The sequence below is a fragment of the Parasphingopyxis sp. genome (genome assembly GCF_028279465.1).
Lineage (GTDB): Bacteria > Pseudomonadota > Alphaproteobacteria > Sphingomonadales > Sphingomonadaceae > Parasphingopyxis.
The window spans coordinates 1-57,671 of record NZ_JANQNS010000019.1 but is presented as its reverse complement, the minus strand read 5'-3'; the positions used below and the strand labels follow the sequence as shown (position 1 = coordinate 57,671).

The window sequence follows — 57,671 nt, the reverse complement described above, 5'->3', positions numbered from 1 at the left end:
GATCGATGCCGGCTGTCTGGCGATTGCAGGGCAGAGTGGCGAACATGCCTGTGTCGCTGGTCGTGCCAATGTCCCCGAGGATATCGCCGCGACGACCGATACAGTCCTCCATATCGGCTCGATCACCAAGCTGATCACCGCGGAACTGATCTGGCGGATGATAGTTGACGGCGCGCTCACGCTCGAAATGCCGGTGATCGAGGCCGCGCCGGAACTTGCCCATATCGAAACGCTCCGGGATAGCGCAATCACCATCGGCCAGCTGCTCAGCCATACCGGCGGGCTCGATGGCGATGTGATATTCGAAGTCGGCCGGGGTCCCGACGTGCTGCGCAAGTTCATGGCGGAAATCGACGAAATCGGATCACTCTTTACGCCTGGCGACCGGTTTTCCTACGCCAATGTCGCTTACAATATTCTCGGCCGCATTCTCGAGGTACGCGGCGGCAAGGTTTACCAGGATGCGCTCGGCCGGCATTTGCGGGAGGATTGTGGTCTCGCACACATAGCTATTCTGCCTGAAGACAAGATTCGGATGCGCACGGCGGTGCACTTCTCGACGATCGATGGCGAACTGGTGCCCAGCACGTTCGGACCGAATTCGAACATCGCTTCGGGCGCGGTTTTGGCGATGAGTATGCCCGATCTTGCGCGCTGGGGCGTTGGCCTGCTGGACAATGCAGAGCTGGTTGAAGGGCTGACGACGCCAGTCATTGCATTGCCGCACAATTATCGCTTCGAAGGCTGGGGCTATGGCGCGATCTTGCTGGACGGGATGGGCAGCCGGTTATTCGGTCATGATGGCGGTACCGAGGGCACCAGCAGCTTCCTCAGGATCGCCCCCGAGCAGAAAACTGCCTGGGCCTTCGCCGCTACAGGCGATGCCGTGCTCGCCGTCTATCGTGAACTCGAACCACTGCTGCGCGAGGCATGTGCAGTCGGCTCCGCTCCGGACCGCCGCCCTGCGGGCGAAGCCCCAACCGATCTCTCCATCTATGAGGGCTGTTACCGGCGTCATGGCATGCGGTTTCGCATCACAGTCGGCGAAGAATCCACGCTTTTGCTGCGCGCCGATGGCGATGCAACGCCGCCGGTTCTTGACGGGCTGGTCCTGGAACCGCTCGACCGTTCGATCTTCGAAACGCGGGTCGGTGAACTTGGCGCGCCGACCTGGCTCTCCTTTCATGAATTCGACGATTCCGGCGTTCCGCAGCTCTTTTTCGTTATCGAACGGATGGCGCGTCGAACCGGCGAGGCTGCGTCATGAAAGTCTTTTGCGCTGTCATGATCCACGAGACGAGCCGCTTTTCGCCGATCCCGACCGGCCTTGAGAATTTCCGTGAGGCATTTCTGTATCTGCCTTCTACCGGTGAGGGTAGCGATTGGCGCAGCCAAACGCTCGATGGCGTAAACTGGGCGGAGATATGGGAAGCGCGCGGACATAAGCCGGCGTTCGGCTTGCTGGCAGGCGCCCAACCGAGCCGCCCGATGGGGCGCGAAAACTATGCCAGGCTCAGGACGGAAATGCTCGACGCGGTTGCGGCGGCCATGCCGCTCGATGCCGTCGCGCTTTTCCTTCACGGCGCGCAAGTCGCAGAGGGAACCGACGATTGCGAAGGCGATCTGCTGGCGGCGATCCGGGATGTCGTCGGCCCGTCCGTGCCCATTGGCGTGAGCTTCGATCTGCATGGCAATGTGTCCGATACGATGATCGAGAGTGCCGATATCGCGCTGGCCTGTCTCGAATATCCGCATATCGATTTTGGCGATCGGGCGGAGCAGCTTGCCGGCCTGTTGGAGCGCACCGTGGCCGGCGAGATCAACCCTGTGCTGACGCGCCAGCGCGTACCGATGCTCGGCACATATTACACGACAGAACCGGCGATGCGCGAATTGGTCGATGCGGTAAGATCGCTGGAAGGCGAAGACAATATATTGGCCGTCAGCCTGACCCACGGCTTTGCCTGGTCCGACGTTGCGGATTGCAGCGCGAATGTGATCCTGTGCACGGATGGTGAAACGCCAAAAGCCAAGGCAGTGCTGGAGGATATCGCCAACCGCTATTTTGCCATGCGCGATACGATCCGGGCGGAGCGGATGAGCGCCGAGGACGCGATTGCCGAGGCGATGCGCACTGAAGATGGGCCGGTCATTATTGCCGATACGACCGACAATCCGGGCGGCGGCGCGGCCGGGGATTCGACCTTCCTGCTGCGCGCTCTGCTCGATGCCGGAGCCAGCGATGCCGCGCTGGGCATGCTTTGGGATCCCATGGCAGTGAGATTCGCACTGCGCGCTGGGCCGGGCGCACGGATGGCATTACGCATCGGCGGCAAATGCGGTCCCGGATCAGGCGCTCCGCTCGATGTCGAGGCGGAGATCGTCGCCGGCCGCACCGATGCCACGCAATTGGCCCAAGGCATGGATATGCCGCTTGGCGATGCAGTGCTGATCAAAGTGGATGGCATCTCCATCGTCCTCAACAGTCTGCGCAACCAGGTTTTCGATCCCGCCTGTTTCGAGGCGTTCGGCATCGATCCGCGTACGCAGAAGATTGTCGTAGTTAAGGGTCAGCAGCATTTCCACGAGGCTTTCGCGCCCTTCGCAGCGCGCATCATCTACGCGACACCGCCCGGCGCAGTGAGCATGGATTATCGCGCCATGCAGTTCGAACGGATTCCGCGACCCATCTACCCGCTGGACGAGCCTCCCTTCGATGCGTTTGGCCGGAACTGGAGTGCATGATGAGGATTTTCACTGCCTGCTTCGCCCATGAATCGAGCGCCTTTTCGCCGATCCCGACCAGCATCGAGAATTTCCGCGAGGGGTTGCTACACCGTCCTTCACGCGGAGAGCTGGTGCCGATACGTCTGCAAGCGATCGAATGCGCATTGACCGCAAAAGCGACAGAGCGCGGTTATGATGTCGTTGAAAGCATCGGGGCGGCGGCGACACCGAGCGGGCCGACAATCCGTGCCGATTTCGAAGCGCTTCGCGACGAACTGCTGAGCGATCTGCGCAAGGCGATGCCGGTGGATGCGGTCGCCCTGTTCCTGCATGGCGCTCAGCTCGCCGAAGGCTATGACGATTGCGAAGGCGAGATATTGCGGGCCGTACGCGAGATTGTCGGGCCAGAGGTGCCGATCGGCGCCGAGATCGATTTGCATGGCAATATCACTGAAGCGATGATGGCCCACGCGACGCTGATCATCGCCTGCAAGGAATATCCGCATACCGATTTCCTCGAGCGCGCTGATGAGTTGCTCGATATTCTCGAAGCAACGGTCGCGGGCGATACGAAGCCGACGGCCGCCTACTGCAAGCTGCCAATGATGGGGCTTTTTCACACAACGCGCGAGCCGATGCGCGGGCTGGTCGACCGGCTGATGGAGATGGAAAAAGAAGCCGGCATACTCTCGCTGTCAATCGCGCATGGCTTCTTCTTTGCCGATACGCCGCATGTCGGCGCCGCCGTGATCGCGGTGACCGATAATGACATGCCTCGCGCCGAAGCGCTGTGCCGCGAGATCGGCTCTGAATTTTTCGCTCTGCGCGATCAAGTCGCTGCGCCGACGACGTCGGTCGCGGATGCCTTCGACGAGGCTGCCGCGCATGAGGACGGCCTGACGATAATTGCCGATACGGCGGACAATGCTGGCGGCGGAGCCGGCAGCGACTCGACCCATTTACTGCGCGAACTGATCGACCGAAAAACAGAGAATGCGGCGCTCGGCATGATCTGGGATCCCGTGGCCGTGGATTTCGCCTTTACCGCCGGTGTCGGTGCCAACTTGCCCTTACGGATCGGCGGCAAGGTTGGTCGATATTCCGGTGATCCCGTGGATGCCGAGGTGACGGTTACAGCACTTAACCCGGCGCTTTCGCAGATTTCTTTCGGTTATGAACAACCCTTGGGTCGCGCGGCGGCGGTCCGCCTGCACGGCATAGATGTCGTGTTGTCCGCGGCGCGCGAACAGACGCACAGCCCCGAATGCTTCACCGGTTTGGGCATTAATCCAACGACCAAGCGATTGCTGGTGTTGAAATCGGCACAACATTTCCATGCCAAGTTCAGTCCCTTGGCGGACCGGATTATCTATGCCGTGGCCCCCGGGGTCACAAGCCTCGATCTCACCACCTTCACATATAAAAACGTACCGCGGCCGATCTGGCCGCTCGATCCCGAAGCCACATTTGCAGGCTAAGAAATTGGAGCGCGCCGATGCCAATGCCCGATAGCGATGAAGTCCGGTCGACCCTGTCGCCGATCATGGAAAAGTTCGCCGTACCGGGCATGGCGGTAGCGGTGTTTTCCGGCGAAAAGCGCGAAGCGCTGGGGCTTGGCGTGTGCGATCTGGAAAAAGGGGGCACCGTCGGTCCCGATACCAGTTTCCAGCTCGCCTCTTGCAGCAAGGCCTATACGGCGACGGCCGCAGCAATCCTTGTCGATGCGGGGGCGATGACCTTCGATGATCCGGTGCGTCAACATCTGCCTGAATTCCAACTGCATGACGAGCGATTAACCAGCCTTGCAACTTTGCGCGATCTCCTGTCCATGCGTCTTGGCTATCGCGGCGAAGGCATCTTGAACTGGGGTCGCAATCTGGAACTCGGCGTCGATACGATCTTCGAACGTATGCGCTATCTTGAGCCGATCGCCGGCTTTCGCGAACTCTTCACCTACCTCAACCCGGCATACACGCTGATGTCCGAAGTGATCGCGCGGGTCAGCGGTAAACCCTTTGCCGAATATCTGAAAGAAGCGATCAGCGATCCGCTGGGCCAGAACAGAACCTTCATTCACGAAGGTTGCTATGTGCCGGACAAATCTCACGCTTTTCCGCATGGTGAATTCGACGATGGCGTCGCACCGATCGGCATGGCGCAATGCGGCGGCCAAATCGGTGAGAGTTGTGTCTATTCGACCGCCAACGACGCGGCGCGCTGGATGGCCTTCCATCTCGGCAAGGGGGAGGCCGATGGAAAGCGCATCGTTTCGGCAGAGGCGATGGCGGAAATGCACAGACCCCATGTCTACGCACCTTCCGTGCCCGCGCTCGATAATCATTTTCTTTCCTATGGGATGGGTTGGCAATGCCGCGATACGCCCAACGGCCCGGTATTGCTGCACGAAGGCGGCGAGTTCGGCGTATCCACCTTCACCATGCTCGATCCACTGCGTGACAATGGCGTAGCCGTGTACGCCAATCTCAACAGCAGCGCGGCCGTGAAAGCGAGTACCTATACCATGATCGACAGGCTGGCCGAGCGCGAACCGCGAGACTGGTCGTCATTGTTCGACACGCTGGTAAAGCAGGAACGCGATGGCGTGAGCGCATATTACGAGAACCAGCTGGCGGAATACGTCCAGGACACCCCTGAAATCTCCGATATACTCGGCAGCTATTTCCATCCTGCCAATGGCGTCATCGATATCAGCCAAGGCGAGAATGGAATCGACATGCGGTTGCGCGATGGCTGGGTTTACGACTGCGTTTTGGAGCCGGCCCAGGAAAATCTCTTCCGCGGCCCGTTCCGCTTCTCCGGAATGCAGGCATTGGCGAGAGATGGTATGCGGGTGCGCTTCTTTTCGGATGATCAGGGGCCTGCGCTTTTTGCCGCCGGTTTTGGCGTCGCTCGTAAAGTGTCCGACGCTACTGCATAATCGGCAACAGGATATGTGAGGGATAGCGGTCGCTATGGTGGACCATGTTGTACGCGACCTCGAAGTGGGTTTCGTCGAAATTCCGCCCGCCTGTATTCATGTTGCGATCGAAGCGCGGGAAGTTGCTGCTCGACACTTCGATCCGAATCCGATGCCCCGGGCCGAAATGATTGGCCGTAGCCTGGAGATCGACTTCGGCCAAGCATATCTCTTCGGACGACAGGAATACCTCCCGTTCGAAGCCCTCGCGATAGCGCAGCCGCAATATGCCTTCCAGTACGTTGAACGCCCGACCGTCAGGATAGACATCGACCAGTTTCACGGTGACATCGGTATCGGGCGCTGAGGACGAGACGTAAAGGCGTGCCTTAATCGGCCCGACCACGCTGATGCCCTGCTCCAAAGGCGGAGTGGAATAGACTAGAACATCCTGCCGCGATTCGATTAACCGCTGATCGAATGCGCCCTCCAGTTTGCTTTCCATCATACAGGCTACGGGGCCGCCATGGGACGGTACCGGATCGGCTGGATCATAGACGAAGGAATCCGGCGCTTCTTCGCCCGGCGGATCACGGGAAAGGCAGCCATCGCCGTGACGTGAATTGGCCCCTCCACCGCTGTGCAGATACCAATTGACAAAGGTCACGCCGTCGGGCGGCCAGTTATCGGCGCTTTCCCATGCCTCCCGGCCCATCAGATAATATTGCACGGGCGGCAGATCATCGAGTGCGTCACGCTGCCCGTTCAACCAGCGGTCGAACCATTTGTCGTAAAGCGCCTCAAACGGGAAATAGGCATTGTCGAATGCGCGTTCGCCGATAACGGCCTGTTTGCCGATCATCTCGAACTTGCAATGGTCCGATGGCGAAATCACCACGAACTGGTTGTCCCGCGCCTCGTCCGACACCGCATTGTCTAGGAACAGGTTGAACGTATCGAGCGTCTCAGCGACGCCATAATCATACCAGGAATTGATATGCAGGCACGGCGTGTCGATCTTCTCATCACCCTTCAGATAGCCGAACTGATCCCACCAGGGATCGTCGAGCGGCCGTGTCATCACATCGACCCAGTCGGTGGGCGGTCCGCCGGCGGCTTCCATCAGCGTCTTTGTTGGCAGATGTGCGCATAGCGCATTGAGATCGATCGGTAGCGGATCGGGCTCCAGCCGGAACAGGCCCGCGCCGATACGGAGCTTTTCCGAGGTCAACTCACCACGCGGATGATAATAGGCCTTCGAACCCGACGTATACATCCAGCCAGCCATCTGAGCGAGCTCCATGGCGCCGCCATTGCGCGTCGCTGCATAAGCGTATCGTCCGCCCGCCTTGCCTAGTGCGCCGCCGGCGGCATGGGGGCAGTAGGCGACGACATTCGGGTTGCGCATCGGCGCGTGGCGGATCTGGATTTCGCCGAGATAGGAACAGCCGAACATCGCGACCTTGCCGCTCGACCAGGATTGCCCGATCAGCCAGTTCACCGTGTCTTCGGTATCCAGCACATCGCCGCCGCCGAACAGATAATCGTCTTCGGATTCGAACTTGCCGCGCTTGTCCTGCACCGCGACTGCAAACCCCTTGCGGGCAAAAGCGAGCGGGCCCGGCTTGTTCGGTAGTTCCTTGCGCCATTTGCGCTTGTCATAAGGTGTGCGGACAAGGACCGTACCGAACGGCCCTGCGCTCTCAGGGGGGAAGTAGAGGTCGGTGGACAGGCGAATCCCATCGCGCATCGGCACCAACACGCTGCGTTCGATGCGAACATCGTCCGCCATCTTATGTGTCAAAATCCACAGTCCGGGTGTGTACGGTCACCGGCTTGGTGCGGCCTCTTTACCGACCTTGCCATTGGGTTTCTTGCCGCGCCTCTTGGGTTTCGCCTGCGTTTCTACCGCACTGCTTTCCCAAGCATCCTTGCGAATGGCATGGGTGCAGACGAACAGGATGCGCGCCGGCTCGTCGCTCAGTGAGATCATCGCATGCGGCATGGTGCTGTCGATATAGACGGAGTCGCCTTTCTCCATCCGTAACGGTTCGTAATGTTCGGTGTGAAGTTCGGCCACGCCTTCGAGGATAATCACAAACTCCTCGCCGCGGTGTACGGCAAGCTCGCCATATTCCTCAAGCGACCGTGGTTTTACCGTCGCGATGGTCGGCACCATATGCTTGTTGGAAATGTCGGTGTTCAGATACTCGTAGATATAGTTTTTGGTCTCTGTGATCGCACCCTGTCCGGCCCATGTAACGCTGCGGCGCGCGGTGACGACAGGCTGGGAGTCGACGTCTTGACTGCCGGAAACCAGCTCGGTCAGATTGATGCCGATGGCTTCGCTGATAGTGATCATCCGCGAATAGCTGAGTTTGACGATATTGTTCTCGATCTTGGAGAGCGTCGAGACGGATATTCCAGTGCGGTCGGCTACATCCTGTAAGCTCATCTTGCCCGCGAGCCTATGCCGTTTGATCTGTGGTCCGATATCTTCGACTTTAGACACGCCCAATCACGCCTCCACCTGATGTTGCTCCGGTCCACCGACCGTCGGATCGGATAATAGCAGGGCCTGCTGGCTTTTCCAATTTTTTCTTGATTGGAAAAAATTATCCATTATTGAATATTTCTGATCTTGCTAGGCGGTCTTCATTTTTGGATGAGCGGACCGGTCGGCCTATTCGGAAGAGCCGTAATGAGCAGCCTCGACAGTCTTCGTGACAAGCTCGCCACAGCACACAGATGGGCGGCCGAATTCGGTTTTAGCGAGGGCATCGACACTCATCTAAGCGTACGCGCCAGCGCCGAAACGATGCTGGTAACGCCGTTCGGCGTGCACTGGTCGGCCATGCAGCCAGACTATCTGATCGAAGCACGATTTGACGGTTCGGTCATAAGCGGGGCGTATGAACTCGAGCGATCCGCCGCCTGCATCCACGGTGCGATCTACCTCCGCCACTCGGATACCGGCGCGGTGCTCCACTCTCACATGCTGCATGCTACCGCCATTGCCTGTATTGAAGGCGGCACGGTCGAAATGATTCATCAGAATTCGGCGCGTTTCGCGGACCGTATTCACTACGACCGCGCCTATTCCGGGGTCGCCTTTCCGCAGGAGGAAGGCGAGCGCATCGCCGAAGCGGTGTCTCAGGCGCCCATTGTGTTTCTCCAGAATCATGGCGTTATCGTAACTGGATCCGGCATCGAAGTGGCGTTCGACGATCTTTATTATCTCGATCGTGCTTGCCGGCTCCAGGCCATTGCCGCCGGCCTGGGTTCACCCGCAATCGTGCTGCAGGACGAAACGCTAGCCAAGACAGCCGAGCAGATCGAAAGCGTTCGTGAGCGTAATGCGTTCGCCCATTTTCGCGCCCTACAGGACGTATCGGCGTTGCGCGAAGTCGGCCGCGCTCCCACCTCCGACAGGATATTGGCCCATGGCGACGATTGAAATCCGGACCGTGAAATTCACCGCAATGGCGGACGGGGATGAAGAAGATTATCGCCTGTCCGAAGAGCTGATCCAGAAATCGACGGTCCTGACCGATTTTCCGGTCCGCCTGCTCGATCATCTCAAGCTACTCTCCGGCCATACGTTCGGTTACAAGGTGGACAGGCTGACCCACAGCCTCCAGACCGCTTCGCGCGCGATGCGCGACGGCAGGGACGATCACTATGTCGTCATGGCCTTGCTGCACGACATCGGGGATGTGCTCGCGCCGCATAACCATGACGCTGTCGCCGCGGCCATATTGGAACCCTATCTGCCCGAGGATTATCACTGGATCGTCCGGCATCACGGCATTTTCCAGGGCTACTATTACTTCCATCTCGATGGCCTTGGCCGAGATCGCCACGCCCGGGAGCGGTTTCGCGACCATCCCTGTTTCGATGCTACGGCTGAGTTTTGCGAACTCTACGATCAAAGCTCCTTCGACCCGGGCTATCCGACGCTACCTCTTGATGCGTTCGAGGATAAGGTGCGCGCTGTGCTGTCCACGCCATGGGCAGCGCCCTAGGCGGATGGCCCGGCGCGCCGTGCATATATGACGTTTCGATCCCGCTTTTCGGCCTTTGCGTTGGCCCGCAACGCTCTCACCGGCCATCGCAACTGGCAGGCGCAATGGCGCTCTCCTGAGCCCAAAGCAGCCTATGACGCGATCGTGATTGGCGGTGGCGGTCACGGCCTCGCGACCGCCTATTATCTCGCGAAGAACCATGGCCTGTCGAACGTCGCGGTTCTCGAAAAGGGCTGGCTCGGCGGTGGTAACACGGGCCGCAACACGACGATTATCCGATCAAACTATTTCTTTCCTGAAAGCACACGCTTCTACGATCTGGCGCTCAGGCTCTATGAAAATCTCGCGCATGAACTGAATTACAATATCATGTTCAGCCCGCGCGGCGTTCTGACGCTGGCCTTCACGCGCCACGATATCGAGTTTCAGCGCCGCTGGGTGAACGCCATTCAGATGACCGGCGTCGATTCCGAGTGGTTGACGCCTGCGCAAATCGGCCGGTGCGTTCCCGCCATGGCGATAGAAGGCGGGCGTTTTCCGGTGCGCGGCGGTTTCTTACAGAAGCGCGGCGGCATCGCGCGCCATGATGCAGTGGCCTGGGCTTATGCGCGGGCGGCGGATGCACTCGGCGTCGATATCATCCAGAATTGCGAAGTGACAGGCATCGCCTCGAAAAGCGGACGCGTAACCGGAGTCGAAACCAGCCGTGGCGCGATCCGAGCGAAGAAGGTTGCGATTGCTGTTGCCGGTCACAGTTCGCGTCTGGCCGAGTTGGCGGGTTTCCGCCTGCCGCTGGAGAGCGTGACATTGCAGGCTTTCGTCTCCGAGCCGATCAAGCCCGTGCTCGACCTTGTGATCATGGCCGGGCATGTCCATGTCTATCTATCCCAGTCCGACAAGGGCGAACTGGTGATCGGTGGCGGGACCGACGCCTATCCTTCCTTCACGCAGCGTGGCAGCTACCCCTCGGTCGAGCAGACCGTGGCCGCGATGCTGACGCTATTTCCGTCTTTCAGTGCGCTCAAGATGATGCGGCAATGGGGTGGGATCGTGGATATTTCGCCTGACCGCAGCGCGATCATCGACCGCACGCCGATCGACAACCTCTACATCAATTGCGGCTGGGGAACCGGCGGCTTCAAGGCGATTCCGGCCGGTGGTTGGGCGACGGCCCACCTCATGGCCACCGGCGAGCATCATGCGCTATCTGCCCCGTTTGGGCTCGGCCGCTTCGCCCGCGGCATATTGATCGATGAGGGCGCCGCAGCCGGCGTCGCGCATTAGGACCGGGCGATGCTGATCATTCCCTGCCCCTGGTGCGGCGCGCGCGACGAAAGCGAGTTCGCCTATGGCGGCGAGGCGGATATCGTCCGTCCCCCTGCTGAGGTGAGCGACGCAGCTTGGGCGGAATATCTCTATGTGCGGGACAATCCGCGCGGCAAGAATCGCGAGCTGTGGTTTCACCGTGACGGCTGTTTCCAATGGTTCGTGCTCGAGCGCGATACCGCGACCAACGAGTGCCTCTCCGCGCACAGAATCGACCCGCCTGGAGAGGAGGGATGAGCGGTGGTCAGTTTCGCCTTGCCGAGGGTGGCCATATCGATCGTAACCGGCTGATCGACTTCCGCTTCAATGGACAAAACTATCAGGGTTTTGCTGGAGATACGCTGGCCTCGGCCCTGCTCGCGAATGGCGTGCATTTCATCGGACGCAGCTTCAAATGTCATCGTCCGCGCGGGATATTCGCAGCGGGGCCGGAAGATCCCAATGCCTATGTCACGGTCGCGCATCGGGACGGCTCGAACACGACCGAACTCGCTACATGTGTCCCACTGAAGGCCGGTCTCGTGGCGTCCAGCCCAAACGCCTGGCCGTCGCTGCGCTTCGACATCGCGGCCTTGGCCGACCGTTTTCGCGCGCTGATGCCGGCGGGCTTCTATTACAAGACTTTCATGCGGCCGAGCTGGATGCTGTTCGAAAGGCCGATCCGCCGTGCCGCCGGAATCGGACAAGCGCCGGAGTGCGCGACCGCTCAGGTCCATGGCCATCGCCATCTGCATTGCGATGTGCTGGTTGTCGGTGCCGGGGCGTCCGGCTTGCTGGCGGCGCTTGGCACGGCTCGCGATGGCGCTGAAACACTGGTCGTCGAAATGCGCGACCGGATCGGCGACGGTCATGATGAAGCGTTGAATGAACTGCGGTCACTGGGTGCACAGATCCTGACCGGTACGATGATTATCGGCCGGTTCGACGATGGTTTCCTGATCGGATTATCCGGCGGGCAATTGCTCAAAATTCGTGTGGGCCGGACGATCCTCGCCACCGGCGCCACGGAACGCGCGCTGGTTTTTCCGGACAATGACCGGCCCGGCATTATGCTGGCCGGCGCTGCGCGGCGCTATCTTGAAGACTATGCGGTGCTGCCCGGCGCGCGCATCGTTCTTGCGGCAAATAATGATGCGGCCTGCGAAGATGCACTGGAGCTAGCTCGCGCCGGAGCAACAGTTGCCGCCATACTCGATATGCGGCTCGAGCCATCTCAAACTATCGGCGAGGCTGCAACTGCCCTTGGCATAGAATTGCTGGCAGATGTTCGCATCCTGCGCACCTATGGCCGCCATCGCATCAAAAGCGTCAAATTTTCCATTGCAGGCAGGCCCGCCCGGATGCTCCATTGCGATGCGCTGCTGATGTCCGGCGGCCTATCGCCCAATGTGCAGCTCTATTCGCAAGCGGGTGGTACGCTCACCTATGATGAGGCGAGGGATCGCTTCCTGCCTGTAGCATCGGCAAGCAAAGTTGCGGTAGTCGGCCGCGCAGCCGGCGCAGGCGATGCCGCGCTCTGGCCCGGTCGCGCAACAGAAATCGCCCCGTCCCAGCGCCGCCAATGGGTGGATTTCCAGAATGATGTGACGGTGAAGGATATTGCGCTTGCGGTGCGCGAAAACTTCGTCTCGGTTGAGCATGTCAAACGCTATACGACGCTCGGTATGGCCCCCGATCAGGGCAAGGTTTCCAATATGAACGGGCTTTCCGTGCTGGCAGATGCCATCGGACGCAAGCCCGGCGAGATCGGCACGACGACCTTCCGGCCGCCTTATGTCCCGCTCGACTTTGCGGCAATTGCAGGCACGCATCGGGGTGCGGATTTCATGCCGGCGCGAAAGGTGCCGACCCATGACCGTCAAGCTGAAGCCGGCGCCATCTTCGACGATTACGGCCCCTGGACAAGGCCAGCGGTCCTGGCGCGCAAGGGCGAAACCGAGGCCGTGGCGATCAATCGCGAAGTTAGGGCTGTGCGGAATAGTGTCGGCATTATGGACTATTCCTCGCTCGGAAAAATCGAGCTCATCGGCCCGGATGCGGCGCATTTTCTCAACCGGCTGGCGGCGACCAATCTCGAAACACTGAAGGTCGGGCGGTGCCGCTATAACCTGATGCTCAATGATCAGGGCGTCATCATGGATGACGGCATCATATCGCGGCTCGGCGAGCGGCATTTCCTGGTCCATACGACCAGCGGTGCGGGCACGCGTATCCTCCACCATCTGGAGGAATGGCATCAATGCGAATGGTCGTCGGATCGCGTGCATATCGTTGATGTGTCGGATGCCTGGGGCATCGTGCTGGTCAGCGGTCCTAAAGCGCGCGAGCTGATCGCACGATTGCCGCTCTGTATCGATCTTTCGAATGCGGCCTTTTCGCACATGACCGTGCAAACAGCCGAGCTATCGAGACGGCCGATCCGCATCCACCGCGCCAGTTTCACTGGCGAGATCAGTTACGAGATCGCCGTACCCTGGGGTGTCACCGCTTCCTTATGGGATTGCCTGATAAGATCTGGAGAGGATCTCGGCGTGAGCCCTTTCGGCTTCGAAAGCCTGCAGGTGATGCGGACCGAAAAGGGCTATCTGCATGTTGGGGCGGATACCGATGGTACAACCCTGCCCGACGATGTCGGCTATGGTGCGATGGTTCGGCGGAAGAAGGCGGATTTTGTCGGCAAACGCAGCCTCGAATTTCAGGCCGCGCAAGACCCGGCAAGGTTCCAGTTTGTCGGGCTGGAATCGGATAGTGCGCTGCTGCCGATCGGCGGGAGCCTTGTCGATCGCGCTTCGATGCGATCGCCGGCTGAGCTGCAGGGCTATGTCACATCGAGCGTATTCAGCCCGACGCTGGGCCGTCCGATCGCGCTGGGCTTGCTGGCTCGTGGACGGGCGCGTCTGGGTGAGACGGTCGGCGTTTATGATAGCGGGCGCTGGACGCAGGCGCGCGTCGTCGCACCGCATGCCTTTGATCCCGAGGGGGAGCGCCAGAATGGCTGAGTTTCGCTATGCGCCGGTTCTCGCTGCCAAAAGCAGGGAAGCTGCGCCCCATAAATCCCTCTCGGCAAAGCCTGAGCACAGCATGTTCGAGCTGTGCATTGATCAGGCACGGTCATCTTCGATGGATAGTATCAAAGGAGCATTTGGTCTCACACTTCCCGAAAAACCGCTGAGTTTTACGCAGTCCGACGTTTGGCGGGCTTTGTGGGTGCGCCCATCGCGCTGGTTGCTCGTATCGTCGGAGCCGATGCGTGCGCGGGACCATGCCGAATTGGGCGAACGCCTCATGCGAGACGGCCATGCGCTGGTCGATGTGTCACATCGATCGGCATGGTTTTCGATCACGGGCGGCGATGCTGTTGAGCTATTGAGCGCCGAAACAATTCTCGATCTGCGGCCGCGCAGCTTCGCTCCCGGCAGCGTAGCGCGTACGCGCTTTCACGATCTTCCGGTCCTGTTGTGCCGGAATGCAATGGAAGATTTCGATTTGTTCGTCGGACGGTCGCACGCGGTAACGGTTTGGCGCTTGCTGAACATTGCCGCTAGTCGCATGCAAAAAGCTGCGAGCGATTCCGAAACGCCTTGAATTCCAGCGCATTGCCGCTGGGATCCGTAAAGAACATCGTGGCCTGTTCGCCGGGTTCGTCTGCGAAGCGAATATTCGGGGCGATTTTCCACTCGATGCCCGCAGCCTCAAGCCGCTCGCACAGCGTGTGAAAGGCCTCCCAATCCAGCACTACGCCGAAATGCGGTACAGGCACATCCCGACCATCGACCGTGCCCGAGGCCGGTCTAGGCTGCTCCGCTTCGTCCAGATGCGTGACGATTTGATGCCCAAAAAAATCGAAATCTATCCAATTGCGATCGCTGCGTCCTTCCGGGCAGTTCAGTATCTCGCCGTAAAAGTGCCGTGCCTCGGCGAGATCGTTTACTGGAAAAGCCAGGTGAAAGGGCGGTAGTTCAGCCATGAACACGGTCCTTTTCCGGTGATTTCGGCACGGTATATGCGCGGCGGTGCGCGAGTGCTGCAATCTTCTCTCTCGCATGATCGACCGCGCTCAAATCCAGCGTCGCAATTACGACATCCGGGCTGTCATCCACTGCCATGGCGACAACATGGCCCCAAGGCGAGACAATCATCGAACGGCCCCAAGTGACGGCGCCTCCCGCATGCTCACCGCCCTGCGCAGCGGCGAGAATATAGGAACCGGTCTCGATTGCCCGGGCGCGCAACAAGGTCTCCCAGTGCGCCTTGCCGGTCTGCGCAGTAAAGGCTGCAGGCACAGCATGCATGACGGCACCGGCCATCGCCAGATCGCGATAAAGTTCGGGAAAGCGGATATCGTAACAGATGCTGAGCCCCAGCCCGCCCCATGGCGTGTCCGCGACCGTAGCAATTGAGCCGGGCACATAGATATCGGATTCGCGATGCATCTCGCCATTGTCCAGATGGACATCGAAGAGATGAATCTTGTCATATCGTGCAGAGATGCCGCCTGTCGGATCGATCAAAAGGCTGCGATTGGCGCAGCGCCCGTCCGTTGTTCTGACAACTACAGAACCCAGCAATATCCAACGCGCATGGTGCGCCGCGCGTTCGCGCATTGAAGCAACAAATAAGTCATCCACTTCCGCACATGCCGAAGCGCGCAGCATAAAGCTGTCCCGCGCCATCATATTGCAGGTTTCGGGCAATATGATCAGATCCGCACCGGTTGCCATTGCCTTTTCGACGAGCGGCAGCGCATGATCACGCGCGGCGATTATCCTGTAGGGCGTTCTCAGCTGAACCAGCGCAACCTGACACATGGTGCCGGTCATTCCCGGACCTCTATCACGGCGTCGACTTCGACCGCATAACCGGACGGAAGTCGATACACGCCCACGGTAGATCTGGCATGGCGCCCTCGATCGCCGAACAGCGCGACCATCAGATCCGAACAGCCGTCCATCACAAGCGGCAGTTTATCAAAATCGGCCGCACACTGCATAAAGCCGGCCAGTTTGACGATTTGGACCAGCCGTTCGAAATCGCCCTCGCAAGCAGCACCGATCTGGGCAGCAATATTCAGCCCGCAGAGCCGGGCGGCCTGCTGGCTCGTTTCTATCGATAGCGTATCTCCGACAATGCCGCGCACATCGTCGTTCGGACCTTTGGATATCTGACCGGCGATATGGACGAATGGCCCGGACCGGATGAATGATCGGTAGTTGGCGGCGGGTGGAGAGGCCGGAGGCAAGGACAGGCCCAAAGCCTGCAACCGCTTGTCGAACTGATTCATAATATTGCGACGCCATCCGATGCCGATCGATTCGATATTGCATGTATAGAAAATATTTTCTAATTTGGAAATATTCTAGCGCGCGTCATCAAGGGGTTCCGAATGCTGCGAAAGCCGTATCTGGCTTTTCTGGGTGATGCGCCATCGAGCGTTACGGCAAAGACCGCGCTTGGCGTCCGGCAGTGGTGCCCCGACGATATCGTCGGACAATGGTCCTTGCCGGGATGCGGCATCGATCTGGACCTGCCCGAAATGACGCCGGGGCAGGCCCGGGCGGATGGTGCGGCGTCGCTGCTGATCGGCGTTGCCCCCCGTGGCGGTAAGCTGCCGGAATCATGGCGCGCCCATCTCGTCACTGCAGTCGAAGCGGGGCTTGATATTGTCAGTGGGTTGCATGATCGACTGAGTGATATTCCGGAGCTGGCCGAAGCGGCAGCACGGACGGGCCGTGCGCTGCATGATGTCCGGCATAACGATCGCAGCTTCGCGATAGCGTCAGGACGGAAACGCGCAGGCAAGCGGTTGTTGACCGTCGGGACCGACTGCGCGCTCGGCAAGAAATATACCGCATTGGCCATTGCACAAGCGATGCAGAAGCGCGCTATGCTGGCGGATTTTCGCGCGACCGGGCAGACCGGCATTATCATTGCTGGCGAAGGTATAGCCATGGACACGGTCGGCGCCGATTTTCTCTCCGGCGCCGCAGAAGCCCTGACACCCGATGCCGCCGACGACCATTGGGACATTATCGAGGGGCAAGGCTCACTGTTCCATCCGGCCTATGCGCCGGTGACGCTCGGTCTTGTCCATGGCTCGCAGCCCGACGCGATCATCCTCTGCCATGATCCCGCCCGTGCCGCTGTCACGGGCTTCCCCGATTACCCGCTGCCGTCATTGGCCGAAGCCGCGAAGGCTTATGTCTGTGCGGCGCGATTGACCAACCCAGCCGCCCGGATCGTGGCGGTGAGCCTCAATACATTGGAGCTGTCGGATGAAGCCGCCCGGCAGGCAGCGTCCGATGCCGAAACGGAATTGGGCGTGCCCTGTTTCGATCCATTGCGCTTCGGGATCGACGCCGCGATCGATGCGATCGCCGCACTATGACGAAAGGATGAAAAGAATGGATAAGGCAATTGTCGCCGGCGTGGACATGGTGAAGTTCGTCAAGCCCGGCACGCAGGAGCCGTTTCGCGTTATGGCCGCCAACGCCATTCGCGGCGCGCTGGCCGATGCCGGGCTGGAGTCCGGCGATGTCCAGCAGGCCTATGCCAGCTATATCTACGGCGATTCCACCTGCGGTCAGCTGGCCATGTACGACGCGATCGATACCGGCATTCCGATGATCAACGTGAACAATGCGTGTGCGTCAGGCTCCACTGCAATCTATATGGCGCGGCAGGCGGTCGAGTCTGGTGTGGTCGATTGTGCCCTGGCGTTCGGTTTCGAGGAAATGCAGCCCGGCGCGATTGATTCCGCCTGGACAGATCGCGAAGCGCCGATCATGCATACGGCCAACGTCCTCAAGAAGTTCGGTTATCCGGACGGGCCGGGCGCGGTTCCCTATTTTGCCGCCGCCGGAGATCATTACCTCAAAAAATATGACGCCAAGCCTGACATCTTTGCGAAGGTGGCGGTGAAAACTCGCAGCCATGCGATCCACAATCCCTATTCGCTTTTCACCAAACCGCTGACCGTAGACGAGGTGATGGGCGCACCGGTTATCTATCTCGATTATATCACCCGCTACATGGCCTGCCCGCCGACATGCGGCGCCGCGGCTGCTATCATCGTTAGCCCGGCTTTCGCCAAGAAACATGACATAGGCCACGGTGTCGAAATCGTCGCGCAAACCATGGCGACCGATACACCGGCATCCTGGGACAATCCGATGAACGCCGTCGGTGCGGACATGGCGCGGCGCGCATCTGGGCAGCTCTACGAACAAACAGGTTTCGGCCCGGAAGCGGCCCAGGTCGTCGAGCTGCATGATTGTTTCACGATGAATGAGGTCGTGACCTACGAGGCGATCGGTCTGTGCGCCGAAGGTGAGGCCACGAAATTCATAGAGGATGGCGACAACAGCTATGGCGGCCAATATGTCGTCAATCCGTCCGGCGGCCTTATGTCCAAGGGCCATCCGATCGGCGCGACGGGCCTTGCGCAGTGTTTTGAACTGGTCCAGCAGCTCCGCGGCGCGGCTGGCGATCGACAGGTGCCCGACGCAAGAATCGCCCTCCAGCACAATCTGGGTCTGAGCGGCGCGGTCGTGATGACATTTTATCAAGCCGCTAGCTGAGTCCCTGTTTCTCAACCCGCTTTCCCTGTTCCGCTCGCAGATTTCCCTGTTTTCCTGTGCAGGGAAATCATGGCGAAAACAGCAGAGTTCTTGGGACCGTGGCGACCCCTGGAGCCAATTATCCTCCAGATTACACAAAATTCCCTGCAAATTCGCGCATATCAGGGAAATCGCCGCCAGAGACCGGTTCGCTCCAGACTGCGTCGTGCACCACCCAGTCTATTGGATATGTGGTGGCACCGATTTATCGTTGACCTCAGACTCTCTGCGACGTTTTACTCAGCAGTTTCATCGGCGGAAATCATGCCGACAATGGCCGCTCGCAGTGGCCGATAAAAAAGAAGAAAGTGGTGTTCGCTCGGGGTGAAGTCAGCACAGTTAGCAAACCGGTTTGAAAGCGGACCTCAGCTTCTCAATCGGATGAATATGCCACCACTTATCGGGTCGGCACTGGAGTATTCGCCAGTTTCCAGAATTTGCATGGACGATTCTTCTCGGCTGTTGCTGCGACTTCTTGTGGATACGCAGTCAAGAATGGAGCAACGCAATTGGCGTCGTCAGTTGGGTGGGGCCCATTCATCCCTTGATCCTCCGACGTTCGCTTTCCGACTATGGACAGATCGGTGACTGCCGCTCAGCAACGGGGCGTCGGCGCTCATGACTTTCGTGCTGCTCACTTCTCTGCTATCCGATCGGTTAATGAAATAACGGGAGAGCGGCGAATGACTTTCTTGTGGTGTTTGCGCGCCGCTATCGTCGGCATAGTGTTGCTCGGCGCCGCGCTCTGGCACGGCCAGGCCGAAGCAGGCGATACGCGGGGCGATGTAACCGCCACGCCGAACATCGTCCTCATAGTGTTCGAGGATATGAGTCCGCGGATCGGCGCTTTTGGCGATCCTGTCGCGCAGACGCCTGTGCTCGATAGTTTTGCGCGCGAGGCCATCCGTTTCCCGAATACCTTCACGACCTCAGGTGTCTGCGCGCCGAGCCGTTCCTCGCTGATTACCGGGGTCCACCAGCAGACGCTGGGTACGCATCACATGCGTACGCGCGCCCCGATCGCCGGCATGACAGGGGGCGGGCCGATCGAATATGAAGCGGTGCCGCCGCCCGGCATCCGCGCTTTTCCCGAGCTCCTGCGTGGCCTTGGCTATTACACCACCAATAACGGCAAGACCGATTATCAGTTCGGCGAGCCCTTCACGATCTGGGACCACGACGTGTCGATCGCCGAGGCGAGCCAGACACCCAATTGGCGCGGCAGGGCGCCGGGCCAGCCCTTCTTCTCGATGTTCAACATATTGCTGACGCACGAAAGCTATATCTGGCCCGAGGAGCGCGAGAGCGACAATCCGCTGATCCGCATCGTTACCGAGCGCAACCGGCGCGATCTTGCCGACAAGCCGCATATTACCGATCCCGCCTCTGTCGAGGTGCCGCCCTATCTGCCAGACACGCCCGTCGTGCGTGCCGACATTGCCCGGCACTACGACAATATTGCCTTTGCCGAACAGCGGCTCACAACGATCCTCGCGCTGCTCGAGGAAGATGGATTGCTCGACGAGACGATCGTTATCGTCACCACCGATCATGGCGACGGGCTGCCGCGGATGAAGCGCAGCGTCTATGACAGCGGCCTGCGCGTACCGATGATGATCCGTTTTCCCGATCTGCGCGGCGCGGGAACGGTCGATGAGCGGTTGATCAGCTTCGTCGATCTGGCGCCGACGATCCTCGGCTGGGCCGGCGGCCAACCGATGAGCTGGCATCAGGGGCAGGACTTCATCGCCGATGTCGCGCGCCGCTATATCTTCGCCGCGCATGACCGCGTCGACAACCTGACCGACCGGTCGCGCGCCGTGCGCGACGACCGCTTCAAATATATCCGCAACTATATGCCCGAGCTTGCCTATCTGCGCCCTGTGCCATTTCGCGACGCGATGCCGACGACGCAGGAGATCTGGCGGCTCGCGGCGGCCGGAGAGTTGACGCCCGTCCAACAGCGGCTCGTCGATCCGAACCGTCCGCGCGAGGAACTTTACGATATCGCGGCCGACCCGCACGAAGTCGTCAATCTCGCCGACGATCCGGCCCATGCCGCGACGCTCGCGCGGATGCGCGCAGCGATGGACGAGTGGATCGCGCGCGTCGGCGATTGGGCGCGCGTGCCCGAAATGCAGATGATCGAAGCGATGTGGCCGGGCGGCGTGCAGCCGGTTACGGCGACGCCCGAACTCGTGATGGAGGACAGCGCGGCGCGGCTGCTCAGCGATACCGACGGCGCCTCGATCGCCTATGGCTTCGGCGATGAAGAGCCGACCGCGTGGTACATCTACGCCGGGCCGGTCACGGTCACTGCCGGGCAGACGCTTTGGGCCAAGTCGATCCGCTATGGCTATGCCGAAAGCGAAGTCGTGCGCTTCGAGATCGGCGGCTGATCGCGGCTAGCCGTTCTTCAAGAACTCCGCCGCCTCGTCGAGCGCCGCGCGGCCGGGCGTCAGCAGCGCGTGGAACAGTTGGAAAACATGCACCATCTCCGGATATTCGCGATAGGCGGCAGGGACACCCGCGGCTTTGGCTTTCTCGGCCAGCTCCCGCGCTTCGCCGACCAGCGAATCATGCTCGGCCGCCTGGATCAGCAGCGGCGGCAGACCGGCAAGATCGCCAAACAACGGTGACGGGCCGGGATCGCGCGCGTCCGCACCGCCTAGATAGTGTCGTCCATCCTCGGCCAGTCGCTCCTGATCGATAATCGGATCATGCTCGGCGACTGCGGCGAAGCTCGCATTGGTGCAGGAAAGATCGACCCAGGGGCAGAGCAGCGCCAGCCGCTCCGGCTGAGGTCCGCCTGCCGCCTTTGCGGCCAGCGCCAGCGACAGCGCGAGCCCGCCGCCGGCACTGTCACCGGCAAGCACGAGCGGCGTATCGCCGGCGAGCGCATCATAGACGGCTAGCGCGTCGTCGAGCGCAGCGGGAAAAGGATGTTCGGGCGCCAGCCCGTAATCGACCGAAACCAGCTTGAGCCCCGTCCGCAGCGCCAATTCGCCCGCAAAATTGCGATGTGTGCGTATCGATCCGCTGACATAGCCGCCACCATGGAAATAGAGGATGACCGGCCCGGCGCTCGCGCCACCCTCGGGCTGCGCCTCAAGCACGGATACACCGGCAATCTCGGTTTCCTGATATTCTATGCCGTCGGGCGCCGGGAAGGCACGCGCCATTTCTTCCATGCCCGCGCGCCGCTGTTCCAGAGTTTGCGGGCCGTCCGGCATGCCGGTGGCGATCATCGCCTTCAGCTGTTCGATCTCGGCGTTCATCGAATTACTCTCCCTCCGCCCCATCCCCGGTGTCCGCTCCGGGGTTGAGGATACGCCCGACGGCGGGCGTGATCGCTTGCAATTGCTGTTCCTTTTCGGGGCCGTCGGGCAGGATATGCTCATAGCGGTCAGGCGCGTTGGGTGTGCGGCGCCAATGGGGCGGGAAATCTACCGACGATGCCGCATCCGGCGACCAGAAGACCGCACCCTGATTGAATCGCGTCGTAAAGGGTATCGCCGGGCGCGCATCGCCGCGCGAAAGCGCCTGATGCAGTTGCGCGCGCATGGCCCGAACGCGCTCGGCATGATCGGGATCGCCGATCAGGTTAACAAGCTCGTCCGGATCAGCGTGGAGATCGAACAGCTCCTCGGTGTCCCAGACACCGTGATACTGGATATATTTGTAGCGGTCCGTGCGCAGCGCGAAGGTCGAGGGGGTCTGCGGATAGTTGAACTCCCAGAAATATTCGTAAACCAGCGCCGGAGCTTCGCCTTCCGCCCCGGACACCGCCGGAAGCAGGCTGCGGCCGTCATAATGATCGGGCACGGCAAGGCCAGCGAGATCGAGGATTGTCGGCGCGATATCGATGTTGCGCGCAAGCGCCTCGATCGCTCGCCCGTCCCCGAAGCGTGCGGGCGCGTGAACGATCAGCGGCACGCGGATCGAGGCCTCATAGGCGGTACGCTTGTCGATCAGCCCTTGTTCGCCGAACATGAAGCCATTGTCGCTCGTAAAGATAATGATCGTGTCGCGGCCGTTGGGATTGGCCTCGACCCAGGCGAGAATGCGCGCCAGACTGTCGTCCACTGCCGAGAGCGAGGCATAATAGTCGCGCTGAAAGGCGATCAACGGGCTGTGGCTGTAATAGGTGAAATCGACGCCCGACCAGCTGTTGCGCTGCATCGACAGCCACATCGGCACCGGGCCAGTCCGTGCGTCAAGCGACCAGCTCGGCGGGCGGGCGAATTCGGTCTCCGCATATTGGCCGCGATGGCGCGCGGCTGGCGTGAAGGGCAGATGCGCGGCCTTGTGCGAGAGATAGAGGAAGAAAGGCGTCTCGCTCCGGTCTTCGAGCCAGTCGAGCGCGTAGTCCGTGAGCTCGTCCGTGATATAGCCGCGCTGCGGCACCTCCTCGCCATCGACGTTGAACAGGCTCGGTCGGCCAAAGGCGTCGACGGGGCCGTAATTGCCCTGCCCTTCGAAGCTCACCCAGCGATCGAAACCCGGCTTGGGCGAGGCATCGGCATGGCCCATATGCCATTTGCCGATGAACGCCGTATCGTAGCCGGCTTCGTCGAGCTGCACCGAAAAGGGGCGGAAATTGTCGGGCGTCGGACTGTTGTTATCGACCACGCCATGGTTGCGCATCGTCATCCCCGTGATGAGCGAAGCGCGGCTCGGCGAACAGAGCGAGGTCGTGACGAACGCATTGCGGAAATGCAGCCCTTCACGCAGCAACCGGTCCATCGTCGGCGTCTCGAGACCGGGCGTCAATGCGCCGATCGCATCGAAGCGCTGATCGTCGGTGAGGATCAGGATGATATTGGGTCGCGCATCGGTCTGCGCCCAGGCGGCGGGCGCGGCCAGCAAAGCCATCCACATGGCAGCCAAGCACAGCATGATACGGTCGATAGTCGAACCTCTCATCGCAACCCCCTTTTCATTCTCCAACTGGTTAGCCTATTCTGGCGCGAGTCGGCAATGGGAGAGGCCAATGGACCGGGATGCAATGCGCGAGGCTTATGCCCGCGACGGCTATATCGCGATCGAGAAGTTGTTCAGCAGCGACGAAATCGAGCGGTTGCGCGACGAAGCAACGGCGATCGTCGAGGGCGAGCGGGGCGAGATTATGGGCACCGATCTGATCGAAGGCGACGGGCCGACAATCTCGAACGTACTCGCCATCCATTTCCCGCACAAGGCTTCGCCGATCATGCTCGACGTGGTGAAGGACGCGCGGGTCGCGGAGGTGTTGACCGCGCTGATCGGGCCGGACGTCAAATGCATGCAATCGATGCTGTTCGCGAAGAACGCCGGCAAACCGGGCCAGGCATGGCACCAGGACGAGCACTATATCGCGACGCGGGACCGATCGCTGTGCGGCGTATGGATCGCGCTCGACGATGCGACGGTCGAGAATGGCTGTCTGTGGATGCATCCGGGCAGCCATAAGCACGGCATTTTATGGCCGACGAAACCGCATGGCGATCCGCGCTTCGACAGTTCCGAGGAGGCCTATGATTTTCCCTATGCGCGCGAGGGCGGCGTGGCGGTCGAGGTGCCAGCGGGCAGCGTCGTCTTCTTCGATGGCTATGTGCTGCACCGATCGCTCGAGAACAAACGGACCGAGGGCTTCCGGCGCGCGATCGTCAACCATTATATGAATGCGCGGTCATACCTGCCCTGGACGTTCGGATTGCCGCCCGCCCCGCATGTCGATGTGCGCGATTTCGTGCTTGTCGCGGGCGAGGACCCTTATGACTGGAAGGGCAAGGAGGAGATCACCTTCCCCTTTGTCCGGCCTGAAGACCCGGCCCAGGCGGGGCTGCTGTTCCAGCGGTTGATCGCGATGGCCGAGGAGCGCAAGACGGACGCATGATCCGGATCGGCATATTGGGCGCGGCGCGGGTTACCGAATATGCGCTGATCGCGCCGGCCGCCGAGCGGAAGGATGTCGAGATCGTCGCCGTCGCCAGCCGCAATGCGGACCGGGCACGAACCTATGCCGACAAGCATGGCATCGCCGATGTCGGGGCCGATTATGCGGCGCTGATCGCCCGGGCGGATATCGATCTGATCTACAATGCGCTGCCGCCGTCGCGCCATGCCGATCTTTCGATCGCAGCGCTGGAAGCGGGCAAGCATGTTTTGTGCGAAAAGCCGTTTGCGATGAACGCGGATCAGGCGCGCGCAATGGTGAAAGCGGCCGAGGCTAGCGGCCGGCATTTGATCGAGGCCTTTCACTATCGCTTCCATCCGGCATTCGCCTACTTACTCGGTCTGCTGAACGAAGGCGCGATTGGCGATCCGGTGTCCGTCGACGGACTATTTTCCGTCCCGATCCCGGCCAATCCCGGCGAACTGCGCCACGATCCGAAGCTTGGCGGCGGTGCGCTGATGGATCTGGGCTGCTATCCGGCCCATTGGCTGCGGACCGTGGTCGGCGAGGAGCCGCGCGTGACCAAAGCCGAGGCGGTGCTCAGCGAAACGGGCGTCGATCTCTCGCTGGCCGCCGATCTCGCATTCCCCTCGGGCGTCACTGGTTCGCTCGCATGCTCGATGGCGATGGATTGCAGCTTCGCCGCGCGGCTTTCGGTCGAAGGCACGGCCGGACGGATCGATTTCACCAATCCATTGGCGCCCCATATGGGCCACGAGATCCGAATAGCGACGGACAGCGGAGAACGCACCGAGAGCATCGACGGCCAATCCACCTATTGGCATCAGCTCGATCACGTTGTGGAGGTCGTAACGGGCAGCGCCGATCCGCAAACAGTCGGGACCGATGCCACGGCCAATATGGCGCTGATCGATGCGCTGTACGATGCGGCGGGTGTGACGCGCTAATTCACCCGGCCTGCCGGTTCACGAGATTTTCGAGATATTCCTGCCGGCCGGAAACGGGCCGTGGATCACGATTGGCGGCCAGCGCCTCTTCGGCAAGATCGGCAAGGCTGAGGTCGCCAGACAGGATTCTCCGTCCCCTGTCCTCGCTCCAGCCGGCATAACGCTGTTCGCGGAAGGCGGCGAGCTGGCCGTCTTCGATGACCTTTTCTGCAATCAGCAGAGCGCGAGCCAGCGTGTCCATGCCGCCGATATGCGCGTGGAACATGTCCTCGGCGTCGATCGACTGGCGGCGCAGCTTGGTATCGAAATTGAAGCCGCCACTCGTAAAGCCGCCATGCTCCATGATGAGCGTCATCGCCGTGGCGAGGTCCGCGGCATTGTTCGGATATTGATCGGTATCCCAGCCATTCTGCGGGTCGCCGCGATTGATGTCGATCGAACCGAATATGTCGTGCGCATAGGCGCTCGCCACTTCATGCTCGAAACTGTGCCCGGCGAGCGTCGCGTGATTGACCTCGATATTGACCGCATATTCCTTGTCGAGACCATAGCGGCGCAGGAAACCGGCCACGGTCGATACGTCATAATCATATTGATGCTTGGTCGGTTCCTGCGGCTTGGGTTCGATCAGGAGCAAGCCTTTGAAACCGATCTTGTGCTTGTGTTCGGCGACGAGAGCCAAGAAGCGGCCGAGCTGGTCGAGTTCGCGCCGCATATCGGTGTTCAAGAGGCTATCATAGCCTTCGCGCCCGCCCCAGAGCACGTAATTCTCGCCGCCCAGCCGGTGGGTCGTCTCGAGCGCGAGTTTCACCTGCGCCGCCGCATAGGCGAAGATATCGGGGTCGGGATTGGTCGCCGCCCCGGCCATGAAGCGGCGATGGCCAAACAGATTGGCCGTACCCCATAACAGGCCGAGCCCGGTCTCTTCCATCTTCCCGGCGATAATCGCTTCGGCATCGGCGAGTTTGCGTTCATGATCGCGCAGCGATTCCGGCGCTTCCATCACATCGAGATCGTGAAAACAGAAATAGGGCGCGCCGAGCCTGGCGACGAAATCGAAGGCGGCGTCGAGGCGGACACGATTGCTGTCGGCATCCCATTGCCCGGTCAACCAAGGGCGCTCGAAAGCCGGGTCGCCGAAAATGTCATGCCCGCCCCAGGCGAAATTGTGCCAGAGGCAGACCGCCATCCGCAGCTGCTCGCGCATCGGCTTGCCGAGCACCATGCGCTCGGCCTCATAGGCGCGGAATGCGAGCGGATTGCCGCTATCCGGGCCTTCGAAGGCGATGGGCGGAATATCGTCGAAATAGTCGGTCATGCGCGGACTCCCTTGAGCGCGGGGTAGAGACGGGACCAAGCGGCGTAGCGGTCCGAAAGATCGGTTGCGGGTTCGATGACTTTTCCGGGATCGGGCCACGAGAGGATCGCATCCCTTGGCGCACCGGCCGCCAACGCGCCGAGCCGCGCGGCGCCGAGCGCGGCCCCCACATCGCCACCCGCGACCTGGGCGACGGGACGGCGCAGCGCATCGGCGATCATCTGCACCCAGAGGTCCGACCGGCTGCCGCCGCCGACCAGATGGACGACCGTATCTCCGGCTTCGCCCAGCGCATTCTGGCAATCAGCGATTGCGAAGGCGACGCCCTCCAGCGCCGCGCGGACGAGGTCGCCGGGTTCGGTGTCGGCCGTGATGCCGACAAAAGCACCGGTTGCTTCGGCATCGTTGTGCGGCGTGCGTTCGCCGGAGAGATAAGGCAGGAAATAGGGACCGGCTTTAGCGCCGCCCGCAGCGGCTAGCGCGTCGGCAACGCTGTCGAAACCGCCAAACCGCACGGCCCAATCCAGCGTCGCGGCCGCCGACAGAATGACGCCCATCCGATGCCATCGCACTGGCAGAGCGTGGCAGTAGCAATGGACGGCGGCATCCGGGTTCGGGCGCGGACTCTCATCGGCGACGAAGAAGACGCCTGACGTGCCGAGCGATATGAAGGCGTCGCCGGGATCGACGGCGCCAAGGCCGATCGCGCTGGCAGCATTGTCCCCTGCCCCGGCCGCGACCGGCACCGCATCCATCCCCCAACGCGCGGCAACCGACGAAAGCAACGCGCCGGTCGAATCGCAGCCCTCATACAATCGCGGCATATGGCCTTCGGAAAGGCCGGTCGCGTCGAGCATCGCATCCGACCATTTTCGCCCCGCGATATCGAGCCAGCTTGTACCGGCCGCATCGCTCATGTCGCTCGCCTTGTCGCCAGTCATGCGCAGGCGCACGAAATCCTTGGGCAGCAGGACGGTTCGTATCGCCGCGAAGACGTCCGGTTCGTGCTCGGCGATCCAAAGCAGCTTGGGCGCGGTAAAGCCGGGCATGACGAGATTGGCGGTGATTTTCGTCGCATCCGGAACGCGGCGCATCAGCGCTTCGCACTGCGCGGCGCTGCGTCCGTCGTTCCACAGGATGGCGGGCCGCAAAACCGCATCATCCGCACCCAGCACGGTCGCGCCGTGCATCTGACCACTGAGCCCGATCCCGTGCACGGATTTGCGAAGCGCTCCCGGCAGGTCGAGTGCCGCGCACTCGGTGGCGGTCCACCAGTCCTCCGGGTCTTGCTCCGACCAAAGCGGTTGAGGGCGGGATACGGCAAGCGGCGCTTCGGCCTGCGCGGCAATCGCACCGTCGCTGTCAATCAGCAGCGCCTTCACCGACGACGTCCCGATATCGATGCCCAGCCACATCACTGTACCTCCATATGTACGGTGCCGCTCAGCGTTTCGCCGGGATCGAGGACGGCCATCGGCTCTCCAGCGCCGTTGATCGCGTTCGGCACATGGCTGACGGGCTCAAGGCAGAGGAAATCCGCATCCGCAGGCCGGTAATAATGGAGGTGATTGAGCGATCCGTCAGCGCTGAGTGAGAGCTGGCCGCCGGGCCAAATGATCGACGTCCGCCTGTTCCAGCCTTCAAGACAATTGTCGGGCGGCGTTGACAAGCCATCCGGGTAGCGCGCCTTTTCGGTAGGGATCCCACTGCGATCCGTAAGCCAGACTGTATCAGCGGAGACCTCAACGCGGCCACCGTCCGGATCCGCGAAATAGGGGTGGAGGCCGAGACCGGCTGGCATTGCGCGATGGTCGCGATTGGTCAGGTCGATCGCAATGTCGAGCGAATTCGATCCAAGCCGGAACGTCTGCCGGACGCCAAACGCCCAGGGCCAGTCGCCGGCGGGTTCCGATAGCGCAATCGTCAGATGGTCTGCGCCCCGATCTTCAAGCGTCCAGCGGCGCTGCCAGGCGAGACCGTGAATCGCATGCGGATGATCGCCGAAGTTGAGCGGCAGCCGATGTTGCTGCCCGGCAAATGCGAAGCGCCCCTCGGCGATCCGGTTGCAATAGGGCGCAAGCGGGAAGCAGCCAGATTGCAATGGCTTCTCCAAAACGTTGCTTACATTCTCCGATAGCGGGCGGAATATCTCGCGGTCGGCAACCACCCAGCGCGCGACGATGCCGCCATCGAGATCGACGAGAAGCCGGGCGTCACCCGTGGCCAGCGATAGGGCCGCCAAATCCTCGGTCGTCCCAGCCTGGCCGGTCATCTTATCTTCGCACTTGGCAATTCGCTAACCATCGGGTTAATGTAACAAGCAGTCTTTGGAGAGAAATGCAATCACGCAGCCCCACACGCCCGACCTGCCGCGCTGGCGCCGGATAAGCTACGGCTTCGGCGATTTCGGATTCAATCTCTATTGGTCCAGCGCCAGCCTCTTCCTTCTCTATTTCTATACCGACGTACTCGGCCTGCCCAACCAGACGGCCGGCTTCATCTTCCTGATCGCCATGGTCTGGGACGGGATCACCGATCCGATCATGGGCTATATCGCCGAACGCACCCGTTCGCGCTGGGGCAGTTATCGGCCCTATATCCTGCTCGGCGCCGTGCCGCTCGCGGTGACGCTGGTCCTTATGTTCTCCGATCCGGGCACCGAGGGCATGGCGCTCGCCCTTTATGCCGGCGCGACCCATGTGCTGTTCCGCACCATCTATACGATCCTCTCCATCCCGTTCAGCTCGCTGTCGGCCCGGATGACGCGCAGCAGCGAAGTCCGCAACGAACTCGCCGCCTATCGGATGGTCGCCGCCACGCTGGGCGGCCTGTTCGTCGCTTTCTTCACGCTGCGTCTCGTCGCCTGGTTCGGCGAAGGCGATGCGGCGACGGGGTTTTACTGGACGGCGATGCTCTACGCCGCGCTTTCGCTGCCCGTCTTTCTCTTCGTTTTCCTCACCACGCGCGAACCGGAACCGCCCGTCGATGCTGAAACGCGGCCGGCTTCGCTGCTCGACGCTTTATCGACCCTGAAGACCAACCGGCCGTTCCTCCTCGTCTTCGGCGCGACGATGCTCGGCATGGGCGGCAGCGTGCTGACCAGCAAGACTCTGATCTATTACTATAAATATACGCTGGGCGACGAACTGGCATCGGGGACGGCGCTCGCTGTCATGACGGGCGGTATGGCCCTGTTCGTGCCGATCTGGGCGCTGATCACGGCCAAGACCTCGAAACGGTTTGTCTGGGCGACAGGCACCGCGATATCGATCGCCGTCTCATTGGCGCTCTATTTCAACCCGTACGAAACCGTGCCCGTCGTCACCGTCCTGTTCGCCATCGGTGCGCTCGGTTCGGCGGCTGGCGTGCTCTCCTTCTGGTCCACGCTGCCCGACACCGTCGAGTTCGGCCAATGGCGCACCGGGGTCCGCAGCGAATCCTTGGTCTTCGGCCTCATGTCTTTCGCCCAAAAAGTCAGCTTCGGTCTGGCGGCCGCGCTGCTCGGCATATTGCTCGATCTGGTCGGCTATCGCGCCAATGTCGAACAGAGTGCAGAGACGATGGACGGCATCAAGACGATCATGACTTTGCTGCCCGCCCTGTTCGGCGTGTGCGCATTTCTGCTCATCCGCGCCTATCCGATCGATGCCCGGCTGCACGGGCGGATCGGGCGGGTGCTGGAGCGTCGCGAACGACGCGCGAGCGGCGCATGACGGGCGCGGTCACCGGATTGGACAATTTGCGGGAATGCCGCCTAAGGACCGTCGCGAGGAGGACGGCCCCATGAACGAGGCAGCGAAGATCGAGCGCAACCTGAACCAGCGCGACAAGCAGCGAATCCGGACGCGCGCGAAGATACTGGACGTCGCCTTGACGACATTCGCGGCCAAGGGCTTCGAGGGCGCGACGCTGCGCGATATTGCGGCCGACGCGGACGTCAACCACGCGCTGATCAAATATCATTTCAACAGTAAGGACAATCTCTGGAAAGAGGCTGTCCGCTTCCTGTTCGAGCGGATGGACGAGGAGCTTGCGGTCGACGCGAAAGAAGAAGCTAAACTCACCGAGCTGGACCGGCTCAAGAACGCGCTCAGGCGTTATGTCCGTTATTGCGCCCGTCACCCCGAACATGCGCGGATCATGGTTCAGGAATCGATCCGTGACGGCAAGCGGCTCGACTGGGCCGTCGAAAACTTTATCGGGCCGCAACATGCCGATGCACGGCCCGCTTTCCTGCGGCACATGCGCGAGGGGCTCTGGCCCGACGTCCAGGATATCTCAATCAGCTATATCCTGGTTGCCGCCAGCCAGATGATTTTCGTGCTCGCGCCGGAAATTCGGCGGCTTTACGGCGTCGACACGCTCTCGGAGGAGGTTGTCGACGCGCATGCCGAGGCGATGATCGAACTGTTTTTCAATCACAAAGTCGAAGACGACTGACGAAAAGGGGCGCCTATGAGGCTGTTGCTGATACTGTTCTGTCTGGTGGCAGCCATTCCCGTAGCCGCATCGACTGGACCCCAGCGCCCCAACATCATCGTCATCCTCACCGACGATCTCGGTTATGGCGATCTCGGCTCCTACGGCACCGAACTGATCGCGACGCCGGCGCTCGACCGGATGGCGGCGGAAGGTGTGCGGCTCACGAGCTTTTACGCCGCCGCGAATGTCTGCACGCCCTCCCGCGCGAGCCTGTTGACCGGCCGCTACGCGATCCGCTCGGGCCTCGCCGAACAGGTGATCCAACCCTGGAGCACGCACGGCCTGCCCGGAGAGGAGATCACCATCGCCGAGATGCTGGGCGCCAATGGCTATCGCACGGCGCTGATCGGCAAATGGCATCTCGGTCATCAACCCGAACACCACCCGTTGCGGCACGGCTTCGATACATTTTTCGGCATTCCCTATAGCAACGACATGAATCCGCTCGCGCTGTACGAAGGCGAGATGGCGGTCGAGCAGCCGGTCGAGCAAGCGACAATGACGCAGCGCTTCACCGACCGCGCGATTGCAATCGTCGAGGCGGACGACGACCGCCCCTTCTTCATCTATCTCGCCCATCCGATGCCGCATATTCCGCTATACGCGACCGAGCAGTTTCGCGGACGCTCGCAGGCTGGCCTCTATGGCGACGTCGTCGAAGAACTGGACTGGCACACGGGCAGGCTGCTCGATGCGCTGCGGCGTTCGGGTCAGGCCGACAACACCCTAGTTATCTTCACCAGCGACAATGGCCCCTGGTTCGAAGGCTCCACGGGCGTCTATCGCGGGCGCAAGGGCGGCAGCTGGGATGCCGGCTATCGCGTGCCCTTTATCGCCTGGTGGCCGGGACAGTTGCCTGCGGGCGCGGTATCGGACGCACCGGCAATGATGATCGATCTGCTGCCGACCTTCGCGACGCTGACGGGATCGGCGATGCCCGACGACCGGCCGATCGACGGCCGCGACATATGGCCGGTGCTGAAGGACGGCGCCGATTCGCCGCATGAAGCACTATACTTTTTCGACAATGCCTATCTGACCGCCATCCGGGCCGGGAACTGGCGGCTCGTCGTCCAGGATTACTACCGCACTTTCGATCTGCCGTTCGATCAATTCGGCTGGTTCCTGCTGTTCGACCTGAGCCGCGATCCGGCCGAACGCTATAGTCTGGCCGATAGTTTTCCGGACATTCTGGCCAAGATGCAGACCCGTCTCGTGGCGGCGCGCGAACGGTTCGACGTGCCCGAACGCCCGCCCTTCCGGCTGCCCGTAACGGATCCCGAGGAGGCCGATTCCGAACCCGACAGTTGACTTTCCAATTGGTGAGCGAGTAGTTCATTATCCGACCGGATAACGAACGGCAAAAGCCGGCACCGGTCTGACCATTGGGAGAGGAACGGGGATCATGACAGGCAAACGGATTCTATCTGGTGTCGCACCGGGCGCCATCGTCGCAGCGCTTCTGAGTTCGCCGGCAACGGCGCAGACCGCATCAGAAGGCGCGGCTACAGGCGGCAGCGCGCCCATCATCGTCACCGCGCAACGGCGCGAGCAGCAGCTTCAGGACGTGCCGATTTCGGTATCCGCCTATTCGGGTAGCGATCTGCTCGACAGGCAGGTGGGCGATCTCACCAATCTGACCCAGATCGCCCCGTCTGTCACTTTCACCCAGAGCACCAACGCGCTGAACAGTTCGGTGCAGATTCGCGGCGTCGGCACATCGGTCTTCAGTTCGGCGGTCGAGCCGAGCGTCTCCTTCGTTGTCGATGGCGTCGTGCTGTCGCGCCAGGGCCAGGCCTTTACCGATCTCATCGATATCGAGCGGATCGAAGTGCTGCGGGGCCCGCAGAGCACGTTGTTCGGCAAGAACGCATCGGCCGGCGTGGTCAATGTCGTGACTCAGCGGCCGAGCAACGATTTTGAGCTGCAGGCGGATTTCACCATTGCTGAGATGGACGAATATCGCGCCCGGGCGAGCGTATCCGGCCCGATTACCGACACAATCGGTGCGCGCCTGACCGGCTTCTACACCGATGTCGGTGGGCATATCGACAACCAGTTCGACAATCGCGAGTTCAACGGATCGGAACGCTGGGGCCTGCGCGGCAAGCTCGAATTCGACATCACACCGACGGTCAACCTGCTGCTCATCGGCGACTATCGCGAAAGCGACGACGCCTGCTGCATGTGGCAAGCACGAGAGTTCAACAACCCGGCCTTCTTTGTAGCCAATCCCAACATCACACCGAGCCCGACCAACCGGGAAGTCAATATCAACGCCCCGCTGTTCAACCGAACCGAAAGTTGGGGTGTATCGGCGGAAGCGAATATCGATATCGGCGAACATGTGCTGACATCGGTCACCGCCTATCGCGAATGGGATTTCCGCAATGCAATCGATGTCGATGGAACGCCGTCGCTCGGCGTGCCCGGCATTACCGGCTTCGATATCAACAACGGCGAGACCAATATCGAGCAGTTCACCCAGGAAATCCGCCTAACTTCGCCGAGTGGCGGGGTCGTCGAATATATCCTCGGGGCTTTCTACTTCGATCTCAATCTCGACCGACTGTTTACGCGAAAATTGTGCCTTGCCGGACTGTCGGCGGAGGCTTGTCCACAAATCTCCGTTCCCCCTGCGCCAGGCTTCCCGCCCATATTGCCGCTCTCGCAATCGGGCTTCTTCAACGGCGATGTCGAGAACCGCAACTATGCGGCCTTTGCCGATGTGACGGTCAACATCGCAGACAATTTTCGGGTGATCGGCGGCATCCGCGTTCTGCGCGAGGAATTGGATGTCGGTCTCGTCCGGCCGCTCGAACCGCTGTTCCCCGGAGACGCGGTGCTCAACGCACAGATCGCGCCAGCAAACATCTTCGTCGACGAAGATGGTGACGGCAATCTCGACCCGATCGTCCAGAATGGCAGTATCCGCGATACCGCCGTGACCGGGCGGGCCGTGGTCCAATATGATTTCTCGCCGGACGCCAATATCTATGCGAGCTATTCGCGCGGCTATAAGGGGCCGACGGCCGATGTCGCCTTCGATCCGGATTTCGTTCCCGGTGACCGCAGCATATTCCCCACCGTCGCGCCGGAAACGTCGAACGCCTATGAAGTCGGCTTCCGCTCGCAGGCGCTGGACGGCGCGTTTACATTCAACGTCTCGGCGTTTCTGGCCGACTATAACAACTTCCAGTCGCAATCCTTCGATGCGGCGGCGGCCACGTTCGTGCTCAGCAATGTCGGCCGGGTCCGGACGAAAGGCGTGGAAATCGAATTCTCTGCGCAGCCGAGCGACCGGTTCAACTTCAGCGGCGGCATTTCCTATACCGATGCCGAGGTGCGCTCCTTCCCGAATGGCCAGTGCTTCACGCCGGCCGCGCTCGATCCGGACTGCGTCAACGGCGTCAAGGATCTGGCGGGTGCGCGGCTGCCCAATTCGCCGACCTGGCGGGCCATCCTCAATGCCCGTTACGATCAGCCGCTGAGCGACAGCCTGACAGGCTTCCTCCAGGCCGGAATGCGCTGGCAGAGCGATACGCAATTCTCGATCACGCAAAATCCCAACACGATCCAGGACGGTTATGCGATCGTCGATGCGAGTGTCGGGCTGACCGCCGATGACGGGCGCTACACAGTCACGCTGTTCGTGCGGAACCTGTTCGATACCAATTACACCAACTTCATCTTCCAGGATCCGGTGCTGACGGGGCAGATCAACCTCAACCAATATGCGCCGCGGGACGCGGATCGCTATTTCGGCGGTTCGGTGCGCGTGCGTTTTTGATCGCGATGCTCCGCCCGACGCTCCGGCGCGGAGCCAAAGCCTGGATGTTGCCGGCGGCGCTGCTGGCTACCCTGGCCGGGGCGCCGGCGTCGGCCGCGGATGAATCTGACCCAACAGCGGCGGCCGAAGCGGACTGTATCCCGGCAGCGGCGCTGGCGACCTATGTCCAGCGCCGCTGGGAACGCCGCGTCGATCAATGGCGCAGCCTCCCTCCGCAGCGCGCCGAGATCGTTTTTCTCGGTTCGAGCATCATTGAAGAAGGACCCTGGACCGAGCTGTTCCCGGAGAGCGCCGTCGTCAATCGCGGTATCGGCGCGGATACCACCGCCGGCGTCCTCAACCGTCTCGACGAGGTCATTGCACTGAGCCCCGACAAGATCCTGCTCTATATCGGCGGCAACGATTTCAGCGTGTCGAACGACACGGTCGGTGCGGCTACGGCCCGTTTCGACGAGATCGTCATCCGGTTGCGCAATGCCTTGCCGACGACCGAAATCTTCGTCGCCACACTGTTCGCGCGCGAGGCGCGGTTCGCGGATTCGATCGAGCGCTATAATCGCCATCTGATCGACCGCGCGGCCGACGGCGGTTTCACGGCCATCGACGGACACCCATTGTTCGCCCGGGCAGACGGCAGCATGGACAGCCGCTATTCCAATGACGACATCCATCTTAACGGCGACGCCTATCGACAATGGGCGACCCTTCTCAGGCCGTTTCTCATGCCGGGCCGGTAATTTGCAGCTTCGGAGGACGATTTGTGACTGACTATACGCCCCGCAAGGGTATGACCGGCGCTGAGATCGCCGACACGGTGGACGCGATCCTCGCCGAGGCGACGCTTGAAGAGAAGGTCGGGATGATGTCCGGCCGGGGGTTTCTCAAGCAGATCGCCGAGGATGAGGGCGTATGGGGTGCGCGGCCCTATCGTGCGGGCGGCGGTATCGAGCGTTTGGGCGTCCCGTGCCTCTGGTTTACCGACGGACCGCGCGGCGTGGCGCGCGGCCAGTCGACCGCCTTTCCCTGCTCGATGGCGCGCGGCGCAAGTTTCGATATCGATCTCGAACGCCGGATCGGCGAGGCGATGGGGATCGAAATCCGCGCACAGGACTGCAACCTGTCCGGCGCGGTCTGCATCAACCTGCTGCGCCACCCAGCCTGGGGCCGCGCGCAGGAAACCTATGGCGAAGACCCGTACCATCTCGGCGAAATGGGCGCGGCGCTCGCCACCGGTATCCAGACCCATAATGTCGTCGCGACGGTTAAGCATTTCGCGCTCAACTCGATCGAGAATACCCGGTTCCAGATTGATGTGACGATTGGCGAACGGGCCTTGCACGAAGTCTATCTGCCGCATTTCAAGCGCGTGCTCGATGCAGGGTGTGCGAGCGTGATGAGCGCGTATAACAAGCTCAACGGCGAATATTGCGGCCAGCACCGCATTCTGCTCACCGATATTCTGCGCGGCGATTGGGGCTTCGACGGCTTCGTCCATTCCGACTGGATGCTCGGCGTCTACAAACCTTACGGCGCGAGCGCGGGCCTCGATGTCGAGAATCCCGAGCCGATGGTCTATGGCGAGAAGCTTATCGCGGCTGTTGAGGCTGGCCATGTCGAACCCGAAGTGATCGACCGCGCCTGCCGGCGTATCCTAACGACGCTCTATCGCTTCATGGCCGCCCAAGACCCGCTTGAAAACTATGCCGAAACGATGGTCGCCTGCGAAAGCCATCGCATGCTCGCCCGTGAGGCTGCAGAGAAGAGCGCGGTGCTGCTCAAGAACGACAAGGTCTTACCGCTCGACAAAGACCAGACCGCCAAGCTCGCTGTGCTCGGACGCCTCGCCGCGACCGAAAATACTGGCGATCATGGCTCCAGCCGGGTGCGCGCACCCTATGTCGTGACCCCGCTTCAGGGTTTGCGGGACTATCTGGGTGAGAACGCCATCGTGACCGGCGTCGAGAGCGAGCTGGACGCCGCGCGACAGGCGGCGAGCGAAGCCAACGCCGTTGTTGTCGTCGTGGGCTATACGGCGGACGATGAAGGCGAGTTCATTCCCGGCAATCTCGTCCCGTCCGGAATGTCCGATCAGTTGGTCGAGATCGCCGAAGCGGTCGGACGCGATCGGCCCAACCAGCCGCGCGGCGGCGACCGCGCGACTCTCGACCTTCCCGACGACCAGATCGCGCTGATCGACGCCGCGGCGGAAAGCGGCAAGCCGGTGATCGTCGTGATCGTCGCGGGATCGGCGGTAATGGTCGAAAGTTGGCAGGGCGGCGCGGCCGCTATCCTGCAGACTTTCTATGCAGGCATGGAGGGCGGCCATGCACTGGCGCGCCTCCTGTTCGGGGACGTATCGCCATCGGGTAAGCTGCCGTTCACCGTAGCGCGCGACGGAGCCGACTATCCGTTTTTCGACCGCACGGCCATGGAGATCACCTATGACCTCTGGCACGGCTATACCAAGTTCGAGCGGGATGGGACGAAACCCCGATACCCGTTCGGTCACGGGCTGAGCTATGCCACCTTCGGCTATCGCGGCCTCCAGCTCCGAGAAACGGACGACGCGATCATCGCCCGGGTCAGCGTCACGAACAGCGGCGAGAGTCCGGCCGACGAGATCGTCCAGCTTTACGTCGGAGCGCCTGGTGAGATTGTCGATCGACCGGCCAAACTGCTTATGGCGTTTGACCGGGTCGCGCTGGAGCCGGGCGAGACGCAGACGATCGTCCTTTCCGTCGATAAGGCGCAGTTGCGCTATTGGGACGAAACGGCGAGTGCGTGGCGGCTCGAGGCCGGCCGGTACCGGATATCGGTCGGCGGATCGTCGGACGATAGCGCGCTCTTGACCGCCGAGCTGGACCTGTAGGCTAGCGGACGGCAATCCGGCAAAGAACGCACCGACTTGTACCGCCCGGAAAAACCGCGATTATAGCCGCACATCGGCAAGGAGCGCGAACACGATCATGACAGGGCGATATGCCGCCATCGCCGCAATAGCTTCGCTGATCGCTGCCTGTGCGGACGACCGCCCCGTTAAACAGGAGATCGCCGATGCCGCCTGCGGCCTCGCCGACGACCAACAGGGCGCGTTCGTCGAGATCCCCGCCGGTTCCTTCGAAAAGGGCCGGGATGCGCTCTATCCGGAAGAAGGCGTATCGACTCAGCGCGCGGTCGACGGGTTCGCCATCCAAGTCCATGAGGTCACCAACGACCAGTTCGCGGCATTCGTCGAAGCCACAGGCTATGTGACCGATGCGGAGCGGGCCGGTTCGGCGCTGTTCGAGAACAGCAATTGGCGGCTGGCCGATGATGCGACCTGGCGCACGCCGGAAGGCGCGGGATCAACGATCGAAGGCCGCGGCGGCCACCCGGTCGTCCATGTAAGCCATGCCGATGCCCGCGCCTATGCGGACTGGGCAGGTGGGCGACTGCCGAGCGAGGTGGAATGGGAATATGCGGCCGCACAGGGGTTACGCGATCCAGACAACCCCTTCTCCGGTGCCTTCGACGATGACGGGCAGCCAATTGCCAATGTCTGGCAGGGCATATTCCCCTATCAGAATACCACCACTGACGGCTTCCTGACCACGGCCGCCACGGGCTGCTTTCCGGAGAGCGAAGCCGGGCTTTACGATATGATCGGCAATGTCTGGGAATGGACCGACACGCCGTTCGGCCCGGGCCGTCATACGATCAAGGGCGGATCGCATCTGTGCGCCGAGAATTACTGCCGCCGCTATCGCCCCGCCTCGCGCCAGCCGCAGGAAAGCGATTTCTCGGCCAGCCATATCGGCTTTCGGATCGTCCGCGATCTCGGTAATTCTGCGAGACCGTAGATCGCAAGCCTAGAGGCATTGATTCGATAGAGTCCTGTGCGCCGGAACGTTTCGATGATTTCGTTTATGTGACGGCTTGAGCCGCCCGAAACGCGACGCGGGTCCTTTATTGACTATTAATATAATAACTGGCACTCAATGGCTATTCAAAGGCGATCCTCATGGATCGCGAACGACTGCCGAGGAAAAGCCGCATGACCGAACCGATCGATCGCAGTTTCGGTGAAAAGTTTTTGACCAGTGTCGACAATTTCTATGAATATGGCACCGATCAACTGTTCAACGAATGGTGGGCGACCGCGCCGAAGGATGCGATTAACAAATATGTCGCCGCGATCGAGAACCATCCCGAACAGGCGGCGCTCGCGCAGGAGCAATGGTATGCCGAGCCGCTTGATCTCAACGATCTCGCCCAATATCCACCCGGATCACTCGGCCATGCCTATCGCGATTTCATGGTCTCGAACGACCTCGCCGAGAAACTCGCGCTGGGTTATCGCGAGCTGCACGAAAAGTTCGCGGCCGACGGCAAGCTCGATGCGATGCCGCCCCTCATGCAGTATAAGGTGCTGCGCGGTTTCCAGACGCACGATCTCCACCATGTGCTGACCGGCTATCCGGCTACACCGTTCGGGGAGCTGGCGCTGCAGGGTTTCCAGCTCGCCCAGATGAACTATCCCTATTCGGCGATGATCATCGCGACCGTGACGGCGCATATGACGCTGATCGATCCGTGGCTGATCAACCCTGCCATGGACGCGCTGACGGACGGTTGGGGCTATGGCCGCGCGTCGCGCTCGATCCAGTTCGTGAAGTTCGAAACAATGCTCGAACGGCCGCTCGAAGAGGTGCGCGCGGAATATCGTCTTCTGCGCGATGCGCCGGAGCGGCCGGATTATGCGCATATTCCTGAGATCACCCAGACAGTCGCCTGACAAAGGAGCGAGATATATGGATTTACGGCTGAAAGGCGCTCGTGCGCTCGTAACCGGCGGCAGCCGCGGCATCGGCGCGGCCATCTGCACGGCGCTGGCCGCCGAGGGCGCAGCAATCGCAACCTGCGCGCGCGGTGCGGAGGATCTCGAACGCGCGCTCGAAGGCTATCGATCGCACGGTGTCGATGCGCATGGCGAAGCACTGGACGTGCGGGACGCCGATGCGTTCGAGGCCTGGGTTGCCCGGTCGGCCGAGGCGATGGGCGGGATAGACATCGTTGTCAGCAACGCATCGACGCGGATCGATCCATCCAGCGCGGACTGGTGGCCGGACACGTTCGAGACGGACTTGATGCAGCATGTTCGGCTGAAGATGTTGACGGTGCCGCATCTCGCCAAGAGCAATGATGCGGCGCTTATCTTTATCGCATCGATCGCCTCGATCCTGACAGCGTTACCATCGTATGAAGAGGCCTATGGTGCGATGAAGGCCGGTCTCGTCAATCTTGTCGGCCAATGGGCGGTGCAGCTCGCGCCGCAGGGCATCCGGGTCAATGCGATATCGCCCGGCCCGATCGATTTCGAAGGCGGCTGGTGGGATCAGATCAAGCAGGCGCAGCCCGAAGCCTATCAGCGGGCCGCCGGCATGGCGGCACTCGGCCGGCTCGGCGTGCCGGAGGAAATCGCCAATGCCACTGCCTTCCTCGCCAGCCCGGCATCGTCCTTCACGACCGGCGCCAATCTCCGCATCGATGGCGGGTTGATCAAAACGGCCAATTTCTAGCGATCAGGCGGCGAGGCGGCGCGCGACGACATCGGGATCGGACAGACGCTCGAGCGCGAGCGCGGCGTCGGCGCTGATTTCCAACACGGCGACCCGGTTACCGTCCGGATCGAGAGTCCAGAGCGTTGGCTGACCCGCAACGTCCTCGCCCGTCTCAAACGTTATCCCAAGGCTTTCGAGCCGATCCCGCTCCGTGTCGAGATCGTCGCAGCAAAAGCCGACCTGGCGATAGCCGGTCGTATCCTTTTCGGGCGGAGAAGCGGGGCCAGTCGGCGGGTGATGATATTGCCACATTTCGAGCTGAATACTCGGCGTCTTTATCCAGGCGGCGCTGACATCGACATCGGGCATGCCGGTCACGTTGGAAAATAGCGGATTGTCGAACCGCCCGGTCCGGTGCGGATCGCGCCCGATCAACCGCGCGTAGAAGCCCGATAGCGCTTCGATATCGGGCGTGACGATTGCGACATGAGCGAACCAGATCGGCGTCTCGGGGTCAGCATTGGGTACGCCCTCCACCTCGATCAGCGTCGCATCGCGATCGCGGCCATAGGCGTAGATCGCACCGGTACCGAGCGCCACCGGCTTGTCGTTGAACCGCATCCCGCCATCCGCGAGACGCTGCCACAGCCCGTTGCCGTCGCCCGATTGCAGGCAGAAATGCCCGATGCCCGGATCGCAAACCTGCCTGTCAGGAAGCGGCTCTCCGTCTTTGGCTTCATAGAGCGCGAGATAGAAGTTGGGGCCCGCCAGCCATTGCGCGTCATCGTCTTCCGGCAGATCGACGGGCGCGAGATCGGCCGTTTCGCGATAGAATGCGGCAGTGGCATTGGGCGTGGGGCTGGCGATGGCGATATGATGCAGGCGGATGGTCATGGTTTTGCGAACTCCTTGATGGCATCGGCGAGCTGGGCCGGAATCTCGTGAATAATGGCATGGCCTATATCGGCGAACCGCGCGATCCGATGGTCGGGTGCGACGGCATCGAGCCCGTCGAGCAGGCGCGGCAGGAAAACCCTGTCGGCCATACCCCATAGCATGAGTACCGGAAGATCGACGCGCAGCGCTGTATCCTCAGCCCATGCGGGAACGGCCATGCCGTCGGCTTCGGGCAGCACGAAGGGCGATGCGCGGTACCAGTTGAGCATGCTGTCCATCGCGTTCGGGCGCGACCAAGCGGCCACATATTCGGCGCGCGCAGCCTCATCGAAAGCGGGGTTGGCGGCGAACATCCGGTCCCACAGACCTTCGGGTCCGCCGTCCATCAGCGCGGCTGCGGTGCCCGGCGCGCGCAAGCGACCGATGTAAGCCGATGCGGCCCGCTGCGCGGGATCGTCGATCAACCGCTTCTGGAAAATCGCCGGATGCGGGGCGTTGGCGATCACGAGGCGATCCAGACGGTCGCCATGCGCCGCCGCATACCACCAGGCAAGCGCACCGCCCCAGTCATGGCCGGCGAGAATTGGCGTGCGTCCGTCGCATGCCGACACCAGCGCATCGACATCACCGATCAGCGCGTCGATGTGATAGGCCTCGACATGGGCCAGCCGGCTGGAATCGCCATAGCCGCGCAGGTCGGGCAGCAGGCAGTGAAAGTCCTTGGCGAGATGCTGCGCCACTTTGCGCCAGGCACCGCGATGTTCGGGAAAGCCGTGCAGAAAGAGGATGGGCGGCGCGTCCGGACGGCCCAGCGTTTCGACGGCAAGGGTGATGTCGCCATTGCGGACGCGGATCAGGCCGCCATCCGCCGCAGCTGATTCAGCGCGCCGTTGCACCGCCATCCACCGGCACGATCGCGCCGTTCACAAAGCTTGCTTCCGGGCCAACGAGAAAGGCGATGACATTGGCGACTTCCTCGGGCTCACCATAGCGGCCCATTGGCAAGCCGCTGCGGAAGGACTCGGCAAAGGCCTCGGGATTGTCGGGCCTGCGCGTCCGCGCGAGTTCGTCGATCATATCGGTCTGGATCGGCGCCGGGCACACGGCGTTGACGCGCACGCCGCGCATCGCATTTTCCGACGCTGCCGCCTGGGTCAGCCCGACCACCGCATGTTTGCTGGCCGCATAGCCGGAGATGTTCGCGCCGCCGCGTATTCCGGCGATCGACGAGATGTTGACCGCGCTGCCCCGCGCTTCGATCAGTGCTGGCAGACAATATTTGAGACCCAGGAAAACGCCGCGTACGTTGATTTCCATAATCTCGTCGAACTGCTCGTCCGGATAGTCGGCAAGCAGTCCCAGATATCCGGAAATCCCCGCATTGTTGACGAGAATATCGAGCTTTCCCCCCGTTTTTTCGATGATCTCCAGCGCCGCGCGCCAGCTTGCCGCATCGGCGACGCTGCCTTTCACCGAATGGATTTTCCGGCCTGCCGCTTCGACTTTCGCCACCAGCCCGTCATGATCACCGCGCGGCAGATCGAGCGCGATTATGTCGGCCCCGTCGCGCGCCAGACGCGTGACGACGGCGAGGCCGATCCCCTGCGTGGCGCCCGTGACCAACGCGATCTGGCCCTTCAGCGGCTCTGTATTTTCCATTGTGTGCGAGCCCCTTCGCGATGGCGTTTGCAGGAGGGTTATAATTTATTATATAAATAGTCAATTGTGGCGAGTTGCCGAACAATGGTGTTGGAATCGGAGCGCTCCATGGTAGATGCCCGTTCATGACGGAAAGTTCGGCCTCCACGAAAACCGCGCCGCGCCCGCGTCGCCGCATGGCGCCGGAAGACCGGCGCAGCCTGATCCTGGATGCGGCGGCCCGGATCGTCGTCGACGAAGGCGTGTCGGCCGCCAGCATGGACCGGGTCGCGCGCGAGGCCCAAGTGTCCAAACCGCTCGTCTATAACTATTTCGACAATCGCGCCAATCTGCTCAGCACTTTGCTGATCCGCGAATATCCGGCGTTTCAGGGGACCCCGGTCAAGCGCAACGCCGATGAAAGTTTCGAGGATCTTATCCGGCGCACGACGCTCGACTTTATCGACCGTTACCTCGCCAAAGGCATGCTCATCCAGCGGCTGTTGAACGAGCCGTCGGTCGCCGCTGATGTGCTCAAGAAGCAGGCCAAGGGGCGCGAGGCCACGGTCAAATTTTTCGGCGATCTCATGGAAGCAGAGTTCGATGTCGCGAAGGGCACCGGCGGTACTATCGCCGAACTGTGCATGGGCATAACCCGCTCGGCTGCGCAGATACTGATGCGCGACGAAAGCGACCATGACCGGGTCGTCGACATGACGGTCAAGATGATCGTCGGCGCAGCGGAGAAACTGGGCAGCGCGCAATAAGGCCGCGCGCTACACCCCAGATTTCCGATCCCATCGATTCCCCCGCCGGCATCGTGATGCCTTTGTGCAACGCGTTATTGACCTTTTGTATAAGAGTATTGACTAATTTTATAATTAGTGCGAACCCTGCGCAAAAATATATGTCGGGGAGGACATTATGACTCATGGGTTTCGCACATCCTTATTCCGTTTCGCGTCGGTCGGCGCGCTGGCCTGGGCAGGGTCCGCGGGGGTCGCTCACGCCCAGCAGGAAACGGCGTCTGCAAATCTCACCAACGCGCCGATCATCGTGACAGCGCAGCTGCGCGAGGAAGATATTCAGGACGTTCCGATCGCGATCACCGCGCTGACATCGGACGACCTCGCCGCCGCGCGCATTGAGGATTCGCTCGACCTGCAGTTCAACGCGCCGAACGTCATTCTCTCCGCGAACCGCAACCTCACGATCCGCGGCGTCGGCTCGCAGTCCTTCGGCGGCAGCAACGACACCAATATCGGCATCCTCATCAATGGCGTGTTCCTGCAACAGGGCAGCACCTTCGGCGAATTCTTCGATCTCGAACGGATCGAGGTGCTGCGCGGACCGCAGGGCACTTTGTTCGGCCGCAACACGACGGGCGGCGCCATCAACTTTGTCAGCCGGCGCCCGACCGACGAGTTCGAGGGCTATGTGAGCCTCCAGCTGGAATCCTTCGAGGGCATCCGGGCCGAGGGCGCGATCAATATTCCGATCGCCGACGGGATCTCGCAGCGCTTCGCGGCCCATTATCTGAAGCGCGACGGCTATACCGAGAATCTCTTCGATGGCGGCCAGATCGACGGACGCGATCAATATACGTTGCGCTCGAGCACGCGGTTCGAACCGAGCGATACGACGACGATCGACCTCGTCCTCACCTATTTCGAGGAGGACAGTAATCGCGCCAACGCGGTGAAGACGCTGTGTACGCCCGATCCGGCCTTTGGCTGTTCGCCTAATTCGGTCGATACCGATTTTCCCGCAGCGAACTTTCCGATCGACAATGCGCTGATCGGCGGGATCGTGCGCGCCGATACGTTCGGTCCCAACCCTACGGACCTTCGGACGGTGAATATCGACGTGTTGCCGACCCAACATATCGAGGATTTCCTCGCGACGCTCGAAATCAACCAGGAAATCGGCGCGGTCACGTTGACCTCGGTGACCGGTTACCGCGACGGCAGCAACAGCTCGCAACGCGATTTCGACCAAGGCATACGGCCCAACGCGTTCAACCCGGGCGATTTCGTAACGCCGTTCGGCCCGCTGACCGTACCTGACAATGGCGCGGGCAATGGCGTGCTGACCTATCTGCTCGGCCCGGGCCAGCAAATCAGCTCAACGGACTGGCGCTCGGCGCAATATGCGGGCGGCTTCCGCGAACAGTTCAGCCAGGAACTGCGCCTCGCAACGGACTTGGACGGCGCGTTCAACTTCCTGATTGGTGGCTATTATCTGCATGCGACGGGTGGCGGTTTCGTCGACACCTATATGCCGGCGAACCGCACCTTCGGCTTTGTCGCGAGCGGCAACACGACCAATGCGATCGTCGATTCCTATGCGGTGTTCGGCGAGGTCTATATCGATCTCACGGACAATCTGAGCATCCTGGGCGGTTTGCGCTATACGCAGGACGACAAGGAAATCACGACCGCGAGTGGCAGCTTCGCGCTGCCGCCGCCCTTCAACGGCGAAGCGTCATTCGATGCGGTCACGGGCCGCGCGGCGATCGAATGGGAGCCGGCCGATAATGTGAACCTCTACGCATCCTATTCGCGCGGCTTCAAATCGGGCGGGTTCAACCCGGGCAATGCGGTCAACCCGACCTTCGATTCCGAGTTCATCGATTCCTACGAGGTCGGCGCCAAGACCGAATTGTTCGACAATACTTTGACGCTGAACGCGGCGCTGTTCCGCTACGACTATAGCAATCTTATCGTCGGCAATATCGTCGGAACGCTGGCGACCAACGTCAACATCCCCGCGTCGCGCGTTCAGGGTTTCGAGCTCGAGACGGTCTGGACGCCCGTGCCCGAGCTCAGGTTCGAGGCGGCGCTTGGCCTGCTCGATACCGAGATTCGCTCGAGCTTCCTCTCGTCCGATCCGGCGCGCGGCCAGGCCTTCTTCCAGATTCAGGGCAACGAACTGCCCAATGCGCCGGAACGCACGCTCAAGCTCGCCGGCGAATATACGATCGACGCCGGCGATGGCTGGACCGTCCGGCCGCGCATCGATTTCTATTCGCAGACCGGCTTTTTCTCGCGCGAATTTAACGTGCCGGCGGATCGCGTTGGCGCCTGGGAGCAGTTCGACGCCTCGATCCAGATCGCCAATGAAGACCGGCAATGGGATCTGACATTGTTCGTCAAGAACCTGTTCAATCAGGACAGCATCACCTTCCTCGAAACCAACTCGAACCTGGTCGGCAGCTTCCGCAGCGCCTTCCTGCTCGATCCGCGCGTTTTCGGGGCCAGCTTGCAGGTGGGCTTCTAGCCGGGTGCGATTCTCTCCGCATCCGCAGGCCTTCGTCGCCAAACTGACGGGGAGGGGCGCATGGCGCTTCTCCCCGCTTCTTTTGGGCGCATCGCTCGGCCTGCCCGCCTGCCCGCCGATGCTCTATGGCTGAGACCATGACAGCACCGCGCGATATCCTGCCGTTCCGCACCAAGCTCGCTTTCGGTGTCGGCTCGATTGGCGAGATCTTCTATCTCGGCATGTTCAACACCTTTATCGGCATCTACTATAATCAGGCCGTCGGACTCTCGAATTCGCTGATCGGTGTTGCGATCATGCTCGCGCTACTCGTCGACGCGATCTCCGATCCGGTGATGGGCGTGGTGTCGGACCGCTGGCGCTCGCGCTGGGGGCGGCGCCACCCCTTTCTCTTCATCGCGCCCGTGCCGCTCGCGATCTCCCTCTATCTGATCTTCAACCCGCCCGACGCCTGGACCGGCACCAGCGCCGAGGGCGCGAACCAGACCTTGCTCTTTATCTGGCTGGCCATCTTCACCATCGTCAGCCGGCTGGCGATAACCCTTTATATCGTCCCGCATCTGGCGCTGGGCGGCGAACTCACGCGCGATCATAACGAGCGGTCCCGGCTGTTCAGCATCAACGCGATATTCGGCTATGCGATGGGCGCGCTCTTCGCCTTTTCGGCCTGGGGTTATTTTCTTGCCGGCACGACGCTCAATGCGGAAGGGCTTGAAATCCCGCGCCATCTCGATCCCGACGCTTATACGCCACTCGTATTCACCGCCTGCGGCTTCCTGCTCGGCGCGATCTGGCTGAGCGCGATCGGCACGCTCGATCAGGTGTCGCGGCTGAGCCAGCCCGAGCCGGACGAACCACGCTTTTCGCTCCCCATCTTCTATCGGAGCATCTTGGGCGCGCTGAAAAACCGGAACTACGCCTTCCTGATCGGCGGCGTGTTCTTTTTTATGATCGCGACCGGGCTCTACGAGACCTTCACCGTCTTCGTGAACACCTATTTCTGGGAGCTGCCGCCCGAGGATATCCGCTGGTTCGGCCTGTTCGCCGCGCCCGGCGCGGTGGCGGGCGCGCTCGCCGCACCGATACTGATGCGCCGCTTTGACCGGAAACCGGTGTTGCTCGGCGCGCTGCTCGCCATGTTCTTGACGGCCCAACTGCCGGTCGATCTGCGCCTGTTCGGCCTGTTTCCGGCGAACGATTCGCCACTGCTACTGCCGTTGCTCGTTGCAAACTTCTGCGTTCAGACCTTCACGATCAGTATGGCTGCGGTTGCGATCCTCTCCATGCTCGGCGATGTGATCGACGCCAACGAGCTGGAGACGGGAAAGCGGCAAGAAGGCCTCTTCTATTCAGCCCGCGCGCTGATCGGCAAGGCGGCGGTGTCGCTCGGCCATCTCTTTGCCGGGCTGATGCTCGACCTGATCGTGGTCCTGCCGTTCGAGGCCGTCCCGGGAGAAGTCGATAGCGATGTCGTATTCCGGCTCGGCATCGTCGCCGGGCCGGTCATGGGTTTCGTCGCCTTTATCTCGATACTCTTTTACGCGCGTTACGATCTCACCCGCAGCAAGCATGACGCGATCATCGGCGCGCTCGACCGGCGCAAGGCGGATGGCGATGGCGCGATGGCGACGCCCGGTCCGCTGCCGGCCACCTAACTATTCAGCGGCGTACAGGATGCGCATCGCTTCGAGGAAATAGCTGCGCACATCGCCACCAAAGACCTGCGTCATGATGACGCCAGAGGTCTCGCCGGCCGGGTCTATCCAGAAAAAGGTCGATGCGGCCCCGCCCCAGAAATAGCCGCATTGCGGGAAGACGGGCGCTTCGGCCGTCGGATTGAGCCGGACGGCGAAACCATAGCCGAAACCCAGCCCGTCAAGATTGTCCGCCGCCAGCCGCGCCTCGGGCGTCAGCTGATCGCTGCGCATCGCTTCTGCCAAAGACGCGGGCAACATCGCGCTGCCGTCCGGCATTTCCATCTCGCGCACCGCCGTGGTGAAGCGGAGATAATCGCCGGCCGTGCCGACCAGGCCCGCGCCGCCATATTCGATGGCCGGCGGGCTCGCGAAGAGGCTGGACGCGGCCGGATCGGCAAGCGTCAACGTTGCCGGGCCGAGCCGATCAATCGCCACACCGGTCGCGACACCCTCGCCCTCGTCAGGGAACTGCGCCGGCGCCGCATAGGCGCTCGACAGGCGGGGGAGATCGGCCTCCGCGACGTGAAAACTTGTCGACGGCATACCGAGCGGTGTCAGAATCCTCGCATCGAAGACATCGGAAAGCGGCGCATCGGAAACGATCTCGATCACGCGGCCCAGCACATCGGTCGCGTTGCCATAGGTGAAGGCCGTGCCCGGTTGGCTGAGCAGCGGCACCGCGGCCACGCGCCGGACGAGTTCGGCAATGGAAGATACGGGATCGCTGCCGTCAATCGGCGGCTGGTCCACGCCCGGTCCGGCCGGAATGCCGCGCGCGAAATAGGCCTGACCCGCCACGGTCTCGACATTGGTGCGATAGGTCAGGCCGGCCGTATGCGTCAGCAGATCCCCGATCGTGACCGGACGGACCGGCGCAACCGGCTCGCTTTCACCATCCTCAGGCATCATCCGAATATCGGCGAATTCCTGGATGTAATCCGAAACCGGATCGTCGAGCGATAACCGGCCCTCAGCGACAAGCTGCAACGCCACGATCGAGGTGACCGGCTTGGTCATCGAATAGAGGCGGAACAGCGTGTCCTCGGCCATCGGCTCGCCCTGCTCGGGATCGGCCGCGCCATGGGCGAAAGAGAAAACCGTTTCGCCACCCTGCTCGACCATCATGACCACGCCCGGCGCAATCCCGCGATCCACCATATCGCGCAGCGTCGTTTCCAGCTCGACACGCGCCGCCTGATCAAAGTCCGGCCGAACCGGATCGCCGATGATCGAACATATGGGCGCGCCGTAGTCGACAGCGGGCCGGGCAAGAACCGGGGCAGCCACGATGATTGTGAGAGTTATCCCAAGCCCATGTGCAAACCGCATGACACTTTCCCTTTATTATAATATTAGTCAATTATGCCGGACCGCATTCGAGGTCAATAGAAGGATTGTCCGGCTAGGGCTGAAAACTAAGTTCACAACCTCCTGCAAAGATGAGTCTTTGCGATGTCAGTGGAGATGCTCTTGTTGGTCGAGGTCGAATTCGACCTTTGATTCATTTCAGTCTGGTCGTTGAAAACTAACACTCGATGCTGTGAATGTCCGCTTGTGGCCGATTGCAGGCGGTTCACCTACGGTTAGATGTCATTCGAAACTGTCATTCAGCTCGCGATTAGAGCTTTGACCCAATACGTTCTGTGGGCAATCGGTGGAACACGACCGCACTACAGGCGAAGGCCGGTGCTGTTATGTAAGGCGAGTTCGCACTGGACGGTCATTTTCTGCCTGACCAATTCCAGATATCGCCAGTTCGATGACCTCGTGGGTGCGTGACCAAACGCTCAGCTTCCAGTCGTCTTTGTCAGGATAGAAGGCATCTCGGATATCTTTCTTGATCTTCTTCCCAAGCTGGCTGTTCAGATCACCCCTTAGATACAACCAGTTATCACCACGCAACGCCGTCAGAACTGTGTTAATATCCTCGGTCCCGAACTCGATCGTGATAAACGTGATTTGAGCATCTGCGAGTGTTTCGGCGATCCCATGCGCGACCATTCCATCCAATGATGCGGACGTAGATGTTCCGGCTTCGGGATCGGTCACCTGATCTCCGTACCACTGTACCGCACGCGCTTTCTGGAGTTCAGACCCAGCGGTGATTAGCTCACCATATCCATAGGGGCCGAGCCCGGTGTGAAAATCGATTACTCCGACGCTCTGCGCGTCAGCCAGATAATCGGACAAGACCGATCGGAACATTGTATTCGACCAGCTCGGCTTATCTCCGCCGTAAAACAAGCCATCCGGATATTGATACTGGCCGCTAGAGACGGCAGCCTGAAACGCGTTTATTCCATTTTTTTCAATGTACTTGGCCAGCTCGCTATTTGCGAACTCGTGCCCGGGGCCGCCCCAATCAGTGGGCAGAATGAACTCATGGATTTTGGAATAGTCGCTTTGGGGTCTCTCCGGCCCATCAAAATTCAGGAAATTCCGGTTGAGATCGATATTGTCTTCGTTGACCCGTCGATCATGTGAAAAACCATACGGATTCATCGCGTGAACCATGACCACACTCAGATCTTCGGGCAGATCTTCGAAGAACCCATTTCTCAACAAGCCGATCTGCGCTCCAGAGCCGCAATACCCCTCAACGCCATGGGTACCGCTCATCAGCAGAAGCACGCTCGACGAGTCTGACCGCCCAATCCGAACGATGTCCGCATAGAGTTCTTCGCCGCCAACCCCCTTTGCATCGGGGTTTAAGCGACTATCGACTGCGAGTGATCGCGCTTTGCACTCATTCAAGAATTTCTCGCGAGCTTCGGCATAGCTCGCCGAAAAACAGGGCAGAATATCCGTTTCTGGCATCATCAGATCACCTCGAGCTTCGAATACGATACACCGTACTTTATCAACAATCTCCCCCTAGGTGCGATTAGTGCCGAGGGATGCCGCGGTCAGCCGAACCTTTTTGGGACAAGCTAGGCCTCCGTCCTTTCTTCAGATCTTGTTCGACCGAAGAACGGGAAATCGCATCATACCCCCTTGTGGTGCTCCAAGGCGTCGGTGGCGAACTGGCTCAGCAATGATGCGAATAGGTCCGGAGCATCAAGAAAAGGGGCATGCCCTGATTGTTCCATATGATGAATCTGACCACCCCACAGCCTGCTTGATTCAAGCGTGTCCAAAAATGCTGCATCGACGAATGGGTCTTTGTCCCCGTGCACGATCGCCAGCGGCACCTTACCCGTTTTGGCAAATTCCAGATGGCTCGCGCCATCGTGGCTGAGCCAATGTTCGGTCATCCGAGAACGCGCCCGCCCGGCGGTTCTTAGGAGTGCGGGCATAAATGGCGCGAACTCTTCTCTTGGCAGCCCATACATATGGCCCGCATAGGCGACCAATGCCTCTTCTGTTGCATTCTCATCGCCTGTGGATTGTTCGAACGTGAAGGGGGTAAAGCCGCCTTGCAATACCGCCGGTCCTGGGCCGATCGGTGGGGTGCCTGTGATCAGGACGCCGGCAATATCTCCTTGGGATAGCGCCAGTTCAAGTGCGGCGTGGCCACCCAAAGACCAGCCCACCAAAATCGGCCGCCCAAGCCCTAACTCGGCTATCACCTGCGCAGTGGCCGCAGCATATCCGGGAATGGTGTACGATGCGTCCGGATCGTTCGCATCATCGCTTGCTCCGTGACCCGGCAGATCGAATCCGACGCACCGAAACCGGTGTAGTACAGGGCGATCCCAAAGCGCTTCGAAGACCTCTTTGCACGAAGAGTTTCCGTGAATGAATAACAGTGTCTTGTCCCCGTCACCGCGCTGCGAAACGGAAAGGTCGCTGCCACGCCAAGCAATGGAAGGCTCTTCTACCGCCGCGTTGTCCGTCATCAGAAGCGCCGCTTCAAAAGCTAAAGCCCAATGTCACGCCATAGGTTCTTGGCGGACCGAAAGATTGCGTGGTGTTCACGAAGATAGCGCTGCGGTCATCGGCAAAATTGACATAGACTTCATCAAAAAGGTTTTCGGCCCAAACGAAGACGCTGAAGGTTCCGTTATCAAGGCCAGCCCGCAGATTGACAAGGTGCCTTTCATCCCCGCTCAAACGCGCCGTATTTTGCGGCTCAAAGAAGATTTCCGAACGATACTGCCAATCGACCCTGACCAGGCCATCCCAATCACCGAACACCGGACCGTTCCATTGCGCACCCACGGCTGTGCTCCATTCAGGTGCAAGATTGAGGAAATTTCCGGCACAGTTGGCAACTGCGATGGCTGGATCGGTCGCACCGGGCACAGGGCAGCCCGCAAAATCTTCATATGTCGCATCGAGATAGCCGATCGCTGCATTCACGCTGAAGGTGTCCGTGAGTTGTGCAGCAATATCGAACTCGATACCGAAAATCTCTGCTTCTGCGGCGTTGTTGAGTGTGACGCCAAAGCCCGTAATCTGTGATAATTGCAGGTTCTCATAGTCGGTCAGGAAAACCGCCAGATTGCTCCTCACGGTCCCACCTGCAAAGTTACCTTTCAGCCCCACTTCATAAGCGGTTGCATGTTCTGGATCGACCGAGAAATTGGAGTTGGCGTTCACGAAATCGGTGTTGAAGCCTGAGCTCTTGAAACCCTGAGCAAAGCGCACATAGCCATTGAGTTCATCGGTAAACTCATACCGCAGCGAAACCGTTGGCGCGAAATCGTTATCGGTCCGGCTTTCTGCGAATGTCTGGCTTCCAAAAAGCCCAGTACTGTCGTTTTGGACGTGGCTCGCATCCTTGCTTTCGCTGACGAACCGGCCGCCCACTTCGAGAGCTAAGCGATCTGTTAGTTCGATATCGAGGTCAAAAAATGCAGCGATGCTTTCTGTGTCGACCGTGCTGATAAGATCGATCGGAGGCTCCACACCCGGCACGCCCGTCAGGAAATCGCCGAGTGCAAAGTTCGATACATTATCCGCATCCTGCTCAAGATAGAACAGTCCGGCAACCAGGTTTACGCCATCGAAGATTTCGGCAGCATATCGAGACTCGACCGACCAGAAATTCACATCGCTGCCAAAGCGATCTACGAAAAAACGAAACGGGACCTTGTCATCATCCAGCCGTGCGTCGAACGAGCTTTCGCGGTAGGCTAGGATCGTTGTCCAGGTTCCCGGTCCGACGGCCACATTCGCTGTAGCCGAAAGGCCATAGATATCCCGGTCGAGCTCATTGGGTTGATCATTGTTGACCGTAAAGGGCGTATTTTCGGTCGGATCATCGACAAAAGCGACATCGGAGACTTCGAAGAAAGACGGGCGTCCGCGATCGATAATCGCATCACCACTGATCGTAAGGTCGAAATCCGAAGAGGGCTCAAACCGCAACCGGGTGCGAAATGTTGCAAGGTCAGCAGCATCGAGATCCGGCTGGATACCAGAAACATTCTCGACAAAACCTGAGCTGTTCAGATAGCCTGCGGTGAGCGACACTCCAACCTGATCGGACAGCGGGCCGGAGACGTAACCCTGCGCCCGCACAGTATCGAAATTGCCGTATCCCAGCTCGAAATCGCCGGTCCATTGATTGAGGTCCGGTTCTCTGGTGATGATGTTGATGGCGCCGGCAACGGTGTTTTTCCCGAATAGCGCGCCTTGCGGGCCACGCAAGACTTCGATCCTTTCAACGTCAATCAACTCCTGATTAAAATTTTCAGGGCGGCCAATATAGACACCATCGACATAAAATCCGACGCCGGTTTCCAGACCGACAAACCGCACCAATGTCGAGATACCACGAATGCTGACTAGCCCTTGTAGGCCGCCTGCAATCCCACCCGACTGGCTCGCATTGGGGATGAAACTGAGCACTTCGTCGACGCTGTTCACCCCCCTTACATCAAGCTGTTCTGAACCCAGTGCTGTCACGGCAATCGGAACGTCCGTAATATCCTCATCGCGCTTGCGGGCAGTGACGACAATGGGGTTTTCGCCGGTCAGCTCGGTTTGCTCCTCTGCATTGGCAGTCGATACCTGAGCCGAGGCGTTGGCTGCATGGACTGCAAAGCCGCTCACGCCGCACAAGACCGCAATCCGAATGGTGCTTCTTGAAATATTCATTGGACCCCTCCCAATCTTCGCGATCAGCGCTATTGTGACAATAAGATTGCATTTGAGGTCCGCCGACGTCTTTTGCGGATCGCATTATTTTTTGTGGCGATTGCACTCTTGATCCATTTCGACTGGCATAACATCGAGGAAACAGCCGCCCAGCTCTTGGGCGCCGAGGAGCCAGAATGGTATTTTCGTTCCAGCCAAGGTGAAGCCTGGCGCTTCGCTGTCGCTCCTGCTGAAGGCAGGGGTTGGCTGGAGTATTTCCGGCTTTCAGACGGCATCAATGTTCTGGTTATGGATTGTCAGTTCCATGAACCGCGAGACACCATTGTTGAAGACGGTAAAAACCTGCGCTTCAATTTCGCGCTGGCGCTTGATGTTCAGATGCAGGCGGGTGCATCGCGTCCGACTCATGCCCTCACCCAGTCATGGCGTGTCATAAATACGCGCAATGATCTTGAAATGAAGGAACACTTCGCAGCAAGCCACCGCCACAGCTGGGTAACGATTCATTGCCCGCCCGACTTGCTTGCGGACCTGGCAGGCAAGGAAGCTGCCGACCTTCCGGAAATGCTACAACCTTTGCCGGATTGGTATTCGGGCAACAGCTTCCATTCTCCGTTCGACAGTGACCGACGGCTTTCAGAGGCGGTGTCTGACATTCTCTTGTGTGAGCTGGAAGATAATCTGCGGGTGCAATATGTGCGCGCGCGGTCGACCGAGTTGCTGTGTTTGGCGTTGCATTCTTTGTTGGAGCCACCGCGTTCGGCGCCTGGCATCAATCTTACCGTTGACGATGAGTTGGCAATCCGCGCTATTGCCGAGCGCCTTCGCACCGAATTCACCGACCCGCCGAGCATCGCCACATTGGCCAAGGAGTCTGGCATTAATCGCAACAAATTATTCTATGGCTTCAGAAATTTTTATGGCGTTACGATCTCCCGGTACCTGCAAAATCTGCGCCTTGAGCGCGGCTATGAACTGCTGAAAACAACCGATCTCTCCCTGCTCGAAATTTGCGAGCAAGCGGGCTTCTCGCACCAATCCAATTTTTCTACCGCAATCCGGAAACGGTTTGGAATGAGCCCGAAAGAGTTTCGGAAAGGGCGCGGTTAGTAAGGCAACTGGATCGCTTCTAGATTGCCTCTCGCTTGGCAAATGATCGACGCCTTGGTTCTGCTGAGTGAGCGGCCTCCATGTTCCTTTGGCCCAAGCCAGAGTGCCTCGGCCCACTCACTGGTGATTTTGGCGACACGCATCACGATGTGCGGAGATGGCGTTGGATGGCTGTCGAGCCCTTCGGCGTGAGATTCACAAGCCACCGTCGTCTATCATGCACGTCCCTCTCACGCTGAATGAGAGCTTGTTCTTCAAGCATCGCAATATACCGCAGAGCTGTCGTTCGCGGATAATCGACAAGCAGACATATATCGGTAACGCACGGCTTTTTCCCATTTGCCAACGACCAGGCGACCCGGAGCAGAATATCACCGCCGGCTTTGGTCAACCCATGTCTTTCGAGGAATTCAGCATATTCCCGCTGCTGCGCTAAAACGCCTTCGATCTGCTCGAGTCCGATATTTTCGACACCAACAGAAGCGATCGGTCGCATCATGAAGCCCTTTCTTCAGAAGCATGTCCGACCAATAGACATAGACTCGTAACCGCATGTAAACTGAATGAAAAAACTGGTACTCCAATCTTTGGGACTACCCATTTGGATGGGCTCGAGCTTTGAATTGCTCCCGTTCAATAGTGGATACGGCAACTTGCAGCGTGCGACATCTAGACTGCCGACATGCAATCTAATTGTGGATTCTCTATAGTCTCATGTATCGGAGTAAGTTGCCGAGAAATTCCTTGCGGAACACTCGTCGGCAAAATGATAAACCAAATGCTTTGATGTTGCACTCTTCGGATATTCAATCATATTCCGATTACGAAATAAGCCCGAGGTTGCGAGCTTTGGCTACGCCATTGACCCGCTTGGTCACCTCCAACTTGCGGTAGATATTCCGGACGTGAAACTTGACCGTGTTGTCGGTGAGATCAAGGTCGCGCGCGATCTCCTTGTTGGATTGCCCATCGGCCAAACCCTGCAGGACCTCTTTCTCACGGACCGTGAAAAGCTCTTTAGAATAGGATGCTGAGAGCTTCCGGGCAAAATCCTTCACAACAACGCTTTGGTTTCCGCTAACAATCCAGTTGGCGGCCTCCCGCACGAGATCGGGTGTAACATCGCGGGTAAATGGTCTCGAACAGCCGATTCGCGCTGCATCTTCGATTGCGTCTGTCAGAATTTCCAAAGCACCGTCTCGTTGCTGTGCCTGTTCGAGCAGCGATGCCTTGAGGACATTACCTCTAACGCGCATGAGCACCACATCGAGCTGATCCACCTCGGCCAAACCGTCGTCAACACGGATGAGCGCCTCTTCTTCATGCCCAACAGCGGCCAAATAGCGTGCACAGGAGTAGGCGGCTGTGGTTCGGAGAAACCATCCTAGGTTCTCCAGAGCCATTTCATCAACGTCGAGCCAACTCTGTACCGCATCGAAAAGTTGTGCGGCCTCTGCCAAATTGTGCTGCGCGGCCGCGCAATCCAAGCGCAGAATCTGGGCAAACTGAACGAGACGCTCGATAGCTAGCCGGTCCGTCGCCTCTTCAAGCTTTTCGATGTAGCTTTTCGCTTTGTCGAAATTCTTTTGGCAAAGCGCATCGTGGAGAACCGCATCGAAACCGATACTGAAAACATCATATCCACCGTCGCCGTCTAGAGTACGTAGAACTGCGGGTTCGAGATCGTAGTCCGGATCCGCATCGAGATCACTTTCCCAATAGTCGATGACTGTCAGAAACATGTCGGACATGAATTTCAGGTTGCTCTGCGCACCGCCAATCCGGATTGCTGCCTCTGACGCACGCTCTAGGTGCTCGCGGGCCTTGTCGGGCGCGTTGGTCCAAAGCTCGATCAAAGCAAAGTTGAGCTCACAATAAATACCAATCACATGCTGAAGGTCGGGTTCTGCAGCAAGCGCATAATTTCTTGCCTCGTTAAAATCGCCATAGGCGAGGCTCTGCAAGGTCAGGCAACAGAGAACGTGAACCCTCGGGTCCATATTCGATGACGCTGCCTTCTCTCCCGCAACCAGTTCAAGGAGCTCTTTCAGCCAGCCGCCGCCTCGTTCTCTCTTAAACTCGGTGCGAAATAGCAGACCCGTGCCGATGGTTAGTCTGTCACGAAGCGTATCTGGCGTGATGCCAACTTTTTCGATCAATGCTTCCGCGGAATGATAATAATACAGGGCTTGTTTGAAATCGCCGGCCAAGATGGAAGTATAGGCTTTCGAAAAAAGGATGCGCGTGTCTTTGAATATCTCTTCCTCCGGGATGTTCGCCAGGAGACGGTTGAAATAGCTACTGCCACCAAATTTTTCGGCCCGCATCCATTCGCAGTTATCGTTGATGATTTGTCTGCTGAGTTCATAGTCTTCGATGGCGTTGGCATAGTCGACGGCTTCGGCGATCATGCGGTGT

Annotated in this window: 47 protein-coding genes (1 of these 47 running past the window's edge); 28 read left to right on the top strand and 19 right to left on the bottom strand. The window is 60.3% G+C overall.

The genetic code is table 11. The features are described 5' to 3' along the window. The 4 genes in view from Q0974_RS15695 to Q0974_RS15680 are tightly spaced (at most 17 nt apart) and all read left to right on the top strand, a layout consistent with a single transcriptional unit that may run on beyond the window. Positions 1 to 1,267, top strand: partial view of a serine hydrolase gene (locus Q0974_RS15695; protein ID WP_299329539.1) — the 3' portion only. 65 nt of this gene lie to the left of the window's left edge; the window shows 1,267 of its 1,332 coding nt (coding positions 66–1,332); its start codon lies off the left edge, out of view; it ends in the stop codon at positions 1,265 to 1,267. Beyond that, the gene (locus tag Q0974_RS15690) at positions 1,264 to 2,745 is read left to right on the top strand and encodes a M81 family metallopeptidase (RefSeq protein ID WP_299329537.1); all 1,482 of its coding nucleotides are present in this window, start codon (positions 1,264 to 1,266) and stop codon (positions 2,743 to 2,745) included. The genes Q0974_RS15695 and Q0974_RS15690 overlap by 4 nt, the downstream gene beginning before the upstream one ends. Then, a complete protein-coding gene (locus tag Q0974_RS15685) occupies positions 2,742 to 4,205 on the top strand; it encodes a M81 family metallopeptidase (RefSeq protein WP_299329535.1) in 1,464 nt (487 codons plus the stop codon). Before Q0974_RS15690 ends, Q0974_RS15685 begins: the two co-directional genes overlap by 4 nt. A 17-nt stretch (positions 4,206 to 4,222) precedes the next feature. Continuing rightward, on the top strand, positions 4,223 to 5,665 hold the full coding sequence (locus Q0974_RS15680) for a serine hydrolase (RefSeq protein WP_299329533.1): 1,443 nt from the start codon (positions 4,223 to 4,225) through the stop codon (positions 5,663 to 5,665). Here the strand turns inward: Q0974_RS15680 and Q0974_RS15675 are convergent. Both Q0974_RS15675 and Q0974_RS15670 read right to left on the bottom strand, forming a co-directional pair. After that, positions 5,655 to 7,436, bottom strand: coding sequence for a CocE/NonD family hydrolase (locus Q0974_RS15675; RefSeq protein WP_299329531.1), 1,782 nt, complete (start codon positions 7,434 to 7,436; stop codon positions 5,655 to 5,657). The two genes, Q0974_RS15680 and Q0974_RS15675, sit on opposite strands and share 11 nt — an antisense overlap. 36 nt (positions 7,437 to 7,472) lie before the next feature. Continuing rightward, the gene (locus tag Q0974_RS15670; RefSeq protein ID WP_299329530.1) at positions 7,473 to 8,156 is read right to left on the bottom strand and encodes an XRE family transcriptional regulator; all 684 of its coding nucleotides are present in this window, start codon (positions 8,154 to 8,156) and stop codon (positions 7,473 to 7,475) included. A gap of 189 nt (positions 8,157 to 8,345) precedes the next feature. On the opposite strand from Q0974_RS15670, the gene Q0974_RS15665 reads away from it, so the two are divergent. From Q0974_RS15665 to Q0974_RS15640, 6 genes are read left to right on the top strand one after another with little or no spacing between them, the layout of a single operon-like run. Next, the gene (locus tag Q0974_RS15665; RefSeq protein WP_299329528.1) at positions 8,346 to 9,101 is read left to right on the top strand and encodes a class II aldolase/adducin family protein; all 756 of its coding nucleotides are present in this window, start codon (positions 8,346 to 8,348) and stop codon (positions 9,099 to 9,101) included. Then, on the top strand, positions 9,088 to 9,669 hold the full coding sequence (locus tag Q0974_RS15660; RefSeq protein WP_299329526.1) for an HD domain-containing protein: 582 nt from the start codon (positions 9,088 to 9,090) through the stop codon (positions 9,667 to 9,669). Before Q0974_RS15665 ends, Q0974_RS15660 begins: the two co-directional genes overlap by 14 nt. Before the next feature lie 27 nt (positions 9,670 to 9,696). Then, a complete protein-coding gene (locus Q0974_RS15655) occupies positions 9,697 to 10,953 on the top strand; it encodes a sarcosine oxidase subunit beta family protein (protein ID WP_299329524.1) in 1,257 nt (418 codons plus the stop codon). A gap of 9 nt (positions 10,954 to 10,962) precedes the next feature. Beyond that, the gene (locus Q0974_RS15650) at positions 10,963 to 11,232 is read left to right on the top strand and encodes a sarcosine oxidase subunit delta (RefSeq protein ID WP_299329523.1); all 270 of its coding nucleotides are present in this window, start codon (positions 10,963 to 10,965) and stop codon (positions 11,230 to 11,232) included. Beyond that, positions 11,229 to 13,994 (top strand): 2Fe-2S iron-sulfur cluster-binding protein, encoded by a 2,766-nt coding sequence (locus tag Q0974_RS15645; RefSeq protein WP_299329521.1) that lies wholly within the window; start codon positions 11,229 to 11,231, stop codon positions 13,992 to 13,994. The genes Q0974_RS15650 and Q0974_RS15645 overlap by 4 nt, the downstream gene beginning before the upstream one ends. After that, positions 13,987 to 14,580 carry a sarcosine oxidase subunit gamma gene (locus Q0974_RS15640; protein ID WP_299329519.1) on the top strand — a complete coding sequence of 198 codons (594 nt, stop codon included), beginning with the start codon at positions 13,987 to 13,989 and terminating at the stop codon, positions 14,578 to 14,580. The genes Q0974_RS15645 and Q0974_RS15640 overlap by 8 nt, the downstream gene beginning before the upstream one ends. Here Q0974_RS15640 and Q0974_RS15635 read toward each other — a convergent pair. The 3 genes from Q0974_RS15635 to Q0974_RS15625 are packed head-to-tail and all read right to left on the bottom strand — an operon-like array spanning position 14,537 to position 16,276. Continuing rightward, a complete protein-coding gene (locus Q0974_RS15635; protein WP_299329517.1) occupies positions 14,537 to 14,962 on the bottom strand; it encodes a VOC family protein in 426 nt (141 codons plus the stop codon). The genes Q0974_RS15640 and Q0974_RS15635 overlap by 44 nt on opposite strands. Beyond that, positions 14,955 to 15,815, bottom strand: coding sequence for a carbon-nitrogen hydrolase family protein (locus tag Q0974_RS15630; RefSeq protein WP_299329515.1), 861 nt, complete (start codon positions 15,813 to 15,815; stop codon positions 14,955 to 14,957). The genes Q0974_RS15635 and Q0974_RS15630 overlap by 8 nt, the downstream gene beginning before the upstream one ends. Beyond that, the gene (locus Q0974_RS15625; protein WP_299329513.1) at positions 15,812 to 16,276 is read right to left on the bottom strand and encodes a RidA family protein; all 465 of its coding nucleotides are present in this window, start codon (positions 16,274 to 16,276) and stop codon (positions 15,812 to 15,814) included. The genes Q0974_RS15630 and Q0974_RS15625 overlap by 4 nt, the downstream gene beginning before the upstream one ends. A 102-nt stretch (positions 16,277 to 16,378) precedes the next feature. Between Q0974_RS15625 and Q0974_RS15620 the strand changes: the two genes are divergently transcribed. The 3 genes from Q0974_RS15620 (at position 16,379) to Q0974_RS15610 (ending at position 21,010) form a co-directional block, all read left to right on the top strand. Beyond that, positions 16,379 to 17,380: a DUF1611 domain-containing protein gene (locus Q0974_RS15620; protein ID WP_299329511.1), complete on the top strand. Its 1,002-nt coding sequence runs from the start codon at positions 16,379 to 16,381 to the stop codon at positions 17,378 to 17,380. A 16-nt stretch (positions 17,381 to 17,396) separates the two neighbouring features. Beyond that, complete coding sequence (locus Q0974_RS15615) at positions 17,397 to 18,572, top strand: lipid-transfer protein (protein ID WP_299329509.1); 1,176 nt, start codon at positions 17,397 to 17,399, stop codon at positions 18,570 to 18,572. Positions 18,573 to 19,294: 722 nt separating this feature from the next. After that, positions 19,295 to 21,010 carry a sulfatase gene (locus Q0974_RS15610; protein WP_299329507.1) on the top strand — a complete coding sequence of 572 codons (1,716 nt, stop codon included), beginning with the start codon at positions 19,295 to 19,297 and terminating at the stop codon, positions 21,008 to 21,010. A gap of 6 nt (positions 21,011 to 21,016) precedes the next feature. Here the strand turns inward: Q0974_RS15610 and Q0974_RS15605 are convergent, their stop codons facing one another. Then, a complete protein-coding gene (locus tag Q0974_RS15605) occupies positions 21,017 to 21,889 on the bottom strand; it encodes an alpha/beta hydrolase (protein ID WP_299329506.1) in 873 nt (290 codons plus the stop codon). A gap of 4 nt (positions 21,890 to 21,893) precedes the next feature. After that, positions 21,894 to 23,537: a sulfatase gene (locus tag Q0974_RS15600; protein ID WP_299329504.1), complete on the bottom strand. Its 1,644-nt coding sequence runs from the start codon at positions 23,535 to 23,537 to the stop codon at positions 21,894 to 21,896. Between the two features lie 67 nt (positions 23,538 to 23,604). On the opposite strand from Q0974_RS15600, the gene Q0974_RS15595 reads away from it, so the two are divergent. Both Q0974_RS15595 and Q0974_RS15590 read left to right on the top strand, forming a co-directional pair. Continuing rightward, positions 23,605 to 24,489: a phytanoyl-CoA dioxygenase family protein gene (locus Q0974_RS15595; protein WP_299329502.1), complete on the top strand. Its 885-nt coding sequence runs from the start codon at positions 23,605 to 23,607 to the stop codon at positions 24,487 to 24,489. Continuing rightward, the gene (locus Q0974_RS15590) at positions 24,486 to 25,457 is read left to right on the top strand and encodes a Gfo/Idh/MocA family oxidoreductase (RefSeq protein ID WP_299329500.1); all 972 of its coding nucleotides are present in this window, start codon (positions 24,486 to 24,488) and stop codon (positions 25,455 to 25,457) included. Before Q0974_RS15595 ends, Q0974_RS15590 begins: the two co-directional genes overlap by 4 nt. A 1-nt stretch (position 25,458) precedes the next feature. On the opposite strand, the gene xylA is transcribed toward Q0974_RS15590, so the two are convergent. The 3 genes from xylA to Q0974_RS15575 are packed head-to-tail and all read right to left on the bottom strand — an operon-like array spanning position 25,459 to position 29,047. Further along, the gene (xylA, locus tag Q0974_RS15585; protein ID WP_299329498.1) at positions 25,459 to 26,775 is read right to left on the bottom strand and encodes a xylose isomerase; all 1,317 of its coding nucleotides are present in this window, start codon (positions 26,773 to 26,775) and stop codon (positions 25,459 to 25,461) included. Next, complete coding sequence (gene xylB, locus Q0974_RS15580) at positions 26,772 to 28,190, bottom strand: xylulokinase (protein WP_299329496.1); 1,419 nt, start codon at positions 28,188 to 28,190, stop codon at positions 26,772 to 26,774. The genes xylA and xylB overlap by 4 nt, the downstream gene beginning before the upstream one ends. Further along, positions 28,190 to 29,047, bottom strand: a complete 858-nt coding sequence (locus Q0974_RS15575) for an aldose 1-epimerase (RefSeq protein ID WP_299329494.1) — start codon at positions 29,045 to 29,047, stop codon at positions 28,190 to 28,192. The genes xylB and Q0974_RS15575 overlap by 1 nt, the downstream gene beginning before the upstream one ends. A 55-nt stretch (positions 29,048 to 29,102) precedes the next feature. Here Q0974_RS15575 and Q0974_RS15570 point away from each other — a divergent pair, with 55 nt between their 5' ends. The 9 genes from Q0974_RS15570 (at position 29,103) to Q0974_RS15530 (ending at position 40,605) form a co-directional block, all read left to right on the top strand. Further along, positions 29,103 to 30,488: an MFS transporter gene (locus Q0974_RS15570; protein WP_299329492.1), complete on the top strand. Its 1,386-nt coding sequence runs from the start codon at positions 29,103 to 29,105 to the stop codon at positions 30,486 to 30,488. A gap of 70 nt (positions 30,489 to 30,558) precedes the next feature. Beyond that, positions 30,559 to 31,215, top strand: coding sequence for a TetR family transcriptional regulator (locus Q0974_RS15565; protein WP_299329490.1), 657 nt, complete (start codon positions 30,559 to 30,561; stop codon positions 31,213 to 31,215). A gap of 15 nt (positions 31,216 to 31,230) precedes the next feature. Further along, the gene (locus Q0974_RS15560; RefSeq protein ID WP_299329489.1) at positions 31,231 to 32,568 is read left to right on the top strand and encodes a sulfatase; all 1,338 of its coding nucleotides are present in this window, start codon (positions 31,231 to 31,233) and stop codon (positions 32,566 to 32,568) included. Positions 32,569 to 32,662: 94 nt separating this feature from the next. Continuing rightward, entirely contained in the window at positions 32,663 to 35,047 is a 2,385-nt protein-coding gene (locus tag Q0974_RS15555; RefSeq protein ID WP_299329487.1) for a TonB-dependent receptor, read from the top strand. Between the two features lie 5 nt (positions 35,048 to 35,052). After that, positions 35,053 to 35,784 (top strand): GDSL-type esterase/lipase family protein, encoded by a 732-nt coding sequence (locus tag Q0974_RS15550; RefSeq protein ID WP_299329485.1) that lies wholly within the window; start codon positions 35,053 to 35,055, stop codon positions 35,782 to 35,784. 23 nt (positions 35,785 to 35,807) lie between these two features. Next, positions 35,808 to 37,916, top strand: coding sequence for a glycoside hydrolase family 3 C-terminal domain-containing protein (locus tag Q0974_RS15545; RefSeq protein WP_299329483.1), 2,109 nt, complete (start codon positions 35,808 to 35,810; stop codon positions 37,914 to 37,916). Positions 37,917 to 38,013: 97 nt separating this feature from the next. Next, positions 38,014 to 38,886 (top strand): formylglycine-generating enzyme family protein, encoded by an 873-nt coding sequence (locus Q0974_RS15540; protein ID WP_299329481.1) that lies wholly within the window; start codon positions 38,014 to 38,016, stop codon positions 38,884 to 38,886. Positions 38,887 to 39,080: 194 nt separating this feature from the next. Further along, a complete protein-coding gene (locus Q0974_RS15535) occupies positions 39,081 to 39,821 on the top strand; it encodes a Coq4 family protein (RefSeq protein ID WP_299329479.1) in 741 nt (246 codons plus the stop codon). 16 nt (positions 39,822 to 39,837) lie between these two features. Beyond that, the gene (locus Q0974_RS15530) at positions 39,838 to 40,605 is read left to right on the top strand and encodes an SDR family oxidoreductase (protein ID WP_299329477.1); all 768 of its coding nucleotides are present in this window, start codon (positions 39,838 to 39,840) and stop codon (positions 40,603 to 40,605) included. Between the two features lie 3 nt (positions 40,606 to 40,608). Here the strand turns inward: Q0974_RS15530 and Q0974_RS15525 are convergent, their stop codons facing one another. Genes Q0974_RS15525 through Q0974_RS15515 form a run of 3 tightly spaced genes read right to left on the bottom strand, consistent with a single transcriptional unit; the run spans position 40,609 to position 43,143 of the window. Next, complete coding sequence (locus Q0974_RS15525; RefSeq protein ID WP_299329475.1) at positions 40,609 to 41,481, bottom strand: VOC family protein; 873 nt, start codon at positions 41,479 to 41,481, stop codon at positions 40,609 to 40,611. Then, positions 41,478 to 42,386, bottom strand: a complete 909-nt coding sequence (locus Q0974_RS15520; protein WP_299329473.1) for an alpha/beta hydrolase — start codon at positions 42,384 to 42,386, stop codon at positions 41,478 to 41,480. The genes Q0974_RS15525 and Q0974_RS15520 overlap by 4 nt, the downstream gene beginning before the upstream one ends. Beyond that, the gene (locus Q0974_RS15515; RefSeq protein ID WP_299329471.1) at positions 42,364 to 43,143 is read right to left on the bottom strand and encodes an SDR family NAD(P)-dependent oxidoreductase; all 780 of its coding nucleotides are present in this window, start codon (positions 43,141 to 43,143) and stop codon (positions 42,364 to 42,366) included. The genes Q0974_RS15520 and Q0974_RS15515 overlap by 23 nt, the downstream gene beginning before the upstream one ends. 125 nt (positions 43,144 to 43,268) lie before the next feature. On the opposite strand from Q0974_RS15515, the gene Q0974_RS15510 reads away from it, so the two are divergent. The 3 genes from Q0974_RS15510 (at position 43,269) to Q0974_RS15500 (ending at position 48,056) form a co-directional block, all read left to right on the top strand. Then, positions 43,269 to 43,889 (top strand): TetR/AcrR family transcriptional regulator, encoded by a 621-nt coding sequence (locus Q0974_RS15510; RefSeq protein ID WP_299329469.1) that lies wholly within the window; start codon positions 43,269 to 43,271, stop codon positions 43,887 to 43,889. Between the two features lie 157 nt (positions 43,890 to 44,046). Further along, positions 44,047 to 46,401: a TonB-dependent receptor gene (locus tag Q0974_RS15505; protein ID WP_299329467.1), complete on the top strand. Its 2,355-nt coding sequence runs from the start codon at positions 44,047 to 44,049 to the stop codon at positions 46,399 to 46,401. Between the two features lie 137 nt (positions 46,402 to 46,538). Beyond that, positions 46,539 to 48,056: an MFS transporter gene (locus Q0974_RS15500; protein ID WP_299329465.1), complete on the top strand. Its 1,518-nt coding sequence runs from the start codon at positions 46,539 to 46,541 to the stop codon at positions 48,054 to 48,056. Here Q0974_RS15500 and Q0974_RS15495 read toward each other — a convergent pair whose 3' ends face one another. The 4 genes from Q0974_RS15495 to Q0974_RS15480 all read right to left on the bottom strand — a co-directional run bounded on the left by Q0974_RS15495 (position 48,057) and on the right by Q0974_RS15480 (position 54,143). Further along, the gene (locus Q0974_RS15495) at positions 48,057 to 49,427 is read right to left on the bottom strand and encodes a serine hydrolase (RefSeq protein ID WP_299329464.1); all 1,371 of its coding nucleotides are present in this window, start codon (positions 49,425 to 49,427) and stop codon (positions 48,057 to 48,059) included. Between the two features lie 363 nt (positions 49,428 to 49,790). Beyond that, a complete protein-coding gene (locus Q0974_RS15490) occupies positions 49,791 to 50,918 on the bottom strand; it encodes a M14 family metallopeptidase (RefSeq protein ID WP_299329462.1) in 1,128 nt (375 codons plus the stop codon). Positions 50,919 to 51,082: 164 nt separating this feature from the next. Beyond that, positions 51,083 to 51,937, bottom strand: a complete 855-nt coding sequence (locus Q0974_RS15485) for an alpha/beta hydrolase (RefSeq protein WP_299329459.1) — start codon at positions 51,935 to 51,937, stop codon at positions 51,083 to 51,085. A gap of 13 nt (positions 51,938 to 51,950) precedes the next feature. Then, the gene (locus Q0974_RS15480; RefSeq protein WP_299329458.1) at positions 51,951 to 54,143 is read right to left on the bottom strand and encodes a TonB-dependent receptor; all 2,193 of its coding nucleotides are present in this window, start codon (positions 54,141 to 54,143) and stop codon (positions 51,951 to 51,953) included. Positions 54,144 to 54,236: 93 nt separating this feature from the next. On the opposite strand from Q0974_RS15480, the gene Q0974_RS15475 reads away from it, so the two are divergent. Next, positions 54,237 to 55,253, top strand: a complete 1,017-nt coding sequence (locus Q0974_RS15475) for an AraC family transcriptional regulator (protein ID WP_299329457.1) — start codon at positions 54,237 to 54,239, stop codon at positions 55,251 to 55,253. 142 nt (positions 55,254 to 55,395) lie between these two features. Here the strand turns inward: Q0974_RS15475 and Q0974_RS15470 are convergent, their stop codons facing one another. Together Q0974_RS15470 and Q0974_RS15465 are read right to left on the bottom strand one after the other, a co-directional pair. After that, positions 55,396 to 55,752 carry a MarR family winged helix-turn-helix transcriptional regulator gene (locus Q0974_RS15470; protein WP_299329455.1) on the bottom strand — a complete coding sequence of 119 codons (357 nt, stop codon included), beginning with the start codon at positions 55,750 to 55,752 and terminating at the stop codon, positions 55,396 to 55,398. Positions 55,753 to 56,074: 322 nt separating this feature from the next. Further along, positions 56,075 to 57,671: helix-turn-helix transcriptional regulator (locus Q0974_RS15465; protein WP_299329453.1), on the bottom strand; the 1,597-nt coding region annotated here is incomplete at its 5' end.

Coding starts and splice junctions, on each gene's coding strand:
- Q0974_RS15690 (WP_299329537.1), top strand. CDS start 1,264: ATGAAAGTCTTTTGCGCTGTCATGATCCACGAGACGAGCCGCTTTTCG.
- Q0974_RS15685 (WP_299329535.1), top strand. CDS start 2,742: ATGATGAGGATTTTCACTGCCTGCTTCGCCCATGAATCGAGCGCCTTT.
- Q0974_RS15680 (WP_299329533.1), top strand. CDS start 4,223: ATGCCAATGCCCGATAGCGATGAAGTCCGGTCGACCCTGTCGCCGATC.
- Q0974_RS15675 (WP_299329531.1), bottom strand. CDS start 7,436: ATGGCGGACGATGTTCGCATCGAACGCAGCGTGTTGGTGCCGATGCGC.
- Q0974_RS15665 (WP_299329528.1), top strand. CDS start 8,346: ATGAGCAGCCTCGACAGTCTTCGTGACAAGCTCGCCACAGCACACAGA.
- Q0974_RS15660 (WP_299329526.1), top strand. CDS start 9,088: ATGGCGACGATTGAAATCCGGACCGTGAAATTCACCGCAATGGCGGAC.
- Q0974_RS15655 (WP_299329524.1), top strand. CDS start 9,697: ATGACGTTTCGATCCCGCTTTTCGGCCTTTGCGTTGGCCCGCAACGCT.
- Q0974_RS15650 (WP_299329523.1), top strand. CDS start 10,963: ATGCTGATCATTCCCTGCCCCTGGTGCGGCGCGCGCGACGAAAGCGAG.
- Q0974_RS15645 (WP_299329521.1), top strand. CDS start 11,229: ATGAGCGGTGGTCAGTTTCGCCTTGCCGAGGGTGGCCATATCGATCGT.
- Q0974_RS15640 (WP_299329519.1), top strand. CDS start 13,987: ATGGCTGAGTTTCGCTATGCGCCGGTTCTCGCTGCCAAAAGCAGGGAA.
- Q0974_RS15635 (WP_299329517.1), bottom strand. CDS start 14,962: ATGGCTGAACTACCGCCCTTTCACCTGGCTTTTCCAGTAAACGATCTC.
- Q0974_RS15630 (WP_299329515.1), bottom strand. CDS start 15,815: ATGACCGGCACCATGTGTCAGGTTGCGCTGGTTCAGCTGAGAACGCCC.
- Q0974_RS15625 (WP_299329513.1), bottom strand. CDS start 16,276: ATGAATCAGTTCGACAAGCGGTTGCAGGCTTTGGGCCTGTCCTTGCCT.
- Q0974_RS15620 (WP_299329511.1), top strand. CDS start 16,379: ATGCTGCGAAAGCCGTATCTGGCTTTTCTGGGTGATGCGCCATCGAGC.
- Q0974_RS15615 (WP_299329509.1), top strand. CDS start 17,397: ATGGATAAGGCAATTGTCGCCGGCGTGGACATGGTGAAGTTCGTCAAG.
- Q0974_RS15610 (WP_299329507.1), top strand. CDS start 19,295: ATGACTTTCTTGTGGTGTTTGCGCGCCGCTATCGTCGGCATAGTGTTG.
- Q0974_RS15605 (WP_299329506.1), bottom strand. CDS start 21,889: ATGAACGCCGAGATCGAACAGCTGAAGGCGATGATCGCCACCGGCATG.
- Q0974_RS15600 (WP_299329504.1), bottom strand. CDS start 23,537: ATGAGAGGTTCGACTATCGACCGTATCATGCTGTGCTTGGCTGCCATG.
- Q0974_RS15595 (WP_299329502.1), top strand. CDS start 23,605: ATGGACCGGGATGCAATGCGCGAGGCTTATGCCCGCGACGGCTATATC.
- Q0974_RS15590 (WP_299329500.1), top strand. CDS start 24,486: ATGATCCGGATCGGCATATTGGGCGCGGCGCGGGTTACCGAATATGCG.
- xylA (WP_299329498.1), bottom strand. CDS start 26,775: ATGACCGACTATTTCGACGATATTCCGCCCATCGCCTTCGAAGGCCCG.
- xylB (WP_299329496.1), bottom strand. CDS start 28,190: ATGTGGCTGGGCATCGATATCGGGACGTCGTCGGTGAAGGCGCTGCTG.
- Q0974_RS15575 (WP_299329494.1), bottom strand. CDS start 29,047: ATGACCGGCCAGGCTGGGACGACCGAGGATTTGGCGGCCCTATCGCTG.
- Q0974_RS15565 (WP_299329490.1), top strand. CDS start 30,559: ATGAACGAGGCAGCGAAGATCGAGCGCAACCTGAACCAGCGCGACAAG.
- Q0974_RS15560 (WP_299329489.1), top strand. CDS start 31,231: ATGAGGCTGTTGCTGATACTGTTCTGTCTGGTGGCAGCCATTCCCGTA.
- Q0974_RS15555 (WP_299329487.1), top strand. CDS start 32,663: ATGACAGGCAAACGGATTCTATCTGGTGTCGCACCGGGCGCCATCGTC.
- Q0974_RS15550 (WP_299329485.1), top strand. CDS start 35,053: ATGCTCCGCCCGACGCTCCGGCGCGGAGCCAAAGCCTGGATGTTGCCG.
- Q0974_RS15540 (WP_299329481.1), top strand. CDS start 38,014: ATGACAGGGCGATATGCCGCCATCGCCGCAATAGCTTCGCTGATCGCT.
- Q0974_RS15535 (WP_299329479.1), top strand. CDS start 39,081: ATGACCGAACCGATCGATCGCAGTTTCGGTGAAAAGTTTTTGACCAGT.
- Q0974_RS15530 (WP_299329477.1), top strand. CDS start 39,838: ATGGATTTACGGCTGAAAGGCGCTCGTGCGCTCGTAACCGGCGGCAGC.
- Q0974_RS15525 (WP_299329475.1), bottom strand. CDS start 41,481: ATGACCATCCGCCTGCATCATATCGCCATCGCCAGCCCCACGCCCAAT.
- Q0974_RS15520 (WP_299329473.1), bottom strand. CDS start 42,386: ATGGCGGTGCAACGGCGCGCTGAATCAGCTGCGGCGGATGGCGGCCTG.
- Q0974_RS15515 (WP_299329471.1), bottom strand. CDS start 43,143: ATGGAAAATACAGAGCCGCTGAAGGGCCAGATCGCGTTGGTCACGGGC.
- Q0974_RS15510 (WP_299329469.1), top strand. CDS start 43,269: ATGACGGAAAGTTCGGCCTCCACGAAAACCGCGCCGCGCCCGCGTCGC.
- Q0974_RS15505 (WP_299329467.1), top strand. CDS start 44,047: ATGACTCATGGGTTTCGCACATCCTTATTCCGTTTCGCGTCGGTCGGC.
- Q0974_RS15500 (WP_299329465.1), top strand. CDS start 46,539: ATGACAGCACCGCGCGATATCCTGCCGTTCCGCACCAAGCTCGCTTTC.
- Q0974_RS15495 (WP_299329464.1), bottom strand. CDS start 49,427: ATGCGGTTTGCACATGGGCTTGGGATAACTCTCACAATCATCGTGGCT.
- Q0974_RS15490 (WP_299329462.1), bottom strand. CDS start 50,918: ATGATGCCAGAAACGGATATTCTGCCCTGTTTTTCGGCGAGCTATGCC.
- Q0974_RS15485 (WP_299329459.1), bottom strand. CDS start 51,937: ATGACGGACAACGCGGCGGTAGAAGAGCCTTCCATTGCTTGGCGTGGC.
- Q0974_RS15480 (WP_299329458.1), bottom strand. CDS start 54,143: ATGAATATTTCAAGAAGCACCATTCGGATTGCGGTCTTGTGCGGCGTG.
- Q0974_RS15470 (WP_299329455.1), bottom strand. CDS start 55,752: ATGATGCGACCGATCGCTTCTGTTGGTGTCGAAAATATCGGACTCGAG.